Raw genomic sequence first — 56526 nt, 5'->3', positions numbered from 1 at the left:
TGGGTTGCCGACATCGTGCAGCAGGCAGGACATCTCCACCAGATTGATAAAGGCCCCTTCGCAGACCTCACCGGGCGGCAAGGCGGCCAGAATGCGGCGGCTGATCTGGCGGCCGGTCTCCTGCACTTCAAGCGAGTGGGTGAGGCGACTGCGCACCGAGGCCTTCACATCGAGCGGAAAGACCTGGGTCTTCTGCTGCAGCCGGCGCACCGGCGCGGCTTGCACGATGCGGGCGCGATCCTGCTCGGTCGCCTCCAGCAGATCCTCATCCCCCCAAGGGTGGATCCGCGCGGGGGTAATCAAACGGCTATACATCTTGCAGCTCCTTGCCAGCAACTTCCCTCAGACTCAAGACAACCTCCAGCCTCAAGACAACAACCAGCGCCGCAGACGGGCGATATCGCCGGGATATTCGCGGCGCAGCGTCTCAATCCAGTCCTCTACGTTTTCCCACCAGGCGGGGTGATCCGGGCTCTGGATCAGCTGGGCAGTCTGCTGCAGTCGACGCAGGCCGATGGAGCCTGCCGCCCCTTTGATCTTGTGCGCCTCCTCCACCACCCCCGCCTGATCCTTGGCAATCATGTTGGAGTCGAGCACCGCCATGTAGTCGGGGAGCATCTTCTCGAACAGATCGACGCTGGAGAGCAGCACCGGCTTGCCCACGGTATCGGCGTAGTCGGTGAGGAAGGGCAGATCCAGCAACGCATCCTGATTGCCCGCATCCGCATGCTCGTCCGCCTCATCCTCGGCCAGATCGGCAAACAGGTGACCAATCACCTCCCGCACCGCTTTGGAGCCGAGCGGCTTGTTGATCACATCCTGCATGCCGTGATCCCGATAATACTGGCGATCGCCGGTGGAATTGGCGGTGAGCGCCACCATGGGCGGCAAGCTGTCGCCATAGCGCTCCAGCAGTCTTGCGGCCACATCGAAGCCGGTCATGTCAGGCAGCTGGATATCGAGCAAAATGAGATCGAAATCATCCGGGTTGGCCATCGCCAGCGCCTGGGTGCCGTCCCGTGCCACCTGCACCTGATGACCCAGCTTGTTAAGCAAAGCGCAGGCCACCGTCACGTTGAGCTCCACATCCTCCACCAGCAGGATATCGAGGGAGGGCATCTCATCATCGGGCTCCAGCTGCACCGGCTCGGCGCAGGCCACCTCCAATTCGGCGGTGAAGCAGGAACCTTCGCCCGGATCACTGTCCACATAGAGCTGACCACCCATCGCCTGCACCAGCTGGCGGGAGACCGCGAGGCCAATGCCGGTGCCGGTAGCGTGCTTCTTGCCCTGCACCTGATAGTACATGGCGAAGATCTTCTCCTGCTGGGCGCGCGGGATGCCGACGCCGGTATCCTCTACCTCAAAATGAAGCGCCAGCTTGCCTGGCTGGTCAGCGGGATGGGAGAGGCAACGCACGGTCACGCCCCCTTCATCAGTGAACTTGACTGCATTGCCCACCAGATTCCACAACACCTGACGCAGGCGGGTGCCATCGGCCATCACAAATTGCGGCATGTCACCATCGCGATCGAAATGGAGATAGAGCCCCTTCTGCTCCGCCTGAATGCGGGAGAGGGTCTCCAGCTCGTCGAGAAACGCGGGCAAGTCGATACGGGTCGGCGCTATCTCGAGGCGACGGCGATCGAGTTTGTCGAGATCGATGATGTCATTGAAGATATTGCCAAGAGTGACCGCACTCAGATGGATGATCTTGAGCTGCTGATGCTGTTTGGCATCGAGGGGGGTATCCATCAGCATCCGGCTTAAGCCCACAATACCGTTGAGCGGGGTGCGCAACTCGTGGCTGATGGTGGAGATGAAGGTGGTCTTGTCGCGGCTCGCCTTCTCCAGCTTGTCCTGATACTGCTTGCGTTCGGTGATGTCGCGGCCAAAACCGAGCAGACCAAGCCGCTTGCCGAAGCGGTCGAAGAAGGGCACTTTGCGCAGCTCGAAGTAGGCTTTGCGGCCATCCGGGTATTCAAGCCACTGCTCGTAGGTGAGTGGCTCGTTGCTGCTGAACACTTGCCGATCGGTCTCTACGATTTTGTTGGCGATCTCCTGCTTATAGACATCGAACGGGGTCAGACCGATCAGCTCGGCCTCCACCTTGCCGGTCAGCTCCTCCATGGCGCGGTTGCAGCCAGAGAACTGCTCATCCTCGTTGCGGTAGTAAACCAGATCGGGGGAACAATCGATGAAGGAGCGCAGCAACGCGGTGCGCTCACCCAGATGCAACTGCGCCTTCTCCCGCTGAAATACCTCGTTCTCCAAATCATCGATCGCTTGCTGACGCAGATCCTCGGCCCGGTTGGTCTCGGCAATCTGGGTATTAAGGCGACTGATGTTCTCCTGCAACTGGCTATTGAGCTCCAGATCCCGCTCGCGCATATCTTGCAGCTTGCGCACCATCCGGGTCAGGCGCTGACGGGAATCCTCCAGCTGATCCACCACGATGGAGAGAAAATAGACCGCCCAGGGGGTTACCAACAGGCCAAAAAACACCGAGCGAACGAAGTCGATCACATCGATATTGCCGCGCAGGAACAGGGTCACCCCCATCTGGATGGCGACCGCCAACACTATGATTCCCGCCGCCAAGAACATGCTGAAACGCACCAGTCCCAGCTTGGTCATCAGGTCGACGTAATATTGCGCCCAGGATTTAATCTGCTTCATCTTGTTGTTTTCCCCCGATATTCGCGGTACAGAATAACAGCACAACCGAGTGAACTCTTCTTAATCTCATACAACGACCTCTCGATTGTGTGAGCTGATAGACGAATACTGCCGGCATAACGCCAGTCGATACGCCATACACAGCATTCAGGAGCACAATTCCATGCGTCATCTTCCGCTACTTGGCCTGGGTCTGCTGGCAGCCAACAGTGCCTACGCCGATTTGGGTGCCATTCCCAAGCAGTCCGGCTGGTCCGGTTTTCTGCTGGGTGGCATCAATGTCATTGACTACCAATCCAATTTTTATAGCGGCAACGATGACCACAGCACGATCGCCGGTCTGGATGGCCCACAAAGCAGCTCCACCGTTGCGCCACTGCTCAACGCCGATATCCGCTACACCTTTGCCGATACGCGCACTCAACTCTTCCTCGGCAACCTGATTCAGGATGCCATTCGTTTCGACTTCACCCAGCAACTGGGGCTGCGGCAGGAGCTGGGAGACAAGGGGATTGTCGGTGGCTCGCTGGTGTTCAGCGCCATGCCAACCGAACAGTGGAGCGATCCATACGCCGTGGGGGTAGCCCGCAGCTCGACCGATATCAACTCCACCGGGGCACGGGCAAGCTGGGATAAAATCTGGGGCAGCAACTTCAACGGCAGCCTGACTACCCGCAATATCGATGTCGATGAAGAACGCAGCGGCAGCCAATATGGTGCCGAGACAGCAGCCAAGCTGGATCGCAACGGCAAGATCCACGCTCTCGAACTCTCCTATCAGTGGCGTTTTGCCCCCGGCCAAGTGCTTGAACCTGCGCTGATCTATCGCGATGCAGACCTTGATGGCAGCGCCCAGCGCTACAAACAGAGCGGCATACAGCTGACCTATGCCAAGCGGGGGCCCCAGTGGTCATTAGTCAATAACCTCTACCTCGGCCAAAGTAACTATGACGAGGCCAATCCCCTCTTTGGCCAGTACGCCGATGCCGACGAGTTTGCCGCAAACGTCATCTTTTTCTGGCATAACCTGTTTGGCGTCAGCGCCCTCTCGGCCACCGCCAGTGCGGCGTATGCCAAATCCAGCTCGGATATCAGTTTCTACGATTCACAAGCCACCCGCTTCAGCACTGGCCTGCTCTACAACTTCTAACCGCAGCCCTACCACGATAAAGAAGGCCACCCAATGGGTGGCCTTCTCATTTCACTCATCAACCCGACATCAGATGCCAAGGGAGTCGAGCAGATCGTCGTGATCGTTGGCGACTGGAGCTGCAGCCTGAACCGGCTTGGCTGCATCCAGCTTGGTCTGGGCGATTAGCGCATCGGGATCCAGCTCCTCGTGCTCCATCCCCTCACTGTGAATGCGGATAAACTCGGTTTTATCCATCGCCAGCTCGAGATAGAAGATGTTGTTGCGGGCGGTGAAGAAGGTGACGCGGCGCGCTTCCGGGTTATCGAGGTTGGTATCGACACTCAGCATCACCTGCTTGTTAAGCGCCAGCATCTTCGGCTGGTTCTGGGTGATATGGGTCTGCAGATCACGGCCCACCTTGACGGTAAAACTACCGACAATCTGGTTCATCAGCTCGCCCATCACGTTGCTCACCTCATCCGAGGTATGAGAGATGGCAAGATCCTCCTTGGAGAGCCCCATGCTGAGCATGTAGCTCTCGTACAGCTCCATGGCAGCGGCGGCGGAAAAGTTGATCACCACCAGACCGGAAAAACCGCCATCAAACAGCACAAAACAGCCGATATCCGGCTTGAGGCAGGTCTTGCTGATCCGCTGTACCATGCCGGAAAAACGAACCTGACTCTGCGTTGCAGCACTGAGAACCTGAGTCACCGAGTTGCACAGGCTGAGCAGCACATCCTCAGTGGTCAATACGGCTTCATCATCGGATCTTGTTACTATCATGGGACCTTCCTGAACATCGAAAATGGGCTTATCTATACCATAACTCTAACAGATGGCGCGGCCCGGAGACTGAAATAGCGACACGCCTCTCAGTTGACTCCGCTATCAGCAGTCACAGGGGGTGAAACCGCTTAGCTTGGCGAGCCGGGTACGCCATCTATCGCCTTGTTCAGCCAACTCTTGTGGCTCATAAGGCTCGGCCGGATGAGCCCCCCAGATGGGGCCAGGCCAGGCGCGGTCCGTTGCAAAACGGGCAACATGGTGAAGATGGAGTTGCGGCACCAGATTGCCCAGCGCCCCTATGTTGATCTTGTCCGGGCTGAGGGCCTGTTCCATCAGGGTGGCGACGGCGCAGGACTCCTGCATCAGCTGTTGCTGCTGCTCCGGCGCCAGATGGTGAATTTCCCGCAAATCGGCCACTCGCGGCACCAGGATCAGCCAGGGATACTGGCTGTCTTTGGCCAGCAAGACACGGCAGAGGGGCAGATCCCCGAGCAACCGGGTATCTGCCTGCAGGCGTGAATGCAATTCAAACATGAAAACCTCGTTGAGTTCGATGAACGGAGCGCCTGAAAAAGGAGTGTCCACGTTACTGCAACGGGCGGAAAACTTAAAGCTGCGGCACGGCCCAACCGATAAAGCGCTTGCGCAGAGCCGGATCAGCCTTGAGGAACAACTGCTGCAACTGCCCTTCCAGCTCGCTGGCGGCCACAACGGGTTGCGCCCCACCAGCGACCGGGGCCGCTGGCTGCGCAGCAACGGCGCCTGCAGTCAGCGCCGCCTTGCCGCCGCTGCGGTTGTATTCAGCCAGTTTGCCGTTCCAATCCACCCCGAGCAGGATGCCGCTGGTCACCAGCGCATCCTGCTGGATGGCAAGCGCCCGGCTATTCTCCTGCAACCCTACCACTGGGGCCTTGGCATAGGCCTGCATCCCCCGCTCGTCTCCCGGTACGCTGGCCGTCAGCTGCAAATGCTGATTACTGCCCTGATAGCGCACCACCTGAGGCTCGGAGCTCACCTGCCGGTCATTCTCGCTGCTGCTGCGACTGGGAATGACCCCCTCGAAGCGCACCAGCAGTTGCTGCTCGCCATCCACAAGGGTGGCATGCTGCTCATCTTGCAAGGTGCCGTTGCTCACCGCGAGGATGCGAAAATTATCCGGCACCTTCACCACCACCGCAGCCTGCGCACTGCCCACCGCCAGCGCTGCACAGAGCAGCACAAACCCGGTCAACCCTCTATTGCTCTTCATTCCTGCTGATCTTCCTGCTGCCGATGATGGGTGCAGGGTAGCAGCCGAAGATGACAGAAAAATAACGCTGCTCAGAGCAGATAGCGGGGCCGCTCGGCAAACCACTGGGCCAGCACCTGCTTGAACAGCCGGATCTTGCGCGGCACCCGCCGCTGCTGGGCATGCAGCACATGGAGCTGATGCAGGCCGCTCTGCCACTCGTCGAGCACGGTCACCAGCGCCCCCGCCGCCAACGCAGACTCCACCAGCATCAGCGGGCACTTGGCATAACCCATACCGGCGCGAGCCAATTGCAGCACTGTACTGTAGTGGTTGGCCCGCACCTTGCCCTGCACCAGAATGTGGGCCTCTTCCCCCTCACGGATAAAATGCCACTGCTCCCAGGCCGGATTGTGCCCCTGCAACAGGCAGCTGCGCCCGCTCAGCTCATAGGGGGTGGCCGGACGCCCCTCGCGCGCCAACAGCTCGGGGCTGGCCACCACCACATCCTTGAGCCGACCCAGCGGCAGGGCCACCAGATTGTCCGGTACCTCGTTCATGGCGCGCAGGGCGATGTCGTTCTCCCCCTGACTCATATCGACCATCTGGTTGGTGAAATTGAGTTCCACCTCAACTCCGGGGCAGAGCGCGGCAAAGCTGGTCAGCAGCTCGCTCACCATGCGATCGCCGGTGCTGACCGGGCAGGTAAAGCGCAGGCGGCCGCCATCCTCTTCGGTCAACGCCTGAATATCCTGCTCCGCCTGCCGTGCCAGCGCGAAGATCTCTCCCGCCTGCTGATAGAGGGTCTTGCCCGCCTCGGTCAGGCTGAGGCGGCGGGTGGTGCGCTGCAACAGTTGTGCATTGAGGGAGGACTCCAGCGCGCTGACGTGGCGGCTCAGCATCCCTTTGCTGACCCCCAGCGTATCGGCGGCGGCAGAGAAACTGCCTCGCAATACCACCTCATAAAAGCTAGCCAGATGGGCGATATCCATCATTAACTCCAATATGGAAACAATGGGTTTATTTTACGCGCTTTTTCGCATTTTCTGTTGCGCTAGAATCGACACATCCCAACCAGGAGTGATGCAGATGAAAATTGTGATTGTGGGTGCCTCCGGCACCGTCGGCTCCGCGGTCAGTGAACTGCTTGCCAAAGATCATCAGGTGATCCGGGTCGGCCACAGCCGTGGCGATGCCACGGTCGACATGCGCGATCCCGCCTCCATCAAGGCGCTGTTTGCCAAGCTGGGCCAGTTTGATGCGCTGGTGGTGGCCAGCGGCAGCGTTGCCTTCAACGGTCTGACCGAGATGACCGACGAGCAGTGGCAGATGGGACTGGAAAGCAAGCTGATGGGCCAGATCAACCTGACCCGCACCGCCATCCCCTATCTGAATGACAAGGGCTCCATAACCCTGATCAGCGGCATCCTGAGCGAAGAGCCGATCAACTGGGGAGTGAGTGCCAGCACAGTCAACGGCGCCATCGATCACTTTGTGAAAGCCGCCGCCTGCGAGCTGCCCCGCGGCCTGCGCATCAACGTGGTAAGCCCCACCGTGCTGGAGGAGTCGATGGACAAATACGCTGACTTCTTCCCAGGCTTCGTGCCGGTACCCGCCGCCAAGGTGGCGCAGGCTTATAAAAAGTCGGTGCTGGGCATCCAGACCGGTCAGGTGTTCAAGGTCAACGGCTGATCGCCGCCCGCTTGCCGCCAGACCAGCAATAAAAAGGCTCTGTCCCAATTATGTGTTGAAAGGCTAAGCTTGAAGTAGGTCATTACCTTGAGGTCTACCATCATGGATACCCCAGCCTTTCAACACCTGTTGTCTCTCTTTCCACAGCTTACCCTGCGCCAACGCCGTGTTGCCCGGCAGGAGCTCATGGCGCCCCACACCATTACCTCACTCAATACCCAGCTACCTGCATGCAGCGGTTGCCCACATTGTCAGGCCGATGCCAATCAGCTGGCACCATGGGGATGGAGTCGCGGACTACGTCGCTATCGTTGCAAACTGTGTCTACGCACCAGTACCGTGCTGACCAAGACCCCCTTGGCCAGATTACGTAAAACGCAGTGCTGGGAAGACTACGCGCAAGCCCTCATTGAAGGACTCACTGTCCGCCGGGCAGCTCTGCGTTGCGGGGTCAGCAAGAACACCGCTTTCCTCTGGCGCCACCGCTTCTTGCGTGCGATGGCCGCCCATCAAGCCACACGGGAAGAGGGCATCGTTGAGGTCGACGAGACCTTCTTCCTCGAGTCGTTCAAGGGGCAGCGGGGATTACCTCGTCTGGCTCGGTGTCGAGGAGGTAAAGGGCGAACCCGGGGAACCGGGCCCGATTACATCCCTGTGATGGTGGTGCAGGACCGTGCTGGTCACCATGCAGATTTTCAGTTGGAAAAGATGAATGCCGAAACAGTTATCGCGGTCTTGAAGCCCCTGGTCTCGCCGGATGCAGTGCTGTGTAGCGATGGTGCGGGCGTATATGCCAGTTTCAGCAAAGAGCAGGGCGTGACCCATAAGGTGGTGCGCAATCGTCAGGGTGAGCGGGTAGTAGGAGCATTCCACATTCAACATGTAAACGGATATCACCATCGATTGAAAGAATGGATGGTGCGCTTTCATGGCGTGGCGACTCACTACCTGAGGAATTATCTGGGTTGGCGCAGGATGCTGGAGCGTTACGGGAAGGGAGTGAATATCAAAGCGTGTCTGCATGAGGCGCTGGGGCACCCCATGCAACACGTAATTGGGACATAGCCAATAAAAACGGGCCCCGTAGCGGGGCCCGTCTGTTTCTCTGCCTCTCTCCTTCGTCATCAGCAAACGTTTGTTTTTCGATGACAAAAAAAGAGGGCAACCCTTAGTCGATCAGACCGTACTGATCGCGCAGCACCTCGATGATCTCCTGCTTGGGATTGGCAGAGCGCACCAGCTGGTGGCCGATGATCTTCTCGGCGATCCCGACGTAGGTGTTGGAGATATCCATCATCACTTCGGTGGGCAGCTTGTTATCGCGGGCCAGGGCGAAACGTTCCGGCATGCGGTTCTTGTTGAGCAGGATGTCCGGATCCGGGAAGTGGTTGAGCAGCCACTGGCGGAAACCCTCTTTGGACTTCTCGATAATCTGACCGTCGCGCAGGGCCGCGCCGTCCCAGATACGGGAGCTGTCGGGGGTACCCACTTCGTCCATGTAGATCAGCTTCTCGTTGCCCGCCGCATCGTGAACGTAGCCAAACTCGAACTTGGTATCGACGAAGATCTGATCCAGCGCGGTCAGCGCGTCGCTGATGACGTTGAAGCCCTCTTTGAGCAGCACTTCGTAGCGGTCGATATCGGCCGGCTTGCTGAAGTTGAAGCCTTGATAGTGGCGCTCGATATCGGCACGGGAGACGTTGACGTCATCGGCTTCCGGCACACCATCCAGCCCTGTCAGTACGCCCTTGGTGGAGGGGGTGATGAGGAGCTCCGGCAGCTTCTGATCTTTTTTGAGCCCTTCTGGCAGGGTGATGCCGCAGAATTCGCGCTCACCATCCTTGTAGGCACGCCACATGGAGCCAGTGATGTACTGGCGGGCAATGGCCTCGATCATCACCGGACGGGCTTTTTGCACGATCCAGACGAAGGGGTGCGGAATATCCAGAATGTGGCTGTCAGCCAGTCCCTTCTCCTTGAACAGCTTGAACCAGTGGCTGGAGATGGCGTTGAGCGCTGCCCCTTTGCCCGGTACACCGTTCAGGCCATCCACACCTTGCCAGATACAATCAAAGGCCGAGATGCGATCGCTGATCACCATGAGGGCAAGGGGCGCATCGGCCGGCACATCATAACCTTTCTCTTTGATGAGCCGGGCACTGTCTGCCGGGGTCAACCAGTAGACGCTGCGCACTTTGCCGGAATGGACAGGTTTATCGGTACGGATCGGCAAATCGTCATTCACCGCCAATACTTGATCTGCAAGACTCATGGCTGATAACTCTTCCTGTTTGTGGGGGGTAAACATCGCAAGCCACGCTTGCCATCAACGGGTTACCACTTGACGGCAAGGGGGCTCACATCATTGAAAACATGCACCATTCGCCCTCGTTTGCAGAGGGATCCCGATATAAAAACAGGGGCACAAGGCCCCTGTATTTATTCTGCTTTTGCTGCTGCCTGATCGGCCAGCCCTTTGGCGAACGCCTCGGACAGGCTGATATACATCTGGGAGATGACCCCGGACGAGACCGGCTTCTTGTCCTTATCGAACAAGGTGATGGAGGTCTTGCCTCCCGCCATCTCGCCCAGCTGGAAGCGGAACTTCTCCTCCTCCAGTTTGAACGGTTCACTGCCCTTCTCTTTCCAGAACTTGGCGCCCGGCTCTTCGTACTCGACGTCGATCCAGCCCAGTGACTGCTGGGTGTCCTTGATAATAAAGCCGTAAGCGGGCAGTACCTGATTAAGGCGACGCCACACCTGATCAAAGGAGCCTTCAGCAATCCAGGCGCTCAGCTCGTTGTTGTCTAGCCCCAGTTGCAGAGCCATGCCATCGTTGGACTTGTGCTGTTCGCGAGCTTTCAACTGCTGGTCGTAATAGAGGGAGAACTGGTTCAGCACCCGGGCGGCATAGCGCTGGGCATCGGCAGGGGTCAGCTTGTTGCTGGTCTCGCCATCGATGGTCTCTTCATGATCCAGCACCCGTACCGACATGTTGACGGCATGGCGCTGCACATCGTTGCGCAAAGTGAACTGGTAACGCTGACGGATTTTGAAATCTTCGTCATCTTCACCCCAGCCATCGAGGGCAACCGTGTTGTCAAACCAACCGGTTTGCAATACGCCATCTTGCTGATCCAGCTTCTCGGTGGTCACCTTGTATTTGGCCAGGAAGTTCATCAGGAACGACCAGGTGTCGCGCTCCACGCTCTGGCTGGTGCTCAGGGCATAGAAGGCCACGGTTGGCTCGCTGGCGGTTTGCACCACCTGACTGCCCGGTACCACGGTCAGCAGTTGGGCTGGCGGACGCACGTCAATCTTGGCGCCGAGGGCACCTTCACGGCTGCTCTCGGGCAGCGGCGGGATATCGTACTGGCTATTGAAAGTGGGGGCGCTCAATCCTGCGGGGATCAAGAACGCACGGCCCTCGAGGCGAGCATCTTCATATTCGAAGCCCCGGTTGGCCATTTTGCGATCCTGGGGGGTGCTGCAACCAGCCAATACGGCTACGGTCGCAACGCTCAGCACCAGACGGGCTCTATTTCCCTTTCCATTTGATTTAAACACTCGCCATCAACTCCGCAGTGGTCAGTGCTCGCGCCATCGCTTGTTCGCCCTCGGCAGTGAGGTCAACCAGCGGCAAACGCAAGGTTGCTGTTGCAATCAACCCCAGCTGGGCACAGGCCCATTTCACCGGGGTAGGACTCGGTTCGCAGAACAGAGTCTGATGCAACGGCATCAAGAGATTGTTGATGTCATGGGCCTGTCCGGCATTACCGGTCAGCGCAGCACGACACATGTCGGCCATCTGGGCCGCTGCAATATTGGTGGTAACCGAAATAACACCATCGCCACCTTGCAGCATAAAATCACAACCAGTGGCATCGTCGCCACTGTAAAGGGCAAACGCCGGCCCGCACAGCTCACGCAATAACGGGGTGCGGCTCAAATCACCGGTCGCCTCTTTCAAACCGATAATGCCGGGAACCTTGGCCAGACGGGCTACGGTCTCCGGTTTGAGATCGCAGCAGGTGCGACCGGGCACATTATAAAGAATTTGGGGCAGACCACTAGCCTCGGCGATCGCACAATAGTGGCGATAGAGGCCCTCTTGGGTAGGTTTGTTGTAGTAAGGGGTAACCGAGAGCCCTGCCACCACACCGGTTTTGGCCAGTCGCTTGGTCAATTCAATGGCATGGGCGGTATTATTGGAGCCGCAACCGGCGATGACGGGAATGCGTCCGTCGGCATACTCAACGGTCTTTTCAACGACGGCGATATGCTCCTGCTCGCTCAGGGTCACCGATTCCCCTGTGGTACCCACCGCAACAATGGCGCAGGTCCCGGCGCTGACATGATAGTCGACCAAGCTGGCCAGACTGGCCCAATCGACTTCACCTGAAGCCAGCATGGGGGTAACGAGCGCAACAATACTACCGCGTAACATGGATATTTCTCCCGATTTTCAGGGGCGTAATGGTAAAGCTGCCCCCTTTTAAAAACAAGGGAGAGAGGGGATAAGCCGTGATACCATCCGCCACAAAAAGTAATGAACGAAAGTCGGCAGCGCCCATCAGGGAGTGGTCTTCACGGCCAGAGGGCTGGCTTGCGGCTTTCGCAACAAAATAATGGACGAGAGAAGATTTATGACTCATTACCTGGTCGTAACGGCCATCGGCACGGACAGGCCTGGCATCGTCAATGAAGTGACTCGCCACGTCAGTGGTTGTGGTTGCAACATCGTCGACAGCCGCCTTGGCATCTTCGGCAATGAATTTACCTTTATCATGCTGCTCTCTGGCGACTGGAACAGCATGATGCAACTCGAGATCAGCCTGCCCCTGCGCAGCCAGGAGTGGGATCTCATCACCATGATGAAGCGCACCGAGCGCCACCACTCCCTGCAGTATGATATCGGCGCCAGTGCCGAACTGTTGATCCGCGACCAGCCCGGCATCGTAAGCCAGTGCACCCAGTTCTTCAGCGAACATGGCTGGAACATCCAGGCGATGCAATCCATGACCCTGGAACAGCAGCCGTTCAACCTGCTCAAGATCAGTTTTCAGCTCAATCTGGCCCGAGCAGGGGAAGTCGAAGGTTCACAAACCGCCTTCGCCGCATTCTGTGGTGCTCTGGGTGCCGAATCGTTCGAGTTTATCGTCAATCGCAAACACGCCTGAGGGCGTTTTACCCGAGGAGACCCCATGCAACCACTCCACGCTGGCAGCCCCGCCCCCGATTTCTCCCTGCCCGACCAGAATGGCAATCAGGTCAGCCTCGCTGGCTTGCGCAGCAAGAAGGTGCTGGTCTATTTCTATCCCAAGGCGATGACCCCGGGCTGTACCACCCAGGCCTGCAGCCTGCGCGATGTGAACGCCGAGCTGGCCGCCCTCAATGTGGTGGTACTTGGCATCAGTCCGGATCCGGCCAAGCGGCTGAAGAAGTTCGAAGAGCGCGATCAGCTCAACTTCACCCTGCTGGCTGATGAGGATCATGCTGTGGCCGATGCTTTTGGCGTCTGGGGCCCGAAGAAGTTCATGGGCAAGGAGTATGACGGTATTCACCGCCAGAGCTTCCTGATCGACGAAGAGGGCAAGATCGCCCATCACTTCGACAAGTTCAAAACCAGCGATCACCATCAGGTGGTGTTGAATTTTCTCAAGGGCTAACCCTCCCCTGCGTGATTGAAAGGCCTGCCACGCAGGCCTTTGTTGTCTGGCGAACAGCCTCTTGCCCGCTGATTTTTCTCACCAATCCCCGCCCAGATCAAAAAATTCATTTTATATATGGGTTAACGTGACCCCAGAATCATCTTCCAGCGAGATACCCCATGAACATGAGCAACACCGAGCGTTTGATCCTGAGCAACCAGTACGAAATCCTGGCGAAACTCAATCCTGAAAAAGCGGCTTTCTATCAACGTGCCAGCACCATCATCGAGCGCGGCTACTGCCTGCAGATCCTCGAGCTGGAGAAGAGCTTCAGCCATCTGGATCTGGCGACCTGCCAGGAGGTAATCGATACCCTGGAGCTGCACCACGCGCTGGCTATCTCATGGGGTAATCTGGATGGGGCCGATCAGGGCGAAATCAACGCCAGCCGTCTGGAGTTCAATGGCTACAGCCGCAGCCAGGAGCGTGAGCTGGCCGACTATGTCTGCTTCCTGCTGGAGATAGACAAGCGCTTCCCCGAGCTCAAGTGCCCGTGCGACGAACTCTCCAGCGACATCGCCATGCGCGACAAATACCAGCGGATGCTGCAGGTATGGCGTCAGTGCCCCCGTCAGTACAAGCTCTCCATTCAGGAGATCCGCAAGGTGCTGGCGGCCTGATCCTCACGCCATCACCAAGCAGCAAAAAAGGCGCCAGCGGCGCCTTTTTGTATGGAAGGGGGTTTATTCGTAGAGAAAGGATTTATCGAGCTGCTGGAAGGCGGCCTTGAGGGTATCGGCCAGCTCCTCATAGCGCGGCTGGGAGACCAGCGGACGGCGCCCCCCCTGCTCGTTCATCTTGCCGTTGATCTCCCGATACCAGCTGGCAAGAGAAGGCGACAACCGAGTATCTGCTCGATGACCGAGCCAGTAGTAACCCTGCAGCGGCAAGCTCAGTAGAAACAGCACGGAGGTGATGACGGAAGGCCAGTAGTGCAGCTCGCCAAACTGGAACTGCAGCATCACGCTGAGCACTGCCAAGGCAGGAATAACCTTGAGGGAAAATTCGGTTGCCTTGATTACCCGATTTTCAGGAAACATCGAATTGAGCTCGGGACGGCGCGGCCAAAGCGTCATATAATGACGCCCTTGCTGTAACTTGGTTCCAAAAATGTTCATGCTCATACTACCTCCGAGCGCTTTTTGAACGTAACAACGGCAAAACCGCGACAAAATTTGATGCAAAATAACAAAGGTTGAGGATGACTTTGTTATTTTTCAACAATCGGGTTATCCTTTGTACGCCCATTTTTGCGTCAAAAGCATCTCGCTATTGACCTGTCAGGGACGTCTGGATTTCGGGTCTTGTATCACTATACAAGGGGCAAGCAACAGATTGCCAACCCTCATAAGGATTAGTTGAAATTTTTTGGACGCACAACGTCCAACGCATCCGCCTACACCCCCCAATCTGCGATAGGATTTATTCATGAGTAAGCTGGTTCTTGTTCTTAACTGTGGCAGCTCTTCCCTGAAGTTTGCTGTCATTGACGCAACCACCGGTGATGACCTGCTGTCCGGCCTGGCTGAGTGCTTCGGCCTCGACGACGCCCGCATCAAGTGGAAACTGAATGGCGAGAAAGGCAGTGCCGATCTGGGCGCTGGTGCCGCTCACCAGGAAGCGCTGGACTTCATCGTCAACAAGATCCTGCCGCTCAATCCGGAACTGGCCAAAAACCTGATCGCTATCGGTCACCGTGTAGTACACGGCGGTGAGCGCTTCACCTCTTCCGTTGTTATCTGCGAAGACGTCATCGCTGGTATCGAAGCCGCCGTGCCGTACGCACCGCTGCACAACCCGGCTCACCTGATCGGTATCCGTGAAGCTCGCCGTGTATTCCCGGCGCTGGCTGACAAGAACGTGGCCGTGTTCGACACCGCGTTCCACCAGACCATGCCGCAAGAAGCCTTCCTGTACGCTCTGCCGTACAAGCTCTACAAAGAGAACGGCATCCGTCGCTACGGCGCCCACGGCACCAGCCACTACTACATCAGCCTGGAAGCTGCCAAGCAGCTGAACAAGCCGGTTTCCGAGCTGAACATCATCAACTGCCACCTGGGCAACGGCGGTTCCGTCTGCGCCATCAAGAATGGCCAATCTGTTGATACCTCCATGGGTCTGACCCCGCTGGAAGGCCTGGTGATGGGTACCCGCTCCGGCGATCTGGACCCAGCCATCATCTTCTTCCTGCACGACAAACTGGGCATGAGCGTTGCTGATATCAACACCATGCTGACCAAAGAGTCCGGCCTGCTGGGTCTGACCGAAGTGACCTCCGACTGCCGTTTCGTTGAAGACAACTACGACAGCAAAGAAGAAGCCAAGCGTGCCATGGATGTTTACTGCTACCGCCTGGCCAAGTACATCGGTGCTTACGCCGCCGCCATGGACGGTCGTCTGGATGCCGTAGTCTTCACCGGTGGTATCGGTGAAAACTCCGCACCGATCCGTGCAATCACCCTGAACAAGCTGGGTCTGCTGGGCTTTGACGTTGATCACGACGCCAACCTGGCTGCCCGCTTCGGCAAGGGTGGCGAGATCACCAAGGCTGGTTCCACCAAGGCCCTGGTTATCCCGACCAATGAAGAGTGGGTCATTGCCCACGATGCGCTGGAACTGATTGGCGCTTAATTGATGCAGTAACTCGAGGCCGCCCCAGGGCGGCCTTTTCCTGATCCCAAAAAATGAACAAGGGGTATAAAGTGGCACGCACTATTATGCTTATCCCGGTCGGCACTGGTGTCGGCGTAACTTCCGTGAGTCTTGGCGTGGTTCGCGCTATGGAACGTCACGGTGTCAATGTCAGCTTCTTCAAACCGGTCGCTCAGCCGCGTCCGGGTGAAACCGGTACCGAGCGCTCTACCGCCGTTATCCGTGCAGCTGCCAACATCAACCCGCCCGAGCCGTTCACTCTCTCCTATGCCGAGAACATGATCAGCTCCAGCAATACCGATATCCTGCTGGAAGAGATCGTTGCTCGCTTCGAAGAGCACGTAAAATCCAGTGGTGCCGAAGTGCTGGTTGTCGAAGGTATGGTGCCGACCGACAAGCAGCCCTTTGCCAACAAGCTGAACTACGACGTTGCCAAGGCGCTGGACGCTGACATGGTATTCGTGACCCACCCGGGCCATGACTCCAGCCAGAAGCTGAAAGAGCGTATCGAGCTGGCCTGCTCCAACTTCGGTGGTGTCAACAACCCCCGTATCGTCGGTTGCGTGATCAACAAAGTCGGCGCCCCGGTTGACGAGCATGGCGTAACCCGCCCTGATCTGACCGAGATGTTCGAAGCTCATCACCACATGTCTGAAGCTGCCCACAATCTGGAAGTGCTGCAGGTATTTGGCAAGAGCCCGCTGCGCATTCTGGGTTGCATCCCCTGGAACACCCAGCTGATCGCCCCACGTGCCAAGGATCTCGCCAAGCATCTGGCGGCCAAGATCCTGCACAAGGGTGAACTGGACAGCCGTCGTCTGCAGACCGTGACCTTCTGTGCCCGATCCATCCACAACATGGTTGAGCACTTCCGTCCGGGTAGTCTGCTGGTAACCTCTGGCGACCGCTCCGACGTCATCGTCTCTGCCTGCCTCTCCGCCATGAACGGCGTCAAGCTGGGCGCCCTGCTGCTGACCGGTAACTACCATCCGGAACCGCAAGTGATGGCTCTGTGTCAACAGGCCATGGCTACCGGTCTGCCGATCATGATCACCGGCACCAACACCTGGCAGACCGCGGTCAGCCTGCAGAACTTCAACGTCGATATTCCGGAAGATGACCGCGAGCGTATCGAGCTGGTGCAGGATTATGTGGCTGGCCACATCGACAAGCACTGGATCGAGTCGCTGACTGTCAGCTCTACCCGCTCCCGTCGTCTGAGCCCGCCGGCATTCCGTTATCAACTGACCGAGCTGGCCCGTCAGGCCAACAAGCGCGTTGTGCTGCCGGAAGGTGAAGAGCCACGTACCATCAAGGCTGCCGCCATCTGTGCTGAACGTGGCATCGCCCGTCCGGTGCTGCTGGGCAACCCGGAAGAGATCCGTCGCGTTGCCGAACAGCAAGGCGTGGTGCTGAGCAGCAGTGTCGAGATCATCGATCCGGCCATGGTGCGCGAGCGCTATGTGCCGCGTCTGGTCGAGCTGCGCAAGAGCAAGGGCATGACCGAAGTGGTTGCCCGCGAACAGCTGGAAGACAACGTGGTACTGGGTACCATGATGCTGGAGCGCAACGAAGTTGACGGCCTGGTTTCTGGCGCGGTGCACACCACTGCCAACACCATCCGTCCGCCGATGCAGATCATCAAGACCGCTCCGGGCGCCTCCCTGATCTCCTCCATCTTCTTCATGCTGCTGCCTGACCAGGTGCTGGTGTACGGTGACTGCGCGATCAACCCGGATCCGACTGCCGAGCAGTTGGCCGAGATCGCCATCCAGTCTGCTGACTCCGCTGCCGCCTTCGGCATCGAGCCGCGCGTAGCCATGATCTCCTACTCTACCGGTACCTCTGGCGCCGGTGCTGATGTAGAGAAAGTGCGTGCCGCGACCGAGCTGGCCAAAGCCAAGCGCCCTGACCTCATCATCGACGGCCCGCTGCAGTATGACGCGGCCATCATGGAGAACGTGGCCAAGTCCAAGGCGCCGAACTCACCGGTTGCTGGTAAAGCAACCGTGTTTGTGTTCCCTGACCTGAACACCGGTAACACCACCTACAAGGCGGTACAGCGCTCTGCTGACCTGGTCTCCATCGGCCCGATGCTGCAAGGCATGCGCAAGCCGGTCAACGACCTCTCCCGTGGCGCACTGGTTGACGACATCGTCTACACCATCGCCCTGACCGGTATTCAGGCTGCCCAGGCTGAGTAATCAGCCCGTTACCTGAAAAACCGATCTCGAAGGCTGCTCACCGTTGGTGAGCAGCCTTTTTTATTAAGTATCACTGGAACACCAGCGAAACATGCCATCAGCGCAGTGTTGCGCAGAATAATCTCATCCGGCACACCAGCAACAACTTGAGCAGAGCATCTCGGGGAAGCGTGCTCGCCACATTAAAGATGCATATTAAATACATTCAAGATCATAAGGTTGAACATATGAGGGCATTCATAGCGGAGCGCTTATAGCAAATCTTCCACCATCGGCATGGCGATCTGACCTGTCAGAAATTGCAGTAAAAAAGACCCGTTCGATACGCTATTTCTCAATGTGCCGCTCGGCAACATCCACATCAAGGAGGAATGGAAATGCTGATGAAGAAGCTCTCTGCAGTCATGCTGCTGGCCTGCTTGCCCCTGTTCAGCCAACCCGTGCTGGCAGCGGAGAAAACTGCGCCCAAACAGACCACCACAACCGCTGCCGCCAAGGAGGACGGCAAACTGAATATCAATACGGCTACCCTTGCCGAACTCACCAGCCTCAAAGGTATTGGTGACAAAAAGGCGCAAGCCATCATCGATTACCGTGATAAACAGGGAAAATTCACCTCGGTCGATCAGCTGGCAGATGTCAATGGCATAGGTCCGGCCACGCTAGATGCAAACAGGGAGATGATTGTCGTCAAATAATGTCGACTGGAACAGTTGCAAATGGGGCAGCCGGTGGCTGCCCCATTTTTCTTGGAGTATCATGGCCGCACTTTCATCTCTCTGGATAGTTTTCCATGAAAAAGACTCCTCTGATCGTTCGCAAGGCCGTGCTCCCGGTAGCCGGTCTGGGTACCCGCATGTTGCCAGCCACCAAAGCCATCCCGAAAGAGATGCTGCCGGTAGTCGACAAACCGCTGATCCAGTATGTGGTACGCGAAGCGATCGCGGCCGGGATCAAGGAGATCATTCTGGTCACCCACTCAAGCAAGAACTCCATCGAAAACCACTTCGACAAGAGCTTCGAGCTGGAAGCGACCCTCGAGAAGCGGGTCAAGCGCCAGCTGCTGGAAGAGGTGCAACAGATCTGCCCGAAAGACGTCACCATCATGCACGTCCGCCAGGGCGAGGCCAAAGGCCTGGGCCACGCGGTGCTGTGCGCCCGTCCGCTGATCGGTGACAACCCCTTCGCCGTGCTGCTGCCGGATGTACTGATCGACGAGGTTGCCAGCAACCTCAAGCAGGACAATCTGGCCGAGATGGTGCATATGTTCGAAGAGAACCAAATCAGCCAGATCATGGTGGAAGCGGTGCCCGCGAGCGAAGTGGACAAGTACGGCATTGCCGATATCAGGGGCGAGGTTCTGAGCGAGGGGATGTCCCTGCCGATGCAAGCCATTGTCGAGAAGCCGCCCCGGGACGAAGCCCCTTCCAATCTGGCGGTCGTGGGCCGCTATGTGCTCTCTTCCAATATCTGGCCGCTGCTGGAGAAAACCCCGGCCGGTGCTGGCGACGAGATCCAGTTAACTGACGCCATCGCCATGTTGATGGAGCAGGAGCAGGTCAACGCCTACTTCATGAAAGGCAAGAGCCACGATTGCGGCAGCAAGCTCGGCTATATGAAAGCCAATGTGCAGTATGCAGTACGCCATGCTGAACTGAATGGTGAATTTACCGATTGGCTGAAGCAGTTCGTCAAACAGTTGTAATAGCTGAAAAATCTGTTTTTTATAGAGGTATTCAAGGGGCATCATTCGATGCTCCTTTTTCATTTATGCAACATCTTATCAATCTCTGACAAATAAATTCTCAGCAAATCATAATGTTGTAATTTATTCACACATGTTCTATAAGGATTGAGGCGTGTTTCTCGCCCTTGCATAAAAAACTCAAAAAAATATAAGACACAGGTGGAAGTTCCAATGAATAACCCGTCAAAAGGGACCTTTTTAGGTCACCCTAAAGGGCTTTTTTTGCTCTTTAGTACCGAACTGTGGGAGAGATTCTCCTATTACGGCATGCGTGCCGTGCTGGTGCTCTATCTGACTGACCTGACTGCCAACGGCGGTCTGGGCTGGAGTCAGGCAGATGCCCTCAAACTCTACGGTATCTATACCGGTCTGGTTTATATCACTCCGCTGATTGGCGGCTGGCTGGCTGACACCTTCCTGGGTCAACGTCGCGCCATCCTGATCGGTGCCGTGCTGATGGCGGCGGGTCAATTCACTCTGGCACTGCCCCATGCCATGTTCCCGGATATGGTCAACACCATGTTCTACGCCGGCCTCGCGCTGCTAATCGTGGGTAATGGCCTGTTCAAGCCGAACATCTCCACCATGGTGGGTGACCTCTATGAAGAGGGCGATCACCGCCGTGATGGCGCTTTCACCATCTTCTACATGGGCATCAACCTGGGTTCCCTGCTGGCAGGCGTGATCTGTGGTGCTGCCGCCACTGCCTACGGCTGGCAAGCGGCCTTCGTCGGCGCCGGTATCGGCATGCTGCTCTCTCTGGTGATCCAGGCCACCATGGCCCAGCGTTTCCTCGGCAACATAGGTCGCGTCACCGCCGCCCAGCGTGCTGCAGCCCTGCGCACCCATGAGCAGAAAGCGCCACTGACCAAACAGGAAGTGGATCGCATCAAGGTTATTCTGGTACTGGGCCTGTTTACCATCATCTTCTGGGCTGGTTTCGAGCAGGCCGGTGGTCTGATGAACCTCTACACCCAGGAGTATACCGACCGGATGATCGGTAACTTCGAAGTGCCGACCGCCTGGTTCCAATCCCTGAACCCGTTCTTTATCATCACCCTGGCCCCGATCGTGGCAGCCATCTGGATCAAGCTCGGCAAGAAAGAGCCGAACTCTCCGGTCAAGTTTGCCATGGGTCTGCTGTTCCTGGCTGTCGGCTTCCTGTTCATGATCGGCGCTGTGCTGCAGCAAGGTGGCGATCAAGCAGTCAAGACCTCCATGTTCTGGCTGGTGGGTGCTTATCTGTTCCACACCCTGGGCGAGCTCTGCCTCTCCCCGATCGGTCTGTCTATGGTGACCAAGCTGGCTCCGCTGCGTCTGGCCTCCCTGATGATGGGTGCCTGGTTCGGCTTCGTTGCTCTGGCCAACTATGCAGCCGGCTTTATCGGCTCCTTCGTTGGTGAAGCGGGTCCGATTGCCATCTTCGGTGGCATCGCCCTGGCTGCGGTACTGAGCGCCCTGATCCTGCTGACCATGGCTAACCGCCTGGTCTACTGGATGCACGGTGCCGAAGGCCCGGCCAAAGAGCCGCAAGCTCAAGACAAGAAACTGCAGTCCGCCGCCGTCTAAACGGTCAAAATTGTAAATAACAAACAGGGCGCCCATCGGGCGCCCTGTTTGTTTTGGCCTGTGGTCAGGTGGCATCAGTGATGGCGTACCTGCACATCCAGCGATCCGCCGCTGTCGCTACGAAACTGCAGAGCAAAGGGTTCATGCCAGCTGCGCTTGTGCAGGGCGTAGTGGCAACTGCGCATCAAGCCAAGGGGCAAGCCGCCGGAGCGCATCAACCAATGGGGAGAGGTGAGCCCGGCATTGGCGAACACCAGCCCATCGTGCTGATCAAACAGCAGCGCCGCCATGGCAAAGGAGTGACGCAGGCCGGACTCCATCAGCTGATGGTTGAGGTAGTCGAGTAACCGGTGTGGCTGGCTTAGCAGACGACTCTGGTGTTGCTGAAACTGGCGGTAGGGCACGTTCATCAGGGATCGCACCAGCGCCCCGCAAAATGCGGCATCTTTTCCCATGATGGGCAGCTCCATCACCAGCACCAACAGCTTGTCTTCCACCTTGAAAGTATCGGGAATAAACAGCTGCCCCAGCCCCTTGAAAGTGACCTGCCAGGGGCCCCACTCCTGCAAACCCGGCGGTTTCAGCCCCGCCAGCAAGCGGCTGGCCGCCCTGTCATGGGCACTGAAGTAGTCGATGTGATCCATCAGCTCCAATTGCTGCGCCCGGTTGGCGCTACCGTTAAGGGACTGCTCGATACTGCGCTCGACCAGCGCGAAATTTTCGAGGGGCTTGAGCAGATAGTCCCGCGCACCGGCACGCAGGGCGCTGGCGACCGCCTCCATGGTGCTCTGGGCAGAAATGACAATGACCGGAATATGGGGATAGCGAGCAGCGAGACAGGCTATCACCTCATGGCCATCCATATTGGGCATATTGAGATCGCACAGCACCACGTCGGGATGGTAGAGCGCCGCCGCCGATAGCCCTTCAATGCCATCTTCGGCCTGAAACACTGTGGCCCCGTCCCGTGCGAGGTAACTCACTAACGAGTGGCGAAAAACGGCCTCGTCCTCCACCACCAGGATCCGTAGCCCAGCTTTTGGCATCTTGATAAAAACCTTATTAGTCAATTGGTTATTCAGGTATAAAGACTAGCTCAAAAGTGCGCTCAGCGCGGAAACCCTGCGTCAAAAATAGACCTCGATCGCGAGATAGCTTCAAGAGAACCCCATCCAACCGTGCCAATATCTTCGCTCGGGGAGTCGTCGGCTGCGACCGCCATCTGAATTGTGCAAGTGGGCGCCTTAAGGGATAATGCCCCCACGTAGGATCACAAAGAACACCATGACCCCAGCCGAATACAGCGCCCTTGCCCACCCCAGATTGTCCCATCCGGCGCGCAGTCTCTATACCCTGCAACTGCGCAGACTGGTGCTGGAAAATCAGCTGGCCCGGCTCAACTACCCCGAGCTTGGCCGCGCATTGGCAGTGGTCGACCCGGGCGATCCCAGCGGTTTCTCGTTTCAGGTCAATGCCCGCCAGCTGACCGAGCTGTTCGACGAACTCATGGAGGCTGGGCTGTTGCAGGTCGAAGCACAGGCAGAGAGTGAGCACTACCATCAGTGTCCGTTTCTGCTGCCACTACTGGTCCAGAAACAGCGCAGTCCGCTGCCGGAGCGCCCCTTCCAGATGCACCTGCAGTGGCGACCGGATGAGGAGCTGCCCGCCCTCGCCCGCCTGTGCGGGGTGATCGATGCCAGCTACAACGAAGAGGATTTGGGGGAGTTTATCGCCTACTGGCTGGGGCGTCCCGAGGTGTTCGACTCCCAGCATCAATGGATGCTCAAATTCATTCGCGCCCTCAAGACCCGCCGCTATACCCGCCGCAAGCCGATGGAGGAGCAGGGTTACCAGCAGGTGACGCCGGCCCCTGCCGAGGCTGGCCCGAGCAAACGGGCCCAGCAGATGATCGAAGAGGCCAAGCGGCTGGCCCAACAGCAAACGCAGGAACAAGCGCCGCAACAGGAGCCGGATAATGATTGATAGCGGCCCCTGCCTGCAGGCAAAATCAACCCCCTGTCTACCCATCCCTGACCGAGCAGAAGGAGCATTCCATGACTGACCCGCAAGATCCCCTGCGCCAGGAGCTGGAAGAGATCGAAGCCAAGCGCAAGAGAATCGCCAAGGCCAAGCAGGATCATCGCATTCACGATCCCGAGCTGAGCCAGCACGTTGGCGGCCTGCTGGAGCGCATTCGTCGCCTGCAGGCCGAGACCGGCGGCGGCCAGTATGATTACGAGACCCTGCGCAAGGAGTACGACGCCAAGGCCAACGCCGAGGTGCGCGAGCTGCAGAAGGCAGCCCGGCAGGAGCGGATCCAGAAGCTGATTGCCCAGGCTGACCTTAACCCGGACTGGGTGTTCGAAAAGATGGATGCCACTGATCCCGCGCTGCAATACCCCGTCGAAACCGCCCGTTACTTTATCAGCGGTTTCGAGCACTGGGAGAAGAGCGGCGGCGGCTGCATGCTGATCTACGGCGACTATGGCACCGGCAAATCTACCCTGGCGGGTGCCGTGGCGCACGAGCTGATCGCTCTTCACCAGAAATCGGTGATCTTCCAGCAGTGGGCCTCCATCGTCGATCGGCTGTTCTTCAACGTGATCCCCGATCAGGATGAGCGCAACCAGTATCGCCGTGCGCTGGAAGAGGTGGATCTGCTGATCATCGACGAGGTATCGGCCAACCGCGCCAAGATGGCGGAGAGCCAGTCCAGCTTCCTCGGCCACCTGCTGCGCCGCCGTCGCAACCTGTCAAAGAGCGTCATCATCATCACCAACCACACACCCCAAAGCCTGCATCAGGCGATCGGTGATTTCAGCTACGAAGCGATCAAAGCGTTCAATCCGGTGGATATCCACCTGAGCGGCCCCAGCCGTCGCCCCAGCATCGGCAACTACAACGGCTGATCCCCTCTCAGTGGGTGCGAGTCGCTGGCGGCTCGCACTCTCTCCTCCCTGTTAGCTCACAAATAGAAACAACTCTCATTTACAGCGAGCGAACAAGCCACTAGGCTAGTCCCTTTTGCCAAGGGAGCCCATCTATGCCAACCACACTGATTTTCGGAGCCAGCCGCGGGCTGGGCCGCGCCTTTACCCACCACGCCCTGAGTGCGGGCCATTGGGTGGTGGCGCTGGTGCGCAGCCCCGAGATGGCCACCGAGCTGGGTGCGCTGGGAGTGGAGGTGATCGAAGGGGATGCGCTGGATCCGGCTGCGGTGCAGCAGGCCTGCATTGCGGCAGGGCAAGATGCCTGCGTTGTCTCCACCCTCGGCAGCTTCCGTCAGGCAGCACCAGTGGACTATCAGGGCAACCGACATGTGATCGATGCCATGGAGCAGGCTGGCCTCAAGCGACTGCTGCTGGTCACCTCCCTCGGCTGCGGCGACAGCTGGCAATATCTGCCACAGCGAGCCCGCGCCGCCTTCGGCCACGAGGTGCGCCTCAAGAGTCTGGCGGAGAGCTGGCTGCAGACCAGCCCCCTCGCGTGGACCATTCTGCGCCCGGCGGGCCTGCAGGATGGCGAAGCCACCGGCCGCGCTGAGCTGAGTCAGGGCAAGGAGGTACATGGACTGGTGCGCCGCGCCGATGTGGCCGCCCATGGCCTGCGCCTGTTGGAGGATGAGAAGGCAGTGGGGCAGATCTACGCCATCGGCGATCCCGAGCTCCAGCATGGCTAAATCAGCTCCATCTTCATAAATCCAGCGCATACAAAAACGGTCAGCCCAAGGGCTGACCGTTTTTTGCTTCATTGTACACGCCATCTCACGCGCACTTGCCCTATCCCGCTTAACCGGCGGTCGTTTCACTCTGCACGACCGGCTGACTGGCCACTGGCAGCGACTGCTGCCGCCAGCGCAGCAGCAGACAGGCCAGCACGCCGTAGAGCAGCGCCAGCCCCCACAGCTGCCACCAGTAACGGGAGACCTGTCCGAAGTCGGCCCCCATCTGGTTGAGGCGCAGAAAACCCTCGATGGCGGGGATAGTGGGTACCCACTGAGCCAGCCAGTTGAGGGGCGCCGGGATCAGCTCCAGCGGCCAGATAAAGCCCGCCAGAAAGACCAGCGGCAGGGAGGAGAGCAGCACCACCTGAGTGGGCAGGTCCCTGCGGGTAAACAGGGCACCCAGCACCACCCCGAGCCAGCAGGTCGCCAGCAGGAACGGCAGGGCGAATAGCCACAGCTCCAGCGGATCGGCATGGCGGGCGATGTTGTAGTGATCGAAGCAGAAGCCGAGGAAGTAGCTCACCGGCAGCAGGAACAGCCCCGCCAGCACCAGGGTTCTGGCCAGCAGCAGCGGCAATACCGGCGCGCTTTGCCAGTAACCGTGCTCGCCACGGCCACTGCGCTGGTTCTGGGTCGCCCCCAGGATCCCCGCCCCCATCAGTAACACCTGATGGAGGATCAGCACGAATACCGCAGGTACCACGTAGTTCACGTAGCCCATGGTGGGGTTGAACACCGGCACCACATTGAGGGCCACCGCATTCCAGCCCATGGTTGCTTGCGGCAGTGCCTCGCCATGGCTCAGCAAGCGCGCCACCTTCACCTGTGCCGCCAAGGTGCCGCCGGCCTGCGCCAGCCCTTCGGCAATGGTGCCGTAGACCAGAAAGTAGGAGGCATCACCGGCATAGCTCAGGGTGACGCTCTTGCCCTGCATCAGATCCCGATAGAAGTGGTTGGGAATGTGCAGGATCCCGCTCGCCTCCCCGGCCATCATCAGCTGGCGCGCTTCGGCCAGCGAATGGGCCCGCGCCACCAGCTTCACCTGCGGCGTGGCATCGGCCATAAACTCCAGCTGACGGGACAACTGGCTGCCATCCTCATTGACCACCACCACTGCTTCTTCCCGCGGCAACTGATGCAGATAGGGCTGGGGATAGAGGAACGAGTAGAAAAACACACCGCCAAACAGGGTCAGTATGATGGCGCGATCCGCCAGCAGGGTGCGCAGCTCTAAACGCAACAGATCAACAAATCCAAGCATCACTGCGGCTCCTTCTCTGCCACTGGAACTACGGCTGATTGACGGGCCAGTTCTGCCTGCTGTTTATAACGGCGCACCACCAGCAGCAGGGGGAGCAGGAACAGCAATAACGCCCCCAGTTGCGGCAGGGCGGATGCGAGGGGCAAGCCGTAGTTGCTCTGGCCAATCTGCAATTCAACATAATGGGAGACCGGCAACAGGCTGCGCCAGAACTGGGCAAAATCCCCCATGGCGCTCACCGGAAAGGTGACCCCCATGAAAGCGAAACCGGGCGCAGTGTAAGCCCCCGCTAACGACAGGGCGCGCGCCGGATCCCGAATGATGCCGTAGAAAAAGGCTCCCATGGTGACGCAGGCGGCCGAGGCCAGCCCCAACCCGACCGTCAGCACCAACCAGCTGCCGTGCATTGGATAAGCGAACCCCTTGAACAGCAGCAGCGTCCAGGCCAACCCCCAGCCCCAGCCAATCAACACATGGGGCAGCAGGGTGCGCCACAGGCCGAACCAGACACCGCGAGTGGTCCAGTCCAGTCCCAGCCGGTCGGTGCGGGCCAGCGCATTGAGGCCAAACAGTACCACCAGGATCTGCCACACCGCCGGCAGAATGGCACTCAGCAGAAACTGGGCATAGCTGGAGTTGAGGTTGTAAAGCGCCGTTATCTGACTGCTGATAGGCACCGACTGCCCGAGCGCACCAGGCAATGCTTTACCGTCGGCCATCGCATCCAGCACCCCCACCTGACCGTTGAGGGTACCGACCACCTGTGCCAGCGCCGAGCTGACCAGCTTGGCGATCAGGATAAACTGGCCGTTGTTGAATACCGTCACCTGCGGCTGGGTACCCTGACGGGCATCCCGCTCCAGATGGTTGGGGATCACCACCAGTGCATAGATGTCGCCGCCGCGCAGGGCGTGCGCCCCCGCATCGATGGAGTCAAACTGGTTGGCCACCTTGAGTCCGGCCGAGCCATCCAGCGAGAAGGCGAGCTGGCGCGACAGCACGCTTCGATCCAGATCCACCAGCCCCACTTTGAGGTCGCGGGCCAGCCCTGCCGAGAAGATCCAGCAGAGGATCCCCATCAGCAGCAGCGGCACCCAGCTCATCAGGGCGCGGCTGAACGGGTCCTGCCACAGCAGCCGAAATTCACGTCCCATCAGAGTTCGACCAGCACACTCATGCCAACCCGCAACCCGTCAACCGGTTGCAGCGGGCGGGCCTCCACCTGAAAGCTCTTCATATCAAAGCCCTGACGGGTATCGGTGGCACGCCAGGTGGCGAAATCCCCCATCACGGCCACATGGGTCACCTTGAAGCGCACCATCTGGTCGCCAAGGCCCGGGATACGGGCATCAAACTCGGTATCCACGGAGAAACGCGGCAACAGATCTTCGCGAATATGGAACTGGGCCCAGGCATCGTTCATGTCGAGCAGGGTCACCACCGGAAAACCTTGTGGCGCCAACTCACCGCTGCGCAGCAGCACCTGGCTCACTTCGCCGCCATGGGGACTATTGATGCGGGTATCGGCCAGATAAGCCTCCACCTCAGCCACCGAGCCTGCCGCCATATTGGCTTTCTCACGGGCGGCGACCTTGGTCTCTTCCCGCGCCCCTTCCAGCGCCATCTGATATTGCTGCCACGCCATCCCTTCGCTGTACTTGGCGGCTTGCCACGCAGTCCAGGCCTCATCACGCTTTTGCAGCGGCATCACGCCATCGCGATGCAGGCTGGCGATCCGTTCATAGGTCTTGCCACGCAGCTGGGCGGCAGCCTTGGCCTTCTGCCACTGATCCTTGGCGGCGGCGATCTGCTGGGAACGGGCCCCTTTTTCAGCCTCTTGTGCCATGGCGCCAGCGGCCGCTTCACCGGCTTTCGCCTGGCTCAGCTTGGCCTCGATTTCCGGACTGGCCAGGGTAAAGACCAGCTGATCCTTACTCAGCTGATCGCCCTTTTTCACCAGCACCTCGTCAATACGCCCCGGCACCTTGGAGGAGACCGAATATTGCTGCGCTTCGATCTGCCCTTGCAGATGCACCGGCTCAGGCTGATAGGCCAGCCAGAAACGCCAGCCCAGCCACACCACCAGGATCACCAGCGCCAATGGCAACAACAGCGGTTTACCCTGGCTCATCTTCTTTTTGATGGGGGGATGGCTCATCACTTCACCTCGACAAACTGGCGACCCTTGACGGTCGAAACAGACATGAAAAAAGAAACAGACAGGGCGGCAATCACGAGTTCACCTCGATCACCTGACCATGCTGATATTGATTGAAACTGTTCATCTGGCCGGAGAGGGCCAGCAGACGGGCCAGCGACACCACATATTGATAAGCCGCCGCCGCGCGCTGGGTCTTGACCCCCGCCAGCTGGTTACGGGCATCCACCACATCAAGGGAGGTAGAAAGCCCCTGCCCGAAGGCTTTATCCCGCAGCAGCACGTTCTCCTCTGCCAGCGCTTGGGTAGACGAGAGTGACTGATACTCCTCCAGCCCTTGTGCCGCTTCGCGCCAGGTCTTCTCTACCAGCAACTCCAGATCCTGGCGGGTCTTGGCTTGCAGCAGATTTACCTGCAGCTCGGCACTCTTGGCCGCCTGTACCGTCTCGGAGCGGCCATCGCGGCTGATCAGCGGCATGCTGACGCCCACCCCCACCAACCAGTCCGGGGCAGTCTTGGAAGCCAGCGAATCATCTTCATAGAGGTTGTAGTTGCCGAACATGAACACTTCGGGGGCATATTTGCCCTTCTCCATCCGGATCATCCCCTTGGCTTGCTCTTGCTTGGCGCTGAGCAGCTTAAGACCGGGGTGCACGTCCAACGTCTGACTTACCAGCCCATCGAGTCTGGGCAACTCTTTATTGACGAACAGGCCACTGCCCGGCTCTGCACTCGGCAATTTGAGCATATGGCCGAGGGCCAGCTCGGCGATCTCGAGACCACGACGTGACTTCTGGGTATCGATACGGGCCCGGTCATAAGCCGATTGAGCCGAGAGCCGCTCCACCTTGGCGATCTGGCCCTGAGCCTCGAGCTTTTTGGCATGATCCAGATGGTGGGCCAACCCGTCCTCGATCTCCTGCTTGGTCATCACCACTTGAGCGGCCAGCACCACCCCGAAATAGGTCTGGGATAGGCTTTCAAAGGTGGCTTGCTGCTTGAGCACCAGCAACTGCTGCGCCTCGCTCACCTGCGCCTGACGGATATCCTGCGCCGCATCGATACGACCACCGGTAAAGAGCGGCCAGAGCATCTTGACCGAGCTGGTTACCACGTTCTGCTTGGTCAGCGGGGTGACAAAATCATCCGGACTAAGGTGGAACTTCTGCATGAGTGGCGCCAGCACCTGACCCAACTCCGGATGGCTGGCAATGGGGTTGAGATCCATCATGTCCAGCTCCACCGGCTGATCGAGGCGGGTATAGCTGGCCCCCAAATCCACCTTAGGCAGATACATATCCTTGGCGGCCTCGCGCAGTTGCTTGGCCCGGTCCACCCCGGCCTGCTCGGCGGCCAACCCTTCATCCTGCTGGATGACCCGGGTCCAGGCTTCGCCGAAGCTGATGGTCTGTGCCTGCGCCGATCCCAGCACGACCCCCATCAGACACGGCCAGAGTGATTTAATGAACCTTGACGTCATAGTTCCCCAATCCGCTTTTGTTGCATACACGCACATGTTACATAAATGTTTGGAGCATTTGCTCGACTTTAGCCGGCTATCATAACGCAAAGCAGGCCCACAAGTGGACTGTCAATTATGCAGACAACCGACATAGCTAGTACAGCCATCCCGCATGTGCAATCTGGCCGTTTTTCAATAACTCCAGAATTTGCAAGCCTTGGCGCGACGTTTTTTTCAGAAAAAAATGGCTGACGCTCAAATACTAACCTTTTCTCCTGCCTAAAAAATGCGTAATATACGCCGCCCTAAGCCGATGGTAACCGTGGAATGCAGATAGGTCCCCACACGCTTGAAACACCCTTGATTGTGGCTCCCATGGCCGGTGTAACAGACCGACCGTTTCGTGAACTTTGTTTGCGATTGGGGGCTGGCATGGCCGTTTCCGAGATGCTGCTGGCCAACCCGGATGTCTGGGATACCCAGAAAACCAGGATGAGGATGGATCACTCTGCAGAAGGCGGTTTGCGATCGGTCCAGATTGCCGGGGCCGACCCCGAGATGATGGCGTTTGCTGCCCGCTACAACGTGGAGCAGGGCGCACAGATCGTCGACATCAACATGGGATGTCCGGCAAAAAAAGTGAATAAGAAGCTGGCAGGCTCAGCCCTGCTGCGTGTACCCGATCAGGTCAAAGCAATTTGCCGGGCCGTGGTGGATGCAGTAGAGGTCCCTGTCACCTTGAAGATCCGCACAGGATGGGATCCGGATAACCGCAATGGCGTGGAGATCGCCCGAATCGCCGAAGATTGTGGTATCGCGGCCCTCGCCGTGCATGGTCGTACCCGTGCCTGCCTTTATCGGGGCGAAGCGGAGTACGACACAATCAGGGCGATTAAGCAGGCCGTATCGATTCCTGTTGTCGCCAATGGCGACATAGACAGCCCGGAGAAAGCCCGGTATGTCCTCGACTATACCGGTGTCGACGCCGTGATGATCGGCCGCGCAGCGCAAGGACGACCCTGGATTTTCCGGGAAATCCGTCATTTTCTTGAGACGGGCACCAAGCTGCCGCCTCCCGAAAGGGAAGAGGTTCGCACCCTGATGAACGAGCATGTAACCAACCTGCACCAGTTTTATGGTGCATATCTGGGAGCGCGCATTGCCCGTAAACACGTGGGCTGGTATCTGGATGAAGAAGAGACGGGCCGAGAATTCCGCAAGCACTTCAATGCCCTGGATTGTGCAGACGCACAACTCGAGGCACTCGAAGCGTATTTCGATGGATTAGGTTAACAAGATAACTAAAGAGCCGACCGAATATGTTCGAACAAACCCTGACTTCTGATGCATTGGTAACAACTACTCACAATCACGCTGCCGAGCCAACCCAGCGCCCCCTGCGTGACTCTGTGCAACAGGCCCTGCGTAACTACCTGGCCCAGTTGAACGGTCAGGAAGTGATTGAACTGTACGATATGGTTCTCTCCGAAGTTGAAGCGCCGATGCTGGACGTGATCATGCAGTACACCCGTGGTAACCAGACTCGCGCTGCCGTGATGATGGGTATCAACCGTGGCACTCTGCGCAAGAAGCTCAAGCGTTACGGCATGAACTGATTGTTGGCTGTCAGCCATTGATATGAAAGGCGCCCGGTAGCAATACCTGGCGCCTTTCCTTTATGCTCTCCCCTCCATTTCACTACTCTGCCCCCAATGAACCGCACACCCCTGCTGCTGATGGTACTGGTCACCCTGCTGGCCGCTGCTGGCTGGATATTCTCCAAAGAGGCGATCCACGAACTGCCCCCCGCCGCCTTTATCGGCAGCCGCTTCCTGCTGGCTGCATTATTGCTGCTGCCGCTGGCCTGGTTGCGCGAGCCGCCGCCAACCCGCGCCCAGCTGCTACGTGCCATTGGTTGCGGCACTCTGCTTGGCACCAGCCTGTTGCTGTGGGTCACCGCTATCAGCCAGAGCGATGCGCTCGGCAGCGGCGCTTTTATCATGAGCGTCGCCACCCTGATGGCGCCGCTGGCCGCCTGGGCCGCCTTCAAGAGCAAACCCGGTCGCCACTACTGGCTCACCCTGCCCATCGCCATCGCGGGTCTGCTGTTACTCTCCAGTAGTACCCACTGGGGCGTGTCGCTCTCGCTGTTCTGGTTTCTCGCTGCCGCGACGTCGTTGGGGATCCAGCTCGCCGTCCATCGCCACTTTGCCCAATCCATTCCCCCCACCTGGCTTACCTGCATCCAGCTGGCGATGACCGGCCTGCTCGGCACCCTGCTCTCCCTGCTGACCGAACAGTGGCCCGAGAGCGGGGTCAGCCACGGCATCTGGGGCTGGTTTGCAGCGAGCGTGCTCATTGCCACCACCCTGCGCTACTGGCTGCTTACCCACGCATTGAGCAAAATGACGACCGCCCACGCTGCCCTGATGATGCTGCTGGAACCGGTCTGGACCCTGATGCTGAGCACCCTTGTATATAACGAACCCCTCGGCGGCGCCAAACTGGCCGGAGCCGGACTGGTGCTCGGCGCCCTGGTGCTCTACCAGCTCCCCCTGCTGCTGCGCAGTGCCAAGCTAAAAGTACCGGCCTGATGAGAAGTACCGCCCCGAGGGGCGGTGCCATCCATCCCCCATTACCACTCATATGACCCCTATGCCGCCATCCTCGCCCTTCAACGCCTGCTAATGCTGACGTTCTGTTAACGGCATTTAACCCTTGGTATCCACAGGGTTAAAGGGCATACCCCATGAAAAAATGCCATATGGCCAGCTTGATGGAGGTCACATTCCTCCCCCGCAACCCTCCCTATCATGCCCCCATCATCCGCCAGCCCGTCAAGTTGGCGATGGTACTTAAGTGGAACACTCACGAATAACAAGAGAACACACCATGCAGCAAACCAGCACCCTCAAGACGGTCATGGTCAGCATATTGGCAACCGCCATGCTGATCTTTGTGGCCCAGTACCTGATAGGCAAGCAGGAGATCAAGATAGGCATCGCCATCATTCCGATCCTGCCGATGCTCTTTGCCGTCATCATCGGCATGATTGTCTCCGCCAAGCCGGTCAAGGATCGCATCCCCGGCTGGAAGAGCCTCTTCACCGAAAAAGAGGAGGGCTTCTGCGGCAAGATGGTGGGCTTCAGCCTGCTGATCCTGGGCACCCAGTACGCGGGGATGATCATCCCCAACCTGAAGATGATCCTGAGCGTCGGCGTGCCGCTGTTCCTGCAGGAGATTGGCAACCTGCTACCGATCCTGATCGCCATTCCGCTGGCGGTGAAGTTCGGCTTTGGCCGTCGCGCCATCGGGGCCTGCTCCTCTATCAGTCGTGAGCCGTCGGTCGCGGTCATTCAGGGCAAGTTCGGCACCGGCTCCCAGGAGTACATCGGCGTGCTGGCCATCTACCTGTGCGGCTCCGTCATCGGCACCCTCTGGTTCAGCGTGCTGGGCAGTATCGCCCCGCTCACCGGCCTGCATCCACTGGCGCTGGCCGCCGGTTCCGGCGTGGGATCAGGCTCCATGCTGAGTGCTGCCTCCGGTGCCCTGATCAACGGTCTCGATGAAGCGCTGGCCCAGCAGGTGCTGAGTATCGCGGCTGCCTCGAACCTGCTCTCGTCTGCCCTTGGCGCCCTCTCCCTCACCTATCTGGGTCTGCCGCTCGCTGAAAAAATCTATGCCCTGACTTCCAAAGGAGAGAAAGCATGAAAAGCATGAAAAGCATCGTAATGGATATGCGGTTCGTCTTTCTGGCGATCTTGCTGGCCATGTTTACCCAGACCCTGACTACCGGCACCCCGCTCTGGCTGATGGGTGACAGCTTCATCGCCATGTCGCTGGTGGTGTTCGCCTCGTTGATTGCCAAGCGCTACCTGCCCTCCTCCCTGCCGGCGTTTGCCTATGCCACCATCATCGGCATTCTCATCTGCCTGCCGGAGACCCCAGTGCGCGGCCTCTTTATCGATGCCGTTGCCAAGATCTCCTTCCTCTCCTGCTGCGTACCGCTGCTGGCCTTTGCCGGTCTCTCGGTGGGCGGTCAGCTGGAAGAGCTGAAGAAAATGTCCTGGAAAGTGATCCTGATCTTCATGATCGTCTCCACCTGCTGCTTCTTCGGCGCCTCGCTGGTTGCCCAGATCGGCTTCACCATGCAAGGGATCATCTGATGAGCAACATCCACATTGAATCGGCCCTGCTGGCCCTGCGCGACTTCAGCCACGAAGTGCGCCACCACCTGCACACCATTCCGGAGGCCTCCGGCGTCGAGTTCAAGACCTCGGCCTACTGTCGCGAGCTGATGACAAGCTTCGGCTACCGCCTCACCGACTACCCGGGTTTCACCGGTTTTCACGGGGATCTGGTGGTTGACCCGGTACTGCCGACCATCGCCTTCCGTGCCGATATGGATGGCCTCGAGATGCACGACATGAGCGACGTTGCGTTCAAGTCGAGCCATGAGGGGATGGCCCACAACTGCGGTCACGACTCCCACATGGCGATCGCCCTGACCGCCGCCAAGTTTCTGGCCGCCAACAAAGCGCGCCTGCAGTACAACGTCCGCTTTATCTTCCAGATGGCGGAAGAGGATATGCGGGTGCCGGGCGCCGAGAAAATGGTCGAACTGGGTTGCATGAAAGGGGTGGACGAGGTCTATGCCCTGCATAACGACGGCGCCATGGAGACCGGCACCATCAAGTTCAACAACGGTGTCATGTCCTCCTGGGGCTCCGCCTGGACGCTGGATGTGCACGGCATCTCCGCCCACGGCTCGACCCCCCACAAGGGGCTGGATGCCATCCGCGAAGCGGTGCGGATCATCGAAGATATGGACTACATCGTCGCCAAACGCACTAGTCCGTTCAGCCCGGCGGTGTTTGGCTGCGGCATGATCAACGGCGGCACCATCCCCAACGCCATCGCCGACCACGTGCAGGCGCGTGGCACCATCCGTGCCATGGATGCCGAGACCGACCAGATCCTGAAGAACAGCTTCAAGGAGATCGTGGCCCAGAGCGAACTGCGCGGCTTCAAGACCAAGATGGTCTATGCCGGTTATCCGGCGGTAGAGAACCACGCCGATGCCTGCGCCCGTCTGCTGCAAGCAGCCGCCGACGTATTGCCCGGCGAGGGGATCAACGCCCAGGGTCAGCCGATGACCGGTAGCGAGGATTTTAGCTACATGGTCAACGCCTGCCGTGGCCGCAAGGGTGCCATGTTCTTCCTCGGCAGTGGCTGTCAGGCCAAGGGGATCTGCAACTACCTGCACGCAAATCCCTACTACCTCGATGACGACTGCCTGTTAGTGGGAGCCCAGATCTTTATCAATCTGGCCACCTGCCGCGATTAATCCCGCATCCCGATAACACCAGAAGAGAGGCCATGGCCTCTCTTTTTTTATCTCTGCATTTTTGCTCTGTGCGCGGCAAACAACTTGCGGTTAGAGCCACGGCAGCTCCGCCATATTGGCGGCCGGCGGCTGGTTGATAAGGTGCAGCTGCACCGTCTCCCGGCTGATATGGGGGGCGTAGAGGTGGATAAAGTCATACATGTAATCGCGCAGATGGGCATGTTTGCGCAGACAGATGTGGGTGGCGCTCGAGGCGATCAGGTGGTCGATATTGAGGCTAACCAGATCCTCCCTGTCCCCCTCGTCAAAGGCCACGCTGGCGATCACCCCGACCCCCATCCCGAGCCGGACGTAGTGCTTGATCACGTCGGTGTCGGTGGCGGTCAGCACGGTTTTTGGCGAGAGGCCGTGGCGGCTGAAGGCCTTGTCCATCTTGGAGCGGCCGGTAAAGCCGAACACATAGGTGATGAGGGGATAGCGAGCCAGATCGGCCATCGACAGCGGCTGGCAGTCGATCAGCGGATGGCCGTGGGGCACCACCACGCTGCGGCCCCAGCGATGACAGGGGACGGCGGCCAGCTCGTCGAACAGATACATGGATTCGGTGGCGATCGCCATATCCACATCGCCGCTTTGCACCATCTGGGCCAACTGGGCGGGTGCCCCCTGATGGAGCTGGATCGCCACATCAGGGTAGCGACGGCTGAACTCGGTGATCACCGCTGGCAGCTTGTAGCGTGCCTGGGTATGGGTGGTGGCGATACGCAGCACCCCGCTGGTGGCCAATTGCTCCCCCAGCGACAGCTGGTTGATCTGCTCCACCTGCGCCACCACCCCCTTGGCCAGCTCCATCACCTTTTCGCCTGCGCTGGTCAAGCCGACCAGATTCTTCCCCTTGCGGGTAAAGAGGGCGAGCCCCAGCTCATCTTCCAGCATCTTCATCTGCTTGCTGAGGGTTGGCTGGGAGGTGTAGAGCTTCTCCGCCGTCGCCGAGATGTTGAAGTTGTTCTTCACGATCTCGGTAAAGTTCTTGAGCCGGGCGATGTTCATCTGGGCAAGGGATCTCGCTGCTGCGGCCAGTGGGGCTGGCCTGAAAAAGAGAGAACGGGGCTGGCCCCGCACCTGACCGCCGACCATACCACAGCGCCGCGCCGCGCACGATAACCTGCCCCAGGTCAGAAAGCGGCGTGCTAGTCGCAGGCGAGCTTGATCCCGAGCCCGACAAACAGGGTGCCGATGCCCCGATTGAGCCAGCGGCCAATCCGGGCAGGCAGCTTCACCTTGTTGCGAGCGTATGCCGTGCTGAAGACCAGCAAGTGGCACCAGATCATCCCGTTCAGGTTGAAGATGCAGCCGAGCAGGATAAAGGCGAGCGCCTTGTCGGGAGCATCCGGCGCAATGAACTGGGGCACGAAGGCGAGGAAAAAGAGCGCCACCTTGGGGTTGAGCACATTGGTCAGTACCCCTTGCCGGTAGATCCGGCCATAGGAGAGCGCAGGCAGCGTAACCGCAGCACCTGCAGTACTGTTCGCCGCCGGCTGGCGAAACAGCGAGACGCCAAGATAGACAAGGTAGAGGGCGCCAGCCAGCTTGATGACCGTAAACAGCTCTGCCGAGGCGCTGAGCAGGGCCGACAGACCAAGGGCGGCAGCCAGCACATGGATCATGGTGCCGGTTCCTATCCCCAACGCGGCCGCCGAACCGGCACGCCATCCCTGCGACCCGCTGCGAAGCATGATGAGCAGGGAGTCCGGCCCCGGCATCATGTTGAGCAGCAGGCCCGAGACCACAAACAGCGCCAGATCATGAATACCGAACATAGACTCCATCCTCGTATAGATAAACCAAACAAAGAGGGCTCCGCAGAGCCCCCTTCCATCTTATTTTCAACCCGTCTGACCGAGCCGCCGCAGCATTTCTGCCTTAAGGGCGCAGCGCCTTGTCCGCCCGGGAGATGCCGCAGACGCCGGAGCGCACCACTTCGATGATCTCGTTGGTCTGGGCGGCGGTCTTGATAAAGGCATCCAGCTTCTCGCTGGTACCCACCAGCTGCACCGTGTACTGCTCGGGGGTGACATCGACGATCTGGCCACGGAAGATATCCGCCAGCCGTTTCAGCTCGTCACGGGCACCACCGGCGGCGCGTGCTTTGACCAGCGCGATCTCCCGCTCGATATGCTCCCCTTCGCTCAAGTCACACACCTTGAGCACATCCACCAGCTTGTGCAATTGCTTCTGGATCTGCTCCAGCACCCGCTCGTCCCCCATTGTGACGATAGTCATGCGCGACAGGGTGGGATCCTCGGTGGGCGCCACCGTCAGGGTCTCGATGTTGTAGCCACGCTGGGAGAAAAGGCCCACCACGCGGCTCAGGGCGCCGGATTCGTTTTCCAGCAGAACGGAAATAATATGTCTCATGATATTTCCCCCGCCTTGTTCTGCGACATCTCTTCAACGGCGGATTCCACCAGTACGACCGAAATAATATGTTCCATCGTCAGGTCCTCTCCGTCTTGCTCAGCCACATCTCGTCCATGGCACCAAACTTGATCTGCATCGGATAGACATGCTCATCCGGGTCAACCGAGATATCCATAAACACCAGCCGATCCTTCATGGCGAAGGCCTTCTCCATGGCGCTCTCCAGCTCGGCCGGATCGCTCACCGCGATGCCGACGTGGCCGTAGGCTTCCGCCAGTTTGACGAAGTCCGGCAGGGACTCCATGTAGGAGTGGCTGTGACGGCCGCCGTAGAACATCTTCTGCCACTGCTTGACCATGCCCAGCGCACGGTTGTTGATGGAGATGATCTTGATGGGTACCCCATACTGCAAGCAGGTAGAGAGCTCCTGAATGTTCATCTGCACCGAGCCATCACCGGTGACGCAGCAGACCACTGCATCCGGGTTGGCAAACTGGGCCCCCATGGCGGCCGGAATGCCAAAGCCCATGGTGCCAAGGCCGCCAGAGTTGATCCACTGACGCGGTTTGGCAAACGGGTAGTAGAGAGCCGCAAACATCTGGTGCTGGCCCACGTCGGAGGCGACGAACGCCTGACCCTGAGTCACCTTGTAGAGGGTCTCGATCACCTGCTGTGGCTTAATCTGGGTAGCCGACTTTTCGTAGGCGAGGCAGTGACGGGAGCGCCACTGGTTGATCTGGCTCCACCAATCCGTCATCGCCTGATGATCGTTAGCAAAGCCACACTCGCGGATCACCTCCAGCATCTGCTCCAGCACGGTTTCTACCGAGCCAACGATGGGCACATGAGCCTGCACCGTCTTGGAGATGGATGTCGGATCGATATCGATATGCACTATGGTGGCATTGGGGCAGAACTTGGTCACGTTGTTGGTAACGCGGTCATCGAAGCGGGCACCCACGGCAAAAATCAGATCCGCATTGTGCATGGTCTTGTTGGCTTCGAAGGTGCCATGCATCCCCAGCATGCCAATAAATTGCGGATGTATACCGGAGAAAGCACCCAACCCCATCAGAGTGGTGGTCACTGGCAGGTTCAGCAGCTCCGCCAGCTTGGTCACCAGATGATCCGCATTGGCGTTGATGGCACCGCCGCCCACGTACATCACCGGTCGCTGGGCATCCACCAGCAGCTTGGCAGCCCGCTTGATCTGGCCTTTGTGGCCGGACTTGGTCGGGTTGTAGGAGCGCATGCTCACCGACTCGGGATATTGGTAGGGAAATTTCTCTTTCGGGTTCTGCACATCTTTGGGCAGATCCACCACCACAGGCCCCGGGCGGCCGCTGGCGGCAATGTAATAGGCCTTCTTGATGGCCTCGGGAATATCGCTCGCCTTCTTGCACAGGAAGCTGTGCTTCACCACCGGGCGGGAGATACCGATCATGTCGGTCTCCTGGAATGCATCCTCACCGATCATGGTGGTCGGCACCTGGCCGGAGAGGATCACCAGCGGAATGGAATCCATATAGGCGGTGGCAATACCGGTAATGCAGTTGGTCGCCCCGGGGCCTGAGGTCACCAGCACAGTCCCCACCTTGCCGGTGGAGCGGGCGTAGCCGTCAGCCATGTGAACCGCGGCTTGCTCGTGGCGCACCAGCACATGCTCCATCTTGCCGTTTTCGAAGAGTGCGTCATAGATGTCGAGCACCGAGCCACCAGGGTAGCCAAAGACGTGCTCCACCCCCTGATCTTCCAGCGCTCTAACCACCATCTGGGCGCCTGATAACATCTCCATGATAAAGCCCTCCAGGCTTTGCTCCGTTTTGCGAATCCCGTCAACGGTGCAGTGCTTCCCGGCACAACCCGACCCGTTTCTTGTTGTTATCTGAATGCAGATCGGGCTAATTCCGCCCCGTTGACCGGTGAAAAAAAGGATTTTTCAATCATTCACCCGAAAATCGGGTGAAAAACCAACTTAACCCGCTTCATAACGCTTGTCCACGGCTTTTCCTGACCAGAACAGTCATACATTTCAACCCACTATTAACATTCAAGGAGTTGGCATCGCAGCCATGAGATAAAAGGGAAGCAACTCGGGGAATGGCCAGCAAATCATCTCGCCGAGGGGAACAACGGCCACAAAAAAGCCCACCAGTCAGCGGTGGGCTTGATGCCGGATGATCGACTCAGTTGTCCTGATCCGGCTCCGCCAGCCAGATCTGCTGATCCGGATCTGTCTCTTCACTGACCGAGATGCTGACACCCATATCCAGCAATTCATGCAGGGTCAGATTATCTGCCAGCGTCATGGTTTCGCCATTCTCATTGGTAAAGCGCATTTGCTCCGTCCTCTCCTTGGTGGGCTCGCCTTTCAGTCTAGTCAACAACGCTCACTTGCGATAACCAGCAACTGGATAAACAGTCCCCGCCATCCAGCTCGCTCAAACGATCACTCACCTCCTCCGGAAACAGGGTGCGAGCCCAGAGCCGACGTGACAGCGACGCCACGCTCTCATCGGCACCGGCCGCCAGCCAGCGGGCCAGTTCCCCCGCCACATCGGGGTAGCAGACAGCCCCCAGCGAAGGACTGTCGAGCCAGCTGCGCACCAGATTGGCATCGAGGCAGTCCATCAGGGTCGCCAGCCCCATCATCTCGAGGGTCTTGCCGTTGGTCAGTTGCTCAAACTGCCCGCCAAGGGGTTTGACCAGCATCTTCTTGCCGAGGGTGAGTGCCTCGGAGGCCAACTCGAAGCCCGCATTGGAGATGACGCCGCGACAACCGGCCAGCACAGCGATAAACCCGTGCCGCGACGGCGGCTCGAAGCGCAGGTTGCGCCACTGGCTGGGGGTGCGGATGGCGGGGTGAAAGCAGACGAAGCGCTGCTGACCAAAGCGCGACAGCAGGGCGGCGATCGCCTCGGTCTGCTCGAACGGCAGATAGACCAGGATCTCGCCGTTATCCGGCGCAGTGGAAATGGGGTCGATCACTGGCGGCAACAAGGGGTGGCCGAAGTGAAACCAGTGCAGCCCGAGCGGTTGATCCACCGGGGCAAAGTGGCGCATCAACTGACGGCTGACCCCATCCTCCCCCCAGCGCGGGATCGGCCAGTTGAAACTGGCCTGATGGCTGATGGTGAGGCTCGGCTTGCCATAACGGCGGGCGGCGTGGGCGGTCAACGGCTCAAAATCGCTCACCACCAGATCGTATTCGCTGCAATCGAGGGCCCGCAGATCCCGCCAGAAGGTGAGCGGCGAAGCGGCCTGCAGGGTACGCCACGGCGAGACCCGCCCCTCGTGACTGATAAAGGTGAGCCCGGCAAACGTGCGGTAGGCGCCAAACTCCTCCATGTCGAAATAGCGGTCGGCAGGGCGACCGCTGAAGAGATAGTCCACCTCGACTCCGGCCGTGCGTAACGCCCGTGCAAGGGTGCGACTGCGGCTGATATGGCCGTTGCCGGTACCTTGCACACCAAACAGTATCCTCATGAATGGCTCCAGCCGAGCGCCAGCACGGCGCAACCGCCACCCAGCAAAGCACCGGCCACCAGATCGCTCAGGTAGTGAACCCCGAGCAGCAGCCGGGATGCCCCCACCAGCGCCGCCCAACCAAACAGCAGTGGTGCCCAGAGCGGAAAGCCGGTGGCCAGTATGGTGGCCATCAGAAAGGCGGCGGCGGTGTGGCCGGAGGGGAGACTGTAACGATCGGAGGGGGTGATAAAGACCGGCAAGCCGACCGGTCGCTGCCGTTTCAGGCTGTTTTTCAGCAGCAGATAGAGGGGCAGCTCGATGGCGAAGGCGAGCAGTGCCAGCTGCACCAGTTCCCGTTCGGGCTCCCCTTGCCACCAGAGCAGGACGGCCAGCACGGCGTAAAGCGGACCATCACCGGTGCGGGAGACAAGGCGGCTGACCCTCGCCTGCGGCCGGTTGTAGGCGTGAAGCAGGCAGACCCTGCATACCTGCTGGTCCCATTGCTGGATCTTGTTCATAACCCCTCCGTCCCTGAAATCTCTTGGCAGCATGAAGCCGAGGGATGACGTTACGTTGAACGGGGGATAACAGATTTATGAAAAAAGGGCCGAATGGCCCTTTTTAATCTCGACTGACAGCGGGATCAGTGGCTGCCGCGCAGACCGGTTTCCATCATACGGCAGTTGTGATCCGCCAGACGGGTCATGAAATTCTCATCCACCTTGAGGCCGAACACCTGCTCGTAGAGATCTTTCATCACGAACGGCTGCCACATCATGCTGAGGAAGGAGATCTTCAGCATCTCGGGATCCAGGTTATCACCCAGCTCGCCGTTAGACTTCATGGTTTCCAGCAGGGCGTCGAACTGCGGCAGCTGACGTTCCAGCAGGCGATTCAGCACAAAATCCCGACCAGGACTCTTCTCACTAGACAATGCGCTGGAGATAGCTGAAGTCAGCTCGCTGTTGGGCGCCATCACCTGATAGTAGGTATTGAGCATCTCATTGATGCTGTGATTGCTCTGCTCATCTTGCCAGGCGTGATCAAGCGGCTCGGCCACATCGCCCAGCACAGCTTTGTAAAGACCCTCTTTACTGCCGAAGTAGTAGTGGATCATGGCCAGATTCGAGCCAGCCAGCTCCGCGATTTCGCGGGTAGTCACCTTGCTATAGGGAGTATTGAGAAAACGCTCACGGGCAGCAGCAAGCAACTTGTCACGAATGTCAGAACGTCCGACCGGACGACCAGGTCTACGTTTTTCCATGAAACACCTCAGATAATGCAGTCAATGCTGATAAGTCGATCTGTTTGTGCAAATAATCGAGCACAGCAGGAATGACCAGATAATCGGTCATAGGCCGAATATGGGACAAGGAAATTTGCAGTCCTTTACAATCCGATTAAATATCTCAGCAGATTGCTCCTGACAATCCAGGTTGACACAGCATAAAAATCTCGATATTGGTAAAAGCGTTATCGACTGGATGGAACAACAACGTCATGCATATCGCCACCCCGCTACTACTACTTTCCCTAATCGCGTTAACTCGCGCGGGATCCTTGTAGCCGGGCTAAGGCATAGCCGGAATTTACAAAAACCCGTGCACCCTGCACGGGTTTTTTTATGCCGCAGCAGGATGCACGTTACCGAACTTAGGAAGAGGGAAGTCACATGTCAGATAGGGTCATCATATTCGACACCACCTTGCGCGATGGTGAGCAGGCCCTGGCGGCCAGTTTGACAGTCAAGGAGAAGCTGCAGATCGCACTGGCACTGGAGCGGCTCGGGGTCGATGTCATGGAAGTGGGCTTCCCGGTCTCCTCTCCCGGCGATTTTCAATCGGTGCAGACCATCGCCCGCCACATCAAAAACAGCCGGGTCTGCGCCCTCGCCCGCGCCCTGCCCAAGGATATCGACGCCGCCGGCGAAGCCTTGCGGGTCGCCGACGCCTTTCGCATCCACACCTTTATCTCCACCTCCTCCATCCATGTGGAGAGCAAGCTGAAAAAGAGCTTCGAGGATGTGCTGGAGATGGGGGTCGGCGCCATCAAGCACGCCCTGCGCTACACCGACGATGTAGAGTTCTCCTGCGAGGATGCGGGCCGCACGCCGATTGATAATCTCTGCCGCATGGTGGAGGCCGCCATCAAGGCGGGCGCTCGTACCATCAATATTCCGGATACCGTGGGCTACACGGTACCGACCGAGTTCTCCGGCATCATCCACACCCTGTTCAACCGGGTGCCCAACATCGACAAGGCCATCATCTCGGTGCACTGCCACGACGATCTGGGGCTCTCGGTGGCCAACTCCATCGGTGCGGTGCAGATGGGGGCCCGCCAGATCGAGTGCACCATCAACGGCATCGGCGAACGGGCGGGCAACTGCTCGCTGGAAGAGGTGGCGATGATCCTCAAGACCCGCGCCGATCTGCTCGGGGTGCAAACCAATATCCGCCACAACGAAATTCATCGCACCAGCATGCTGGTCAGCCAGCTCTGCAACATGCCGGTGCAGCCCAACAAGGCGATCGTCGGGGCCAACGCCTTCTCCCACAGCTCCGGCATCCATCAGGATGGGGTGCTCAAGGCGAAAAACACCTACGAAATCATCACTCCCGAAAGCATTGGCCTGACCCAGAACAACCTCAACATGACCTCCCGCTCCGGCCGCCACGTCATCAAGCACCGGATGGAGTCCATGGGTTATGCCGAGAGCAGCTACGACCTTGACCACCTCTACGGCAAGTTCCTGACCCTGGCCGACAAAAAAGGACAGGTATTCGACTACGACCTCGAGGCGCTGGCTTTCTTCAGCCAGATCCACGAAGAGCCTGAGCACTTCAAGCTGGAGTACCTCGGGGTGCAGAGCGGCAGCTCGGTGCTGGCCACCGCCTCGGTCAAATTGAAGGTGGGGCAGGATCTGGTGTGCGAAGCAGCCACCGGCAACGGCCCGGTGGATGCGGTTTACCAGTGCATCAACCGCATCACCGGCTATGAGATCCGCATCGACAAATATGCCCTCAAAGCTAAGGGCGAGGGGGAAGATGCCCTCGGTCAGGTGGATATTGTCGCCGAGTATAAGGGCCGTAAATTCCACGGCATGGGGTTGGCCACCGACATCATTGAATCCTCGGCCCACGCCCTGCTCCATGTGATCAACAGCATCTGGCGCGCCGATCAGGTGGCAGAGCAGATGGAACGCAATAACAGCATCAAATCAGAAACCGTCTGAGCAGGAATCGCTGCCACACAGACGGCATGGAATGACAACATCAGGACGGGGAACGTCTGAACCGGCATCCGCGCGCAGCGTCGGGGAAACCGGGCAGAGGGATCTCAAAGACAATATCAGGATGGAGAGTGTATGAGCAGTTATCGGATCGCAGTATTGCCGGGTGACGGCATTGGCCCGGAAGTGATGGCCGAGGCCGTCAAGGTGCTGGAGAAGGTGCAGGCCAAATTCGGCCTCGCCTTCGAGTATGATCGCCATGATGTGGGCGGCATCGCCATCGACAACCACGGCACCCCGCTGCCACAAAGCACCATCAAAGGTTGCGAAGCGGCCGACGCCGTGCTGTTCGGCTCGGTGGGCGGCCCGAAATGGGAACATCTGCCCCCCAACGATCAGCCGGAGCGCGGTGCCCTGCTGCCCTTGCGCGCCCACTTCAAGCTGTTCTGCAACCTGCGTCCGGCCCGCATCTACACCGGTCTGGAGCAGTTCTCCCCGCTGCGCGCCGACATCTCCGATCGCGGTTTTGACATCGCCTGCGTGCGCGAGCTGACCGGCGGTATCTACTTCGGCCAGCCCAAGGGCCGCGAGGGTGAAGGGGCGAACGAAAAGGCGTTCGACACCGAGGTGTACCACCGCTTCGAGATTGAGCGCATCGCCAAGATTGCCTTTGAGTCGGCGCGGGTACGACGTGGCAAAGTCACCTCCATCGACAAGGCCAACGTGCTCGCCTCCTCCATCCTGTGGCGTGAGGTGGTGACACAAGTCGCCAAGGATTATCCCGATGTCGAACTGAACCATATGTATATCGACAACGCCACCATGCAGCTCATCAAGGATCCCTCCCAGTTCGACGTGCTGCTCTGCTCCAACCTGTTTGGTGACATTCTCTCCGACGAATGCGCCATGATCACCGGCTCCATGGGGCTGCTCCCCTCCGCCAGCCTCAACGAATCGGGTTTCGGCCTGTTCGAGCCGGCCGGTGGCTCGGCCCCGGACATCGCAGGCAAAGGAATTGCTAACCCCATCGCCCAGATCCTCTCCGCCGCCCTGATGCTGCGCTACAGCCTGGGTCAGGAAGCTGCAGCCCAAGCCATCGAGCAGGCCGTGGCCCAGACCCTGGCCGAAGGTTACTTCACCGCCGACCTGCATCAGGCCAGCGCCCGTCATCCGGTGCAGAGCACGTCCGAGATGGGCAGCCAGATCGCCGCCCGGATCTGAGCTAAAGAACAGATAACAAGGAAGAGAGAAGCAATGGCCAAGACCCTCTATCAGAAAGTATTCGACGCCCACGTGGTACGGGAAGTGGAAGGGGAAACGCCCCTCATCTACATCGACCGCCATCTGGTGCATGAAGTGACCAGCCCGCAGGCATTCGACGGTCTGCGCGCCATGAACCGCCAGCTGCGCCGCCCGGATCTGACCTGGGCCACCATGGATCACAACGTCTCCACCACCAGCAAGGACATCGCCGCCTCTGGCGAGATGGCCCGCATCCAGATGGAGACGCTCGCCGACAACTGCAAAGAGTTCGGGGTTCGCCTCTACGATCTCAACCACAAATATCAGGGAATCGTCCATGTGATGGGCCCCGAGCTCGGCATTACCCTGCCCGGCACCACCATCGTCTGCGGCGATTCCCACACAGCCACCCACGGCGCCTTCGGTTCGCTGGCGTTCGGTATCGGCACCTCCGAGGTGGAGCATGTGATGGCGACCCAGACCCTGAAACAGGGCCGCGCCAACACCATGCGCATTTCAGTCAACGGCAAGCTGGCCGAGGGCATCAGCGCCAAGGACGTGGTGCTGGCCATCATAGGCCGGGTCGGCCATGCCGGTGGTACCGGCTACGTGGTGGAGTTCGCTGGCGAGGCCATTGCAGGCCTCTCCATGGAAGGGCGGATGACGGTGTGCAACATGGCCATCGAGCTCGGCGCCAAGGCGGGGATGATTGCCCCCGACCAGACCACCATCGACTACATTCGCGGCAAGGAGTTTGCCCCCAAGGGCGAAGCACTGGAGCAGGCCATCGCCTACTGGCAGAGCCTCAAGAGTGACGAAGGTGCCCACTTCGATGCCGAAGTGGTGCTGGACGCCGCCGATATTGCCCCGCAAGTCACCTGGGGTACCAACCCGGGTCAGGTGATTGCCGTCAATGAGCCGATTCCGGCACCGGAATCCTTCAGCGATCTGATGGAGCAGCAGTCCGCCCGCAAGGCACTCGCCTACATGGATTTGCAACCGGGCCAGAAGCTCTCCGATGTCGCCATCGACAAGGTGTTTATCGGATCGTGCACCAACAGCCGCATCGAGGATCTGCGCGCTGCCGCCGCCATCGCCCGCGGTCGCAAGGTGGCCGCAGGTGTGCAGGCGCTGGTGGTGCCTGGCTCCGAGCAGGTGAAGGCACAGGCCGAAGCCGAGGGTCTCGACAAGATCTTCATCGAAGCAGGCTTTGAGTGGCGCCTTCCTGGCTGCTCCATGTGTCTGGCGATGAACAACGACCGGCTGCAACCGGGGGAGCGCTGCGCCTCCACCAGCAACCGCAACTTCGAAGGGCGTCAGGGCCGCGCCGGCCGCACCCATCTGGTGAGCCCGGCCATGGCCGCCGCCGCCGCCGTCACCGGCCGCTTCGCCGACATTCGCGCGCTGTAATTACGAGGAGAACAAGATGACAGGCTTCAAGCAACATAAAGGGATCGTCGTGCCCCTCGACAGCGCCAACGTCGACACCGACGCCATCATTCCCAAGCAGTTTTTGCAGAAGGTAAACCGCATCGGTTTTGGCAAGCACCTGTTCCACGACTGGCGCTTTCTGGACGATGCCGGTCAGCAGCCCAACCCCGAGTTTGTGCTCAACCAGCCGCAATTCGCCGGTGCCAGCATCCTGCTGGCTCGCGAGAACTTCGGCTGCGGCTCGAGCCGCGAGCACGCCCCCTGGGCACTGGCCGACTACGGCTTCAAGACCGTCATTGCCCCGAGCTTTGCCGACATCTTCTACGGCAACGCCATCAACAACGGCATGGTGCCGGTACGCCTGAAGGAAGAGGAGATCAACGCCCTGTTCCAGCTGGTCGCTACCAAGCCGGGCATCGAGATTGAAGTGGATCTGGAAGCCAATCAGGTGCGCGCCGGTGAGCGCAGCTTCGGTTTCGAGATCGACGAGTTCCGCCGTTACTGCCTGCTCAACGGGCTGGATGCCATCGGCCTGACCCTGCAACACGAAGCCGCCATCAGTGCCTTTGAGGCGAAGCAGCCAAACTGGATTTAACGCACCAGTTGCAAAAAAACGAGTAGAATCAACAGGGAGCTTCGGCTCCCTGTTTTACTGTCCGCTACGCTTCCCACTTTGGGCCACCGGAACTGGCCCGTGCCACAGGAAAGGATGATGAAGAGACCGACGGCAATCCCTCTGCTCTGTGCCCTGCTGCTAACCCTGCCCGTGGGCGCCAGCCAAACCAGCTTCAACAACAGCCTCGGCCAGATCAACGTCGGCTGGCGGGATAGCGAAGGCAAGCCCCAGCAGCTCACCTACCGGCTGGAACAGGGCAAGCTGCCGCCCCTTATCGCCTATCGCCCGGCCAGAATGCAGGAGGAGGTGTTGCAGGTATTGCTGCGGGAGGTGCGCCAGAACTACCCCGAGGTACAGTTCACCCTCACCCGCCCCACGCTGGAGCTGCATCTGAAAAGTCGCAATCAGGATAAAGCGCGTGAAGCGATGGCCTGGCTGGAATCACAGCGCAGCAAAGAGGAGTTGGCGTGGCTGACCGAGCACTACTTCCAGTACTTCACAACCCCTGACGGACAACTGGCGGTCAAGCAAGATCATCCGCGCATCGCGCTGGAGAGCCGCAGCACCTTGGCACCGCTGGTGGGTCAACTCAAACAGCAGGGAAGCACCGAAACGGAAGCTCGCCAGAAGACGGTGGCCCATATGCTGACCTTTATCCAGAGCATCCCCTACCAGCAGCTGGATAATCTCAATGGACGGCAAGGCAAGGGGTTTCTCGCTCCTCGCCAGGTGTTGGAACAGAATCGGGGCGATTGCGACAGCAAGGTGGCCCTGATGGCCGCCATGCTGGCCCAACTCTTTCCCGAGCTGAAACAGGCCATGGTGTTCGTCCCCGGCCACGCCCTGCTGGCCGTTGACCTGCCTGCCAAACCGGGGGATGCCACCATCAGCTGGCAAGGGCAATCCTATCTGCTGCTCGAGCCCACAGGCCCCGCCACCTTGCCCGCCGGCCAAATAGCATCGACCAGCAAAACGCTGGTCGATAGTAAACAAATCAGTGTGCAACCGGTTAAAGCCAACAAGTGAGCCTGTCTATCTCAGGCTCACACTGTGACCCATGACGACCGATTGATTAGCGCGCTGACTCAAGCCACGGGTAAAAACTCTATCGCCAACAGCAAGCCATCATCCTCGTCCAGCACCCGAATGATGCGGGCCTGCGCCTCGAAAGGGGGCAGCAGGTTGTTGTGCGTGGCCAGGCTAACCCGGATCGGCAAATTGATGTCAAGCTGGTGTTCAGATACCGCAATCCCCATGCCGTTGGCACTGAGATCCCGGCAGACCCCCTCCAGCACCTGCTGTTGCTGATAAACAGTGACCGGAGCATTGATAACCATGCGCGCAAAGGCACGCCTTTCCTTGGTATTGGTAAGCACGCGAACATCCTCTGTTGGGTGGGCGTCATCTCAGGGGTATTGCACAATTGTGCTGGTCTACCCAAAAGAACGTTAATACAATGCGGTGCGTTTCTCAAACGGGGTGCGGTTTACCGCTGAGATTATACCCGTGAACCTGATCCAGATAATGCTGGCGGAGGAATTTGAGGCATGGCGCTCATTTTTTGCGCCCTCACCCGCTGGCACCTCATTATTAACAAGTAATAGGGAGTGCCACCAATGAAAACCCTGCTGCTGGTCACCACCGGCCTGCTGTCGGCCAATGCGTTCGCCGCCAACACCCTCACCGTCTACACCTACAGCTCCTTCACTGCCGAGTGGGGCCCGGGCCCCAAGATCAAGCAAGCCTTCGAGAAAGAGTGCGGCTGCACCCTCAATCTGGTTTCCCTCGAAGATGGGGTAGCCATCCTCAACCGGCTGCGGCTGGAGGGCAAACACAGCAAGGCCGATCTGGTGCTGGGGCTCGATGATGCACTCATCAGCGAAGCCAAGCAGAGCGGCTTGTTCGCGCCCCATCCCACTAACCTCGACGGCATCAAGGTGCCGGGTGGCTGGCAGGATAAGACCTTCGTCCCCTACGACTACGGCTACTTCGCCTTTGTTTATGACAAGGAGAAGCTCAAGCAGCCACCCAAGAGCCTGAAAGAGCTGGTGGAGCGACCTGACCTCAAGGTGATCTATCAGGATCCCCGCACCTCTACCCCGGGACAAGGGCTGATGCTGTGGATGAAGTCAGTCTACGGCGACAAGGCACCTGCCGCCTGGGCCGAACTGGCCAAGAAGACGGTCACCGTCACCAAGGGGTGGTCCGAGGCCTATGGCATGTTCCTCGATGGCGAAGCGGACATGGTGCTCTCCTACACCACCTCCCCCGCTTACCACCTGATTGGCGAGAACAAGCCCCAGTATCAGGCTGCCGCCTTCTCAGAGGGTCACTACCGTCAGGTAGAAGTGGCCGCCAAGCTGAACAGTGCCACTCAGGGCAAGCTGGCCGATCAGTTCCTGCAATTTATGGTGAGCCCCGCCTTCCAGAACGAGATCCCTACCGGCAACTGGATGTATCCGGTGATCGACACCCAACTGCCCAAGGGCTTCGAGCAGATGATCACCGTAGCCAAGCCGCTCGCCTTCAGCAGCGATGAGGTGGCCGCCAATCGCAAAGGGTGGATCCGCGAGTGGCTACAAGCCGTCACCCAGTGAGCCGTCACGCCCTGAAACTACAGACTCGTCCCCTCTGGTGGCTGCCGGGCAGCGCAGCCACCCTGTTGATCCTGTTGTTGTCCCTCGGGCCACTCGCGGCCCTGTTGTGGCAGGCCGGTTCGCTGGCGCCACGCACCCTGCTCGCAGATCCTTATCTGCGCCATGTGCTGGGCTTCAGTCTGGGGCAGGCACTGCTCTCCACCCTGCTCAGTCTCGGGCTGGCCATTCCGGTGGCCCGCGCGCTGGCGCGGCGGCGCTTCATCGGTCGTACCCTGCTGATCAAGTTGTTTGGCCTCTCGCTGGTACTGCCAGTCATCATCGCCATCTTCGGCATAGTGGCGGTACACGGCAAACAAGGGTGGCTGCCGCAACTGTTGCGCTCACTGGGGCTGGATCCCGGCAACTACCTCTACGGCCTGTTCGGCATCCTGCTGGCCCACGTCTTCTTCAACATGCCACTGGCGGCCCGCCTGATGCTGCAGAGCCTAGAGAGCATCCCCGAATCGAGCTGGCGCCTTGCCAGCCAACTCGGCATGCGCTCGTCCCACATCTTCCGATTGCTGGAGTGGCCGCTTATTCGCGGCATATTGCCGGGACTGGCCAGCCTCATCTTCATGCTCTGTTTCACCAGCTTCACCACCGTGCTGGCGCTAGGGGGCGGGCCGAAATCCACCACGCTGGAGGTGGCCGTCTATCAGGCACTGCGCTTTGACTTCGATCTCGCCACCGCGGGCGGACTGGCGCTGGTGCAGCTGATCCTGACCGCCGCCCTGCTCGCCCTGCAACACAAGCTGCAGAGCACCCCGGCCAGTCGGGTGACACCGCGCCGCCCCTGCTTGCGGCCGGATCGCCATCAGCCAGGCACAGCCGTGGTGGATCTGCTTTCGCTCTGTATCGGGCTCGCCATCTTTCTGCCGCCGCTGCTGGCGATTGTGGTGGCCGGCCTCCACCCCGGCCTGCTGACGGCGCTCACCTCCAGCAAGCTGTGGCAGGCGAGCGGCCAGTCGCTGCTGATTGCGCTGGCGGCCGGCACCCTTGCAACCCTGCTTGGCAGCGGCCTGTTGCTCACCAGCCGTCACCTCAAGGTGCGCACCCGCCAGCGGCGCGCTGCGGCCATGTGGGAGGCCAGCGGCTCGATGATCCTGATGATCCCGGCGGTGGTGCTATCCACCGGTCTCTTCATCCTGTTTATGCCGTTCACCGATGTCTTCGCCCTCGGCCCTTGGCTGGTGGTGCTGGTAAACGCTCTGATGGCGCTGCCCTATGTGCTGCGCACCCTCTCAGCCCCCATGCAGCTGGTGGTACGCCAGTACGACCGGCTGGCCGACAGTCTGGGGGTACGCGGCCTGCATCGCCTGCGACTGGTGGAGTGGCCACTGCTGCGCCGCCCGCTGGCACTGGCGATGGCGCTGTCGATGATCCTCTCGCTGGGGGATCTCGGAGCCATCGCCATGTTTGGCAGTCAGGAGCTCACCACCCTGCCCTGGCTGCTCTATCAACAGCTCGGCAGCTACCGGCTGACCGACGCGGCCGCCACCGCCCTGCTGCTGCTCACACTCTGTTTCTCCCTGTTCTGGCTGGTTGAACGGGGTCTTGGAGGAAAAAATGGCGAGCATCATTGAGATACAAAACGCCTTGCGGCCCTGCGCTAGCGTTTCTGCGGCAGTTCTCGCTAGTCAAACGGACCCTTTGAGGAGGAAAAATGCTGAACATTGATATGCTTGCGACCAGCTACCCCGACTGGCGCGTCAGCTTCAGCGCGACCCTGCCCAAGGGAGAGATCACCGCGCTGATCGGCCCAAGCGGCGCGGGCAAATCTACCCTGCTCGGGATGATCGCCGGCTTCGTGCCGGTGGAATCAGGCCGCCTCAGTTTCGATGGTGAAGATCTGCTGCCGCTGGGCCCCGCCGAACGACCAGTCACCACCCTGTTTCAGGATCACAACCTGTTCCTCCACCTCTCGGTGTTCGACAATATCGCCATCGGCCTGCATCCGGGTCTGCGCCTGAGTGCCGCCCAGCGGGCACAGGTGATCGATGCTGCCGGGCGGGTCGGCCTTGGCGAGATGCTAAACCGCCTGCCTGAGCAACTCTCCGGCGGCCAACAGCAGCGGGTCGGACTGGCCCGCGCACTGGTACGGGGCAAGCCATTGCTGCTACTGGATGAGCCCTTCTCGGCCCTCGATCCCGCCTTGCGCCGGGAGATGCTGGCGGAAGTGGCCCGCCTCGCCTGCGAGCAGGGCATTACCGTGTTGATGGTTTCCCACAATCCGGAGGATGCGCAACTCATCGCCGATCAGGTGCTGTTTGTCGACGAGGGACGCATCGCCCTGCAAGGAAAGTCCGACCTCCTGCAAAACAGCAATCATCCCGGGTTGTTGCGCTACCTTGGTCGCGCTCTCGCGCCATAGTGGATGGCCAACCAGCTGATGGTCTCCCCCTATCATGCCGGAAGATGCCCAGCTCATCGCCGATCAGGTACTGTTTGTCGACGAGGGACGCATCGCCCTGCAAGGAAAGCAGGATATTCTGCAACACAGCGATCATCCCGGGTTGTTGCGCTACCTTGGCCGTACACAGGGATCATGAAGGCAAGGGCATCAAAAAAGGGGAAGCCGGATGGCTTCCCCTTTCTCATGCACAGATCCCGTTAAATCAGAGATTTTCCTCGGCGAACGAGGCCAGTCTGCTGCGCACCACGCCGTTGAGGAAGATGTTGGCACTGCCGTCGAAATCCTTGAAACGCTCGACGATGTAGGTGAGACCCGAGGTCACCGGGCTCAGGTAGTTAGAGTCGATCTGGGCCAGGTTACCGGAGCAGACGATCTTGGTTCCCTCACCGCAGCGGGTGATGATGGTCTTGATCTGGGACGCGGTCAGGTTCTGGCACTCATCCAGTAACACGAAGGTGTTCTGGATGCTGCGCCCGCGCATGAAGTTGACCGATTTGAACTGGATGTTGGCCTTCTCCATGATGTAGCTGAGCGAGCCACTCATGTTCTCGTCCTGCTTGTGCAGCACCTCTAGGGTGTCGGTCACCGCCGCCAGCCAGGGCATCATCTTCTCCTCTTCGGTGCCGGGCAGGAAGCCGATGCTTTCGGCAATTTCCGGGGTATTCCGGGTGACGATCACTTTCTCGTAAATACCCTTCTCAATCACCAGCTCCAGCGCCGCCGCCATCGCCAGCAAGGTCTTGCCGCAACCGGCCGGGCCGGTCAGGATCACCAGATCGATGTGCGGATCGAGCAGTGCATCCAGCGCCATCCCCTGATAGACGTTCTTGGGATGGACACCCCACGCCTTGCGGGACATCAGCCGCTCACGGCCCAGATCCTTGATGCGGATCTTGTTGCCATCGTGGCTGAGCACACGGGCGGCGAAGAAGTTTTCCTCGTCGATCAGGTACTGGTTGACGTGAATTCCTTCGAGCAGGTTGTCGTCGATCACATGAATGGTATCGCGGCCATAGCTCTCGCTCTCGCACTCGCCAACCCGCTCCCAAAAGCTGCCGGGCACCACCTGAAAGCCTTTGGCCAACAGGCGGATATCGTCGATCAGCTGGTCACTGCGATAATCTTCAACACGGGCGAGCCCTGCCCCTTTTGCTTTGAGACGCATGTTGATGTCTTTGGTGACCAGCACCACCTGACGCTTCAACTCATGCTTTTGCAGATAGAGGGCCGCGTTGATGATGCGGTTGTCGGCCTCCTTGTCGGTAAAGACTTCGGCATCCTGCGGCAGGTGGTGATCGCTGAAGATGCAAATATTGCCGCTCGCTTCGCCAGCCAGCGGAACGCCCTGGGTGATCTGCTCCGGCGTTGCGTCACGGAACACATCTTCCAACGCACGAATGGCCACCCGCGCGTCGCGGCTGACATCCTTGTTGCGATCCTTGATGTTATCGAGCTCTTCCAGCACTGTCATGGGGATGAGCACGTCGTGCTCTTTGAAGGAGTAGATCGCGAGGGGTTCGTGAAGTAGAACGTTGGTATCCAGGATAAACAGCTTTCGGTCCGTATTGTCCATAAGCATTCTCCTTGGCACTGAAGGGCCACGTGTGTGAATCTCAGATGTCATTGAAACCACACGGCCGTGACAGTTTTATTACCCTCAACGCTACGCCCGATTTTACTATCACACAACAAATCACTTGGCCGAGCGTTTTGATTGCCCATAAAAACAGCAATAAAAAGACCGGAACACAGACCGGTCTTTTTGCTTTCGCTCAATGAGTTAAACACACCGGTCAGCCATCCTGGGAGGCGCCGCTGCTGAGGCTGTTCATGCAACCATCCTTGAGCACCAGCCCCCCCCTTGCTTTGGCACTGATAGCAGAGCCCAGCATTGGTCGCAAAGCCACGATCAGCAGATCTCCAAACCAGGACACTCAACTGATTAAGTGACTGAATGAATGAATACTCAGAGATAGATCAGGGCTTCTTAACGTAGACGGTCGGTGTTCCACCCGCCATATTCAGATAGAACTCGTAGACGCCATCGGAATCCGGTGAGAACTTCATGTCCTCATACTTGGAGCAGGGGTTGACCGGCACCGCCTCACCGCCCAATACGGCAACACCATCACTCGGGCTCTTGTAGCCAAAGTTGGTACCGCAGCTCCAGCTCGAGTCAGCAAACTTGAACTTGTAGGGTGCCCACTCCTTCTTGAGCGTCCCTTTGGCCATGTAGAGCTTGTCGGCCACCTTGATCACCTTGCTCGCATCAGTCGCCATCCAGTCGTTCATCTCCCCACGCAGGTAGATGGACTTGCCACCGAAGTCACTGTTGTCTGCCCCAGCCTGCTCAGCACCACCATTGGATGCACAACCGCCTAATACCAGGGTTCCCGCCGCCAGCATCATCGTTACTGTTTTTTTGAACATGTGTCCATTCCTCAAATTATTGTGATTCCTTGGTCCATCGACGTGGACCGAAGGATTAAACCAGAGCACCCTTCACAAGAAAGGTAGAGGCATCACACTCTGTGCTTTTTATGTGCAAGCAATTAAATAATTGAATAAAAATTGAACGATAAATGAAGGGGATTTAGGCGATAGGGAAGAGCATCTATACAAAACAGAAGGGGAACGAACGATAATTAGCCAGATTACTGATTTTCAGCCAATAAAAAACCCCGCTCATCGAGCGGGGTTTCTTGTATTGGGTGCCTGGCAGTGTCCTACTCTCGCATGGCGAATGCCACACTACCATCGGCGCTACCGCGTTTCACTTCTGAGTTCGGCATGGGATCAGGTGGTTCCACGGCGCTATGGCCGCCAGGCAAATTAATTCAATCTGAGAAAGCTGACGTGAGTAATGATGTCGCTCGTGGCTTCATCACTATCACTGAATTTTTAAGTAGTTCATGCACTTGCTACAAGGCCAGAAACACTTCTTGGGTGTTGTATGGTTAAGCCTCACGGGTAATTAGTATGGGTTAGCTCAACACGTCGCCGCGCTTACACACCCCACCTATCAACGTTGTGGTCTCCAACGGCCCTTTAGGACCCTCAAGGGGTCAGGGATGACTCATCTCAGGGCTCGCTTCCCGCTTAGATGCTTTCAGCGGTTATCGATTCCGAACTTAGCTACCGGGCAGTGCCACTGGCGTGACAACCCGAACACCAGAGGTTCGTTCACTCCGGTCCTCTCGTACTAGGAGCAACTCCCTTCAATCATCCAACGCCCACGGCAGATAGGGACCGAACTGTCTCACGACGTTCTGAACCCAGCTCGCGTACCACTTTAAATGGCGAACAGCCATACCCTTGGGACCGACTTCAGCCCCAGGATGTGATGAGCCGACATCGAGGTGCCAAACACCGCCGTCGATATGAACTCTTGGGCGGTATCAGCCTGTTATCCCCGGAGTACCTTTTATCCGTTGAGCGATGGCCCTTCCATTCAGAACCACCGGATCACTATGACCTACTTTCGTACCTGCTCGACCTGTCCGTCTCGCAGTTAAGCTGGCTTATGCCATTGCACTAACCTCCTGATGTCCGACCAGGATTAGCCAACCTTCGTGCTCCTCCGTTACTCTTTGGGAGGAGACCGCCCCAGTCAAACTACCCACCAGGCACTGTCCGCGAGCCCGATTCAGGGCCCTGCGTTAGAACATCAAACATACAAGGGTGGTATTTCAAGGACGGCTCCACGACAACT

54 protein-coding genes, 2 rRNA genes, 1 pseudogene and 1 riboswitch (2 of these 58 only partly in view) are annotated in these 56526 nt (G+C 58.9%); of the genes and pseudogenes, 29 read left to right on the top strand and 28 right to left on the bottom strand.

The features are described from left to right. Together dgt and arcB are read right to left on the bottom strand one after the other, a co-directional pair. Positions 1 to 315, bottom strand: the start of a protein-coding gene (dgt, locus tag CK911_RS20685; RefSeq protein WP_098972311.1) for a dGTPase. It extends 1050 nt beyond the left edge of the window; 315 of the gene's 1365 nt are visible here — the first part of the coding sequence; it begins with the start codon at positions 313 to 315; the stop codon falls past the left edge of the window. A 51-nt stretch (positions 316 to 366) separates the two neighbouring features. Next, a complete protein-coding gene (gene arcB, locus CK911_RS20680) occupies positions 367 to 2679 on the bottom strand; it encodes an aerobic respiration two-component sensor histidine kinase ArcB (protein WP_098972308.1) in 2313 nt (770 codons plus the stop codon). A 163-nt stretch (positions 2680 to 2842) separates the two neighbouring features. On the opposite strand from arcB, the gene CK911_RS20675 reads away from it, so the two are divergent. Then, positions 2843 to 3829 (top strand): DUF2860 family protein, encoded by a 987-nt coding sequence (locus CK911_RS20675; protein WP_098972306.1) that lies wholly within the window; start codon positions 2843 to 2845, stop codon positions 3827 to 3829. 69 nt (positions 3830 to 3898) lie between these two features. Here CK911_RS20675 and CK911_RS20670 read toward each other — a convergent pair whose 3' ends face one another. From CK911_RS20670 to CK911_RS20655, 4 genes are all read right to left on the bottom strand, one after another. Continuing rightward, positions 3899 to 4597, bottom strand: a complete 699-nt coding sequence (locus tag CK911_RS20670) for a DUF3334 family protein (RefSeq protein ID WP_042018548.1) — start codon at positions 4595 to 4597, stop codon at positions 3899 to 3901. A 105-nt stretch (positions 4598 to 4702) separates the two neighbouring features. Next, the gene (locus CK911_RS20665; protein WP_068977773.1) at positions 4703 to 5134 is read right to left on the bottom strand and encodes an HIT domain-containing protein; all 432 of its coding nucleotides are present in this window, start codon (positions 5132 to 5134) and stop codon (positions 4703 to 4705) included. Positions 5135 to 5207: 73 nt separating this feature from the next. After that, positions 5208 to 5849 (bottom strand): DUF2057 domain-containing protein, encoded by a 642-nt coding sequence (locus CK911_RS20660; protein ID WP_098972304.1) that lies wholly within the window; start codon positions 5847 to 5849, stop codon positions 5208 to 5210. A gap of 71 nt (positions 5850 to 5920) precedes the next feature. Then, on the bottom strand, positions 5921 to 6820 hold the full coding sequence (locus CK911_RS20655) for a LysR family transcriptional regulator (protein WP_098972301.1): 900 nt from the start codon (positions 6818 to 6820) through the stop codon (positions 5921 to 5923). 97 nt (positions 6821 to 6917) lie between these two features. Between CK911_RS20655 and CK911_RS20650 the strand changes: the two genes are divergently transcribed. Next, positions 6918 to 7520 carry a short chain dehydrogenase gene (locus CK911_RS20650; RefSeq protein ID WP_098972298.1) on the top strand — a complete coding sequence of 201 codons (603 nt, stop codon included), beginning with the start codon at positions 6918 to 6920 and terminating at the stop codon, positions 7518 to 7520. Positions 7521 to 7622: 102 nt separating this feature from the next. Next, on the top strand, positions 7623 to 8585 hold the full coding sequence (locus tag CK911_RS20645) for an IS1595 family transposase (protein WP_098969540.1): 963 nt from the start codon (positions 7623 to 7625) through the stop codon (positions 8583 to 8585). A 103-nt stretch (positions 8586 to 8688) separates the two neighbouring features. Here the strand turns inward: CK911_RS20645 and CK911_RS20640 are convergent, their stop codons facing one another. The 3 genes from CK911_RS20640 to dapA form a co-directional block, all read right to left on the bottom strand. Further along, positions 8689 to 9792 (bottom strand): phosphoribosylaminoimidazolesuccinocarboxamide synthase, encoded by a 1104-nt coding sequence (locus CK911_RS20640; RefSeq protein ID WP_098972296.1) that lies wholly within the window; start codon positions 9790 to 9792, stop codon positions 8689 to 8691. A 167-nt stretch (positions 9793 to 9959) separates the two neighbouring features. Next, positions 9960 to 11087 carry an outer membrane protein assembly factor BamC gene (bamC, locus tag CK911_RS20635; protein WP_068977768.1) on the bottom strand — a complete coding sequence of 376 codons (1128 nt, stop codon included), beginning with the start codon at positions 11085 to 11087 and terminating at the stop codon, positions 9960 to 9962. Beyond that, positions 11080 to 11967: a 4-hydroxy-tetrahydrodipicolinate synthase gene (gene dapA, locus CK911_RS20630; RefSeq protein ID WP_098972294.1), complete on the bottom strand. Its 888-nt coding sequence runs from the start codon at positions 11965 to 11967 to the stop codon at positions 11080 to 11082. Before dapA ends, bamC begins: the two co-directional genes overlap by 8 nt. Before the next feature lie 199 nt (positions 11968 to 12166). Here dapA and CK911_RS20625 point away from each other — a divergent pair, with 199 nt between their 5' ends. The 3 genes from CK911_RS20625 (at position 12167) to CK911_RS20615 (ending at position 13851) form a co-directional block, all read left to right on the top strand. After that, complete coding sequence (locus CK911_RS20625) at positions 12167 to 12700, top strand: glycine cleavage system protein R (RefSeq protein ID WP_042018558.1); 534 nt, start codon at positions 12167 to 12169, stop codon at positions 12698 to 12700. Positions 12701 to 12724: 24 nt separating this feature from the next. Beyond that, positions 12725 to 13189, top strand: coding sequence for a thioredoxin-dependent thiol peroxidase (bcp, locus tag CK911_RS20620; RefSeq protein ID WP_098972292.1), 465 nt, complete (start codon positions 12725 to 12727; stop codon positions 13187 to 13189). Between the two features lie 161 nt (positions 13190 to 13350). Further along, positions 13351 to 13851 carry a YfbU family protein gene (locus CK911_RS20615; RefSeq protein ID WP_098972289.1) on the top strand — a complete coding sequence of 167 codons (501 nt, stop codon included), beginning with the start codon at positions 13351 to 13353 and terminating at the stop codon, positions 13849 to 13851. Positions 13852 to 13914: 63 nt separating this feature from the next. Here CK911_RS20615 and yfbV read toward each other — a convergent pair whose 3' ends face one another. Further along, positions 13915 to 14355 carry a terminus macrodomain insulation protein YfbV gene (yfbV, locus tag CK911_RS20610; RefSeq protein ID WP_042018563.1) on the bottom strand — a complete coding sequence of 147 codons (441 nt, stop codon included), beginning with the start codon at positions 14353 to 14355 and terminating at the stop codon, positions 13915 to 13917. A gap of 304 nt (positions 14356 to 14659) precedes the next feature. On the opposite strand from yfbV, the gene CK911_RS20605 reads away from it, so the two are divergent. The 5 genes from CK911_RS20605 to CK911_RS20585 all read left to right on the top strand — a co-directional run bounded on the left by CK911_RS20605 (position 14660) and on the right by CK911_RS20585 (position 21403). Beyond that, positions 14660 to 15862: an acetate kinase gene (locus CK911_RS20605; RefSeq protein ID WP_042018565.1), complete on the top strand. Its 1203-nt coding sequence runs from the start codon at positions 14660 to 14662 to the stop codon at positions 15860 to 15862. A gap of 53 nt (positions 15863 to 15915) precedes the next feature. Beyond that, complete coding sequence (gene pta, locus CK911_RS20600) at positions 15916 to 18087, top strand: phosphate acetyltransferase (protein ID WP_042018566.1); 2172 nt, start codon at positions 15916 to 15918, stop codon at positions 18085 to 18087. A gap of 377 nt (positions 18088 to 18464) precedes the next feature. Continuing rightward, positions 18465 to 18785: a ComEA family DNA-binding protein gene (locus tag CK911_RS20595; RefSeq protein ID WP_068977766.1), complete on the top strand. Its 321-nt coding sequence runs from the start codon at positions 18465 to 18467 to the stop codon at positions 18783 to 18785. A 95-nt stretch (positions 18786 to 18880) separates the two neighbouring features. Continuing rightward, positions 18881 to 19792, top strand: coding sequence for a UTP--glucose-1-phosphate uridylyltransferase GalU (galU, locus tag CK911_RS20590; protein WP_098972287.1), 912 nt, complete (start codon positions 18881 to 18883; stop codon positions 19790 to 19792). A gap of 213 nt (positions 19793 to 20005) precedes the next feature. Then, entirely contained in the window at positions 20006 to 21403 is a 1398-nt protein-coding gene (locus tag CK911_RS20585) for a peptide MFS transporter (protein ID WP_068977764.1), read from the top strand. 74 nt (positions 21404 to 21477) lie between these two features. Here CK911_RS20585 and CK911_RS20580 read toward each other — a convergent pair whose 3' ends face one another. After that, entirely contained in the window at positions 21478 to 22449 is a 972-nt protein-coding gene (locus CK911_RS20580; protein ID WP_098972284.1) for a response regulator, read from the bottom strand. A 238-nt stretch (positions 22450 to 22687) separates the two neighbouring features. Here CK911_RS20580 and CK911_RS20575 point away from each other — a divergent pair, with 238 nt between their 5' ends. From CK911_RS20575 to CK911_RS20565, 3 genes are all read left to right on the top strand, one after another. Then, the gene (locus CK911_RS20575) at positions 22688 to 23386 is read left to right on the top strand and encodes a DnaT-like ssDNA-binding domain-containing protein (protein ID WP_068977762.1); all 699 of its coding nucleotides are present in this window, start codon (positions 22688 to 22690) and stop codon (positions 23384 to 23386) included. 71 nt (positions 23387 to 23457) lie between these two features. Continuing rightward, positions 23458 to 24312, top strand: coding sequence for a DnaA/Hda family protein (locus CK911_RS20570; RefSeq protein ID WP_042018578.1), 855 nt, complete (start codon positions 23458 to 23460; stop codon positions 24310 to 24312). 134 nt (positions 24313 to 24446) lie between these two features. Further along, positions 24447 to 25082, top strand: a complete 636-nt coding sequence (locus CK911_RS20565; RefSeq protein WP_098972282.1) for an SDR family oxidoreductase — start codon at positions 24447 to 24449, stop codon at positions 25080 to 25082. Between the two features lie 109 nt (positions 25083 to 25191). Here CK911_RS20565 and CK911_RS20560 read toward each other — a convergent pair whose 3' ends face one another. The 4 genes from CK911_RS20560 to CK911_RS20545 all read right to left on the bottom strand — a co-directional run bounded on the left by CK911_RS20560 (position 25192) and on the right by CK911_RS20545 (position 30026). After that, complete coding sequence (locus tag CK911_RS20560; RefSeq protein WP_098972280.1) at positions 25192 to 26388, bottom strand: ABC transporter permease; 1197 nt, start codon at positions 26386 to 26388, stop codon at positions 25192 to 25194. Continuing rightward, positions 26388 to 27542: an ABC transporter permease gene (locus CK911_RS20555; RefSeq protein ID WP_098972278.1), complete on the bottom strand. Its 1155-nt coding sequence runs from the start codon at positions 27540 to 27542 to the stop codon at positions 26388 to 26390. Before CK911_RS20555 ends, CK911_RS20560 begins: the two co-directional genes overlap by 1 nt. Continuing rightward, complete coding sequence (locus tag CK911_RS20550) at positions 27542 to 28546, bottom strand: HlyD family secretion protein (protein ID WP_098972276.1); 1005 nt, start codon at positions 28544 to 28546, stop codon at positions 27542 to 27544. The genes CK911_RS20555 and CK911_RS20550 overlap by 1 nt, the downstream gene beginning before the upstream one ends. Positions 28547 to 28619: 73 nt before the next feature. Continuing rightward, positions 28620 to 30026 carry a TolC family protein gene (locus CK911_RS20545; RefSeq protein ID WP_172954076.1) on the bottom strand — a complete coding sequence of 469 codons (1407 nt, stop codon included), beginning with the start codon at positions 30024 to 30026 and terminating at the stop codon, positions 28620 to 28622. Positions 30027 to 30335: 309 nt separating this feature from the next. On the opposite strand from CK911_RS20545, the gene dusB reads away from it, so the two are divergent. The 6 genes from dusB to CK911_RS20515 all read left to right on the top strand — a co-directional run bounded on the left by dusB (position 30336) and on the right by CK911_RS20515 (position 35355). After that, positions 30336 to 31301, top strand: a complete 966-nt coding sequence (dusB, locus tag CK911_RS20540) for a tRNA dihydrouridine synthase DusB (RefSeq protein WP_042018587.1) — start codon at positions 30336 to 30338, stop codon at positions 31299 to 31301. Between the two features lie 26 nt (positions 31302 to 31327). Continuing rightward, a complete protein-coding gene (fis, locus tag CK911_RS20535; RefSeq protein WP_005906654.1) occupies positions 31328 to 31624 on the top strand; it encodes a DNA-binding transcriptional regulator Fis in 297 nt (98 codons plus the stop codon). 96 nt (positions 31625 to 31720) lie between these two features. Next, on the top strand, positions 31721 to 32602 hold the full coding sequence (locus CK911_RS20530; protein WP_098972273.1) for a DMT family transporter: 882 nt from the start codon (positions 31721 to 31723) through the stop codon (positions 32600 to 32602). A 298-nt stretch (positions 32603 to 32900) separates the two neighbouring features. Next, complete coding sequence (locus tag CK911_RS20525; RefSeq protein WP_042018592.1) at positions 32901 to 33719, top strand: DUF3100 domain-containing protein; 819 nt, start codon at positions 32901 to 32903, stop codon at positions 33717 to 33719. Beyond that, entirely contained in the window at positions 33716 to 34174 is a 459-nt protein-coding gene (locus CK911_RS20520) for a hypothetical protein (protein WP_253860354.1), read from the top strand. The genes CK911_RS20525 and CK911_RS20520 overlap by 4 nt, the downstream gene beginning before the upstream one ends. After that, positions 34174 to 35355, top strand: coding sequence for a M20 family metallopeptidase (locus tag CK911_RS20515; protein WP_098972271.1), 1182 nt, complete (start codon positions 34174 to 34176; stop codon positions 35353 to 35355). The genes CK911_RS20520 and CK911_RS20515 overlap by 1 nt, the downstream gene beginning before the upstream one ends. 90 nt (positions 35356 to 35445) lie before the next feature. On the opposite strand, the gene CK911_RS20510 is transcribed toward CK911_RS20515, so the two are convergent. From CK911_RS20510 to CK911_RS20475, 8 genes are all read right to left on the bottom strand, one after another. Then, positions 35446 to 36405 carry a LysR substrate-binding domain-containing protein gene (locus tag CK911_RS20510; protein WP_098972269.1) on the bottom strand — a complete coding sequence of 320 codons (960 nt, stop codon included), beginning with the start codon at positions 36403 to 36405 and terminating at the stop codon, positions 35446 to 35448. 140 nt (positions 36406 to 36545) lie between these two features. Continuing rightward, positions 36546 to 37175, bottom strand: coding sequence for a LysE family translocator (locus CK911_RS20505; RefSeq protein ID WP_098972267.1), 630 nt, complete (start codon positions 37173 to 37175; stop codon positions 36546 to 36548). 103 nt (positions 37176 to 37278) lie between these two features. After that, entirely contained in the window at positions 37279 to 37773 is a 495-nt protein-coding gene (gene ilvN, locus CK911_RS20500; RefSeq protein WP_005311605.1) for an acetolactate synthase small subunit, read from the bottom strand. Positions 37774 to 37852: 79 nt separating this feature from the next. Next, the gene (locus tag CK911_RS20495) at positions 37853 to 39571 is read right to left on the bottom strand and encodes an acetolactate synthase 3 large subunit (protein WP_098972264.1); all 1719 of its coding nucleotides are present in this window, start codon (positions 39569 to 39571) and stop codon (positions 37853 to 37855) included. Between the two features lie 391 nt (positions 39572 to 39962). Beyond that, positions 39963 to 40115: a hypothetical protein gene (locus CK911_RS20490; protein ID WP_098972262.1), complete on the bottom strand. Its 153-nt coding sequence runs from the start codon at positions 40113 to 40115 to the stop codon at positions 39963 to 39965. Between the two features lie 37 nt (positions 40116 to 40152). Beyond that, a complete protein-coding gene (locus tag CK911_RS20485) occupies positions 40153 to 41262 on the bottom strand; it encodes an MJ1255/VC2487 family glycosyltransferase (RefSeq protein ID WP_098972259.1) in 1110 nt (369 codons plus the stop codon). Continuing rightward, complete coding sequence (locus tag CK911_RS20480) at positions 41259 to 41762, bottom strand: phosphatase PAP2 family protein (RefSeq protein WP_098972257.1); 504 nt, start codon at positions 41760 to 41762, stop codon at positions 41259 to 41261. The genes CK911_RS20485 and CK911_RS20480 overlap by 4 nt, the downstream gene beginning before the upstream one ends. Before the next feature lie 125 nt (positions 41763 to 41887). Beyond that, positions 41888 to 42508, bottom strand: a complete 621-nt coding sequence (locus CK911_RS20475) for a TetR/AcrR family transcriptional regulator (RefSeq protein ID WP_042018605.1) — start codon at positions 42506 to 42508, stop codon at positions 41888 to 41890. 408 nt (positions 42509 to 42916) lie between these two features. On the opposite strand from CK911_RS20475, the gene leuA reads away from it, so the two are divergent. The 5 genes from leuA (at position 42917) to CK911_RS20450 (ending at position 48791) form a co-directional block, all read left to right on the top strand. Further along, positions 42917 to 44479, top strand: a complete 1563-nt coding sequence (gene leuA / locus CK911_RS20470; protein ID WP_098972255.1) for a 2-isopropylmalate synthase — start codon at positions 42917 to 42919, stop codon at positions 44477 to 44479. Between the two features lie 132 nt (positions 44480 to 44611). Continuing rightward, positions 44612 to 45697 carry a 3-isopropylmalate dehydrogenase gene (gene leuB, locus CK911_RS20465; RefSeq protein ID WP_098972253.1) on the top strand — a complete coding sequence of 362 codons (1086 nt, stop codon included), beginning with the start codon at positions 44612 to 44614 and terminating at the stop codon, positions 45695 to 45697. A gap of 33 nt (positions 45698 to 45730) precedes the next feature. Then, a complete protein-coding gene (leuC, locus tag CK911_RS20460) occupies positions 45731 to 47128 on the top strand; it encodes a 3-isopropylmalate dehydratase large subunit (RefSeq protein ID WP_098972251.1) in 1398 nt (465 codons plus the stop codon). A 16-nt stretch (positions 47129 to 47144) separates the two neighbouring features. Then, on the top strand, positions 47145 to 47744 hold the full coding sequence (gene leuD, locus CK911_RS20455) for a 3-isopropylmalate dehydratase small subunit (RefSeq protein WP_098972249.1): 600 nt from the start codon (positions 47145 to 47147) through the stop codon (positions 47742 to 47744). A 117-nt stretch (positions 47745 to 47861) separates the two neighbouring features. Then, positions 47862 to 48791 (top strand): hypothetical protein, encoded by a 930-nt coding sequence (locus CK911_RS20450; protein WP_098972246.1) that lies wholly within the window; start codon positions 47862 to 47864, stop codon positions 48789 to 48791. A 59-nt stretch (positions 48792 to 48850) separates the two neighbouring features. Here the strand turns inward: CK911_RS20450 and CK911_RS20445 are convergent, their stop codons facing one another. Further along, a complete protein-coding gene (locus tag CK911_RS20445; RefSeq protein ID WP_042018611.1) occupies positions 48851 to 49141 on the bottom strand; it encodes a PilZ domain-containing protein in 291 nt (96 codons plus the stop codon). A gap of 89 nt (positions 49142 to 49230) precedes the next feature. Beyond that, positions 49231 to 49321: riboswitch (TPP riboswitch) on the top strand. 60 nt (positions 49322 to 49381) lie between these two features. On the opposite strand from CK911_RS20445, the gene thiB reads away from it, so the two are divergent. The 4 genes and pseudogenes from thiB to CK911_RS21280 form a co-directional block, all read left to right on the top strand. Continuing rightward, positions 49382 to 50362: a thiamine ABC transporter substrate binding subunit gene (gene thiB, locus CK911_RS20440; RefSeq protein ID WP_098972244.1), complete on the top strand. Its 981-nt coding sequence runs from the start codon at positions 49382 to 49384 to the stop codon at positions 50360 to 50362. Next, entirely contained in the window at positions 50359 to 51984 is a 1626-nt protein-coding gene (gene thiP / locus CK911_RS20435; protein ID WP_098972242.1) for a thiamine/thiamine pyrophosphate ABC transporter permease, read from the top strand. The genes thiB and thiP overlap by 4 nt, the downstream gene beginning before the upstream one ends. An 80-nt stretch (positions 51985 to 52064) precedes the next feature. Then, positions 52065 to 52772, top strand: a complete 708-nt coding sequence (gene thiQ / locus CK911_RS20430) for a thiamine ABC transporter ATP-binding protein (RefSeq protein WP_098972241.1) — start codon at positions 52065 to 52067, stop codon at positions 52770 to 52772. 37 nt (positions 52773 to 52809) lie between these two features. After that, a pseudogene (locus CK911_RS21280) lies at positions 52810 to 52950 on the top strand (thiamine ABC transporter ATP-binding protein); the annotation flags it as partial. A 66-nt stretch (positions 52951 to 53016) separates the two neighbouring features. Here CK911_RS21280 and CK911_RS20425 read toward each other — a convergent pair. The 4 genes from CK911_RS20425 to CK911_RS20410 form a co-directional block, all read right to left on the bottom strand. Then, on the bottom strand, positions 53017 to 54387 hold the full coding sequence (locus tag CK911_RS20425; protein WP_098972240.1) for a PhoH family protein: 1371 nt from the start codon (positions 54385 to 54387) through the stop codon (positions 53017 to 53019). Positions 54388 to 54791: 404 nt separating this feature from the next. After that, entirely contained in the window at positions 54792 to 55244 is a 453-nt protein-coding gene (locus CK911_RS20420; protein ID WP_098972239.1) for a pullulanase, read from the bottom strand. 283 nt (positions 55245 to 55527) lie between these two features. Further along, positions 55528 to 55642 (bottom strand): 5S ribosomal RNA (rrf, locus tag CK911_RS20415). A gap of 125 nt (positions 55643 to 55767) precedes the next feature. After that, positions 55768 to 56526: ribosomal RNA gene (locus tag CK911_RS20410) — 23S ribosomal RNA — on the bottom strand (it continues 2131 nt past the right edge of the window).

It is taken from the genome of Aeromonas sp. CU5, from assembly GCF_002586745.1.
GTDB lineage: Bacteria > Pseudomonadota > Gammaproteobacteria > Enterobacterales > Aeromonadaceae > Aeromonas > Aeromonas sobria.
Note: the sequence above shows the minus strand (reverse complement) of the source record. Positions and strands in the feature narration are given on the sequence as shown.

Coding starts and splice junctions, on each gene's coding strand:
- arcB (WP_098972308.1), bottom strand. CDS start 2,679: ATGAAGCAGATTAAATCCTGGGCGCAATATTACGTCGACCTGATGACC.
- CK911_RS20675 (WP_098972306.1), top strand. CDS start 2,843: ATGCGTCATCTTCCGCTACTTGGCCTGGGTCTGCTGGCAGCCAACAGT.
- CK911_RS20670 (WP_042018548.1), bottom strand. CDS start 4,597: ATGATAGTAACAAGATCCGATGATGAAGCCGTATTGACCACTGAGGAT.
- CK911_RS20665 (WP_068977773.1), bottom strand. CDS start 5,134: ATGTTTGAATTGCATTCACGCCTGCAGGCAGATACCCGGTTGCTCGGG.
- CK911_RS20660 (WP_098972304.1), bottom strand. CDS start 5,849: ATGAAGAGCAATAGAGGGTTGACCGGGTTTGTGCTGCTCTGTGCAGCG.
- CK911_RS20655 (WP_098972301.1), bottom strand. CDS start 6,820: ATGGATATCGCCCATCTGGCTAGCTTTTATGAGGTGGTATTGCGAGGC.
- CK911_RS20650 (WP_098972298.1), top strand. CDS start 6,918: ATGAAAATTGTGATTGTGGGTGCCTCCGGCACCGTCGGCTCCGCGGTC.
- CK911_RS20645 (WP_098969540.1), top strand. CDS start 7,623: ATGGATACCCCAGCCTTTCAACACCTGTTGTCTCTCTTTCCACAGCTT.
- CK911_RS20640 (WP_098972296.1), bottom strand. CDS start 9,792: ATGAGTCTTGCAGATCAAGTATTGGCGGTGAATGACGATTTGCCGATC.
- dapA (WP_098972294.1), bottom strand. CDS start 11,967: ATGTTACGCGGTAGTATTGTTGCGCTCGTTACCCCCATGCTGGCTTCA.
- CK911_RS20625 (WP_042018558.1), top strand. CDS start 12,167: ATGACTCATTACCTGGTCGTAACGGCCATCGGCACGGACAGGCCTGGC.
- bcp (WP_098972292.1), top strand. CDS start 12,725: ATGCAACCACTCCACGCTGGCAGCCCCGCCCCCGATTTCTCCCTGCCC.
- CK911_RS20615 (WP_098972289.1), top strand. CDS start 13,351: ATGAACATGAGCAACACCGAGCGTTTGATCCTGAGCAACCAGTACGAA.
- yfbV (WP_042018563.1), bottom strand. CDS start 14,355: ATGAGCATGAACATTTTTGGAACCAAGTTACAGCAAGGGCGTCATTAT.
- CK911_RS20605 (WP_042018565.1), top strand. CDS start 14,660: ATGAGTAAGCTGGTTCTTGTTCTTAACTGTGGCAGCTCTTCCCTGAAG.
- pta (WP_042018566.1), top strand. CDS start 15,916: ATGAACAAGGGGTATAAAGTGGCACGCACTATTATGCTTATCCCGGTC.
- CK911_RS20595 (WP_068977766.1), top strand. CDS start 18,465: ATGCTGATGAAGAAGCTCTCTGCAGTCATGCTGCTGGCCTGCTTGCCC.
- galU (WP_098972287.1), top strand. CDS start 18,881: ATGAAAAAGACTCCTCTGATCGTTCGCAAGGCCGTGCTCCCGGTAGCC.
- CK911_RS20585 (WP_068977764.1), top strand. CDS start 20,006: ATGAATAACCCGTCAAAAGGGACCTTTTTAGGTCACCCTAAAGGGCTT.
- CK911_RS20580 (WP_098972284.1), bottom strand. CDS start 22,449: ATGCCAAAAGCTGGGCTACGGATCCTGGTGGTGGAGGACGAGGCCGTT.
- CK911_RS20575 (WP_068977762.1), top strand. CDS start 22,688: ATGACCCCAGCCGAATACAGCGCCCTTGCCCACCCCAGATTGTCCCAT.
- CK911_RS20570 (WP_042018578.1), top strand. CDS start 23,458: ATGACTGACCCGCAAGATCCCCTGCGCCAGGAGCTGGAAGAGATCGAA.
- CK911_RS20565 (WP_098972282.1), top strand. CDS start 24,447: ATGCCAACCACACTGATTTTCGGAGCCAGCCGCGGGCTGGGCCGCGCC.
- CK911_RS20560 (WP_098972280.1), bottom strand. CDS start 26,388: ATGCTTGGATTTGTTGATCTGTTGCGTTTAGAGCTGCGCACCCTGCTG.
- CK911_RS20555 (WP_098972278.1), bottom strand. CDS start 27,542: ATGGGACGTGAATTTCGGCTGCTGTGGCAGGACCCGTTCAGCCGCGCC.
- CK911_RS20550 (WP_098972276.1), bottom strand. CDS start 28,546: ATGAGCCATCCCCCCATCAAAAAGAAGATGAGCCAGGGTAAACCGCTG.
- CK911_RS20545 (WP_172954076.1), bottom strand. CDS start 30,026: ATGACGTCAAGGTTCATTAAATCACTCTGGCCGTGTCTGATGGGGGTC.
- dusB (WP_042018587.1), top strand. CDS start 30,336: ATGCAGATAGGTCCCCACACGCTTGAAACACCCTTGATTGTGGCTCCC.
- fis (WP_005906654.1), top strand. CDS start 31,328: ATGTTCGAACAAACCCTGACTTCTGATGCATTGGTAACAACTACTCAC.
- CK911_RS20530 (WP_098972273.1), top strand. CDS start 31,721: ATGAACCGCACACCCCTGCTGCTGATGGTACTGGTCACCCTGCTGGCC.
- CK911_RS20525 (WP_042018592.1), top strand. CDS start 32,901: ATGCAGCAAACCAGCACCCTCAAGACGGTCATGGTCAGCATATTGGCA.
- CK911_RS20520 (WP_253860354.1), top strand. CDS start 33,716: ATGAAAAGCATGAAAAGCATCGTAATGGATATGCGGTTCGTCTTTCTG.
- CK911_RS20515 (WP_098972271.1), top strand. CDS start 34,174: ATGAGCAACATCCACATTGAATCGGCCCTGCTGGCCCTGCGCGACTTC.
- CK911_RS20510 (WP_098972269.1), bottom strand. CDS start 36,405: ATGAACATCGCCCGGCTCAAGAACTTTACCGAGATCGTGAAGAACAAC.
- CK911_RS20505 (WP_098972267.1), bottom strand. CDS start 37,175: ATGTTCGGTATTCATGATCTGGCGCTGTTTGTGGTCTCGGGCCTGCTG.
- ilvN (WP_005311605.1), bottom strand. CDS start 37,773: ATGAGACATATTATTTCCGTTCTGCTGGAAAACGAATCCGGCGCCCTG.
- CK911_RS20495 (WP_098972264.1), bottom strand. CDS start 39,571: ATGGAGATGTTATCAGGCGCCCAGATGGTGGTTAGAGCGCTGGAAGAT.
- CK911_RS20490 (WP_098972262.1), bottom strand. CDS start 40,115: ATGCGCTTTACCAATGAGAATGGCGAAACCATGACGCTGGCAGATAAT.
- CK911_RS20485 (WP_098972259.1), bottom strand. CDS start 41,262: ATGAGGATACTGTTTGGTGTGCAAGGTACCGGCAACGGCCATATCAGC.
- CK911_RS20480 (WP_098972257.1), bottom strand. CDS start 41,762: ATGAACAAGATCCAGCAATGGGACCAGCAGGTATGCAGGGTCTGCCTG.
- CK911_RS20475 (WP_042018605.1), bottom strand. CDS start 42,508: ATGGAAAAACGTAGACCTGGTCGTCCGGTCGGACGTTCTGACATTCGT.
- leuA (WP_098972255.1), top strand. CDS start 42,917: ATGTCAGATAGGGTCATCATATTCGACACCACCTTGCGCGATGGTGAG.
- leuB (WP_098972253.1), top strand. CDS start 44,612: ATGAGCAGTTATCGGATCGCAGTATTGCCGGGTGACGGCATTGGCCCG.
- leuC (WP_098972251.1), top strand. CDS start 45,731: ATGGCCAAGACCCTCTATCAGAAAGTATTCGACGCCCACGTGGTACGG.
- leuD (WP_098972249.1), top strand. CDS start 47,145: ATGACAGGCTTCAAGCAACATAAAGGGATCGTCGTGCCCCTCGACAGC.
- CK911_RS20450 (WP_098972246.1), top strand. CDS start 47,862: ATGAAGAGACCGACGGCAATCCCTCTGCTCTGTGCCCTGCTGCTAACC.
- thiB (WP_098972244.1), top strand. CDS start 49,382: ATGAAAACCCTGCTGCTGGTCACCACCGGCCTGCTGTCGGCCAATGCG.
- thiQ (WP_098972241.1), top strand. CDS start 52,065: ATGCTGAACATTGATATGCTTGCGACCAGCTACCCCGACTGGCGCGTC.
- CK911_RS20425 (WP_098972240.1), bottom strand. CDS start 54,387: ATGGACAATACGGACCGAAAGCTGTTTATCCTGGATACCAACGTTCTA.
- CK911_RS20420 (WP_098972239.1), bottom strand. CDS start 55,244: ATGTTCAAAAAAACAGTAACGATGATGCTGGCGGCGGGAACCCTGGTA.